The organism is Bacillus sp. SSR7 (genome assembly GCF_055902415.1).
In genome coordinates, this window is the sequence record NZ_JBVVXV010000004.1 from 1 (window position 1) to 55,887 (window position 55,887).

At 36.4% G+C, this 55,887-nt stretch carries 66 protein-coding genes and 1 pseudogene (1 of these 67 only partly in view); 32 read left to right on the forward strand and 35 right to left on the reverse strand.

Annotation, left to right across the window (positions count from 1 at the left end):
- Positions 1-378: 378 nt before the first annotated feature.
- Complete coding sequence (locus tag AC0NJG_RS09480) at positions 379-1,059, forward strand: MgtC/SapB family protein (protein ID WP_000386681.1); 681 nt, start codon at positions 379-381, stop codon at positions 1,057-1,059.
- Between the two features lie 94 nt (positions 1,060-1,153).
- On the forward strand, positions 1,154-2,149 hold the full coding sequence (locus AC0NJG_RS09485) for an ion channel (RefSeq protein ID WP_087954952.1): 996 nt from the start codon (positions 1,154-1,156) through the stop codon (positions 2,147-2,149).
- On the opposite strand, the gene AC0NJG_RS09490 is transcribed toward AC0NJG_RS09485, so the two are convergent.
- A complete protein-coding gene (locus tag AC0NJG_RS09490; RefSeq protein WP_474063006.1) occupies positions 2,136-2,549 on the reverse strand; it encodes a YugN-like family protein in 414 nt (137 codons plus the stop codon). The two genes, AC0NJG_RS09485 and AC0NJG_RS09490, sit on opposite strands and share 14 nt — an antisense overlap.
- A 107-nt stretch (positions 2,550-2,656) precedes the next feature.
- Complete coding sequence (locus AC0NJG_RS09495; protein WP_087954953.1) at positions 2,657-4,009, reverse strand: glucose-6-phosphate isomerase; 1,353 nt, start codon at positions 4,007-4,009, stop codon at positions 2,657-2,659.
- A 274-nt stretch (positions 4,010-4,283) separates the two neighbouring features.
- Here AC0NJG_RS09495 and AC0NJG_RS09500 point away from each other — a divergent pair, with 274 nt between their 5' ends.
- Positions 4,284-4,517, forward strand: a complete 234-nt coding sequence (locus AC0NJG_RS09500) for a DUF378 domain-containing protein (RefSeq protein ID WP_000105788.1) — start codon at positions 4,284-4,286, stop codon at positions 4,515-4,517.
- Positions 4,518-4,628: 111 nt separating this feature from the next.
- Here the strand turns inward: AC0NJG_RS09500 and yugI are convergent, their stop codons facing one another.
- The 3 genes from yugI to AC0NJG_RS09515 all read right to left on the reverse strand — a co-directional run bounded on the left by yugI (position 4,629) and on the right by AC0NJG_RS09515 (position 6,911).
- The gene (gene yugI / locus AC0NJG_RS09505; RefSeq protein WP_000003767.1) at positions 4,629-4,973 is read right to left on the reverse strand and encodes a S1 domain-containing post-transcriptional regulator GSP13; all 345 of its coding nucleotides are present in this window, start codon (positions 4,971-4,973) and stop codon (positions 4,629-4,631) included.
- Positions 4,974-5,226: 253 nt separating this feature from the next.
- On the reverse strand, positions 5,227-6,417 hold the full coding sequence (locus AC0NJG_RS09510; RefSeq protein ID WP_016718788.1) for an aminotransferase: 1,191 nt from the start codon (positions 6,415-6,417) through the stop codon (positions 5,227-5,229).
- Positions 6,414-6,911: an Lrp/AsnC family transcriptional regulator gene (locus tag AC0NJG_RS09515; RefSeq protein ID WP_000255706.1), complete on the reverse strand. Its 498-nt coding sequence runs from the start codon at positions 6,909-6,911 to the stop codon at positions 6,414-6,416. The genes AC0NJG_RS09510 and AC0NJG_RS09515 overlap by 4 nt, the downstream gene beginning before the upstream one ends.
- A 266-nt stretch (positions 6,912-7,177) precedes the next feature.
- On the opposite strand from AC0NJG_RS09515, the gene AC0NJG_RS09520 reads away from it, so the two are divergent.
- Together AC0NJG_RS09520 and AC0NJG_RS09525 are read left to right on the forward strand one after the other, a co-directional pair.
- Positions 7,178-8,170: a 2-hydroxyacid dehydrogenase gene (locus AC0NJG_RS09520; protein ID WP_087954955.1), complete on the forward strand. Its 993-nt coding sequence runs from the start codon at positions 7,178-7,180 to the stop codon at positions 8,168-8,170.
- 109 nt (positions 8,171-8,279) lie between these two features.
- On the forward strand, positions 8,280-9,119 hold the full coding sequence (locus AC0NJG_RS09525; protein ID WP_173601761.1) for an alpha/beta fold hydrolase: 840 nt from the start codon (positions 8,280-8,282) through the stop codon (positions 9,117-9,119).
- Positions 9,120-9,149: 30 nt separating this feature from the next.
- Here the strand turns inward: AC0NJG_RS09525 and AC0NJG_RS09530 are convergent, their stop codons facing one another.
- On the reverse strand, positions 9,150-9,401 hold the full coding sequence (locus AC0NJG_RS09530; protein WP_000537636.1) for a YugE family protein: 252 nt from the start codon (positions 9,399-9,401) through the stop codon (positions 9,150-9,152).
- 117 nt (positions 9,402-9,518) lie between these two features.
- On the opposite strand from AC0NJG_RS09530, the gene AC0NJG_RS09535 reads away from it, so the two are divergent.
- Positions 9,519-10,670, forward strand: coding sequence for a MalY/PatB family protein (locus tag AC0NJG_RS09535; protein WP_087954958.1), 1,152 nt, complete (start codon positions 9,519-9,521; stop codon positions 10,668-10,670).
- Positions 10,671-10,877: 207 nt separating this feature from the next.
- Here AC0NJG_RS09535 and sodC read toward each other — a convergent pair whose 3' ends face one another.
- Both sodC and AC0NJG_RS09545 read right to left on the reverse strand, forming a co-directional pair.
- Positions 10,878-11,417 carry a superoxide dismutase [Cu-Zn] gene (gene sodC, locus AC0NJG_RS09540; protein ID WP_087954959.1) on the reverse strand — a complete coding sequence of 180 codons (540 nt, stop codon included), beginning with the start codon at positions 11,415-11,417 and terminating at the stop codon, positions 10,878-10,880.
- 68 nt (positions 11,418-11,485) lie between these two features.
- Positions 11,486-11,662, reverse strand: coding sequence for a hypothetical protein (locus AC0NJG_RS09545; RefSeq protein ID WP_000982762.1), 177 nt, complete (start codon positions 11,660-11,662; stop codon positions 11,486-11,488).
- A 269-nt stretch (positions 11,663-11,931) separates the two neighbouring features.
- Here AC0NJG_RS09545 and kapB point away from each other — a divergent pair, with 269 nt between their 5' ends.
- Positions 11,932-12,315 carry a kinase-associated lipoprotein KapB gene (gene kapB, locus AC0NJG_RS09550; protein ID WP_098632261.1) on the forward strand — a complete coding sequence of 128 codons (384 nt, stop codon included), beginning with the start codon at positions 11,932-11,934 and terminating at the stop codon, positions 12,313-12,315.
- A 41-nt stretch (positions 12,316-12,356) separates the two neighbouring features.
- Here kapB and kapD read toward each other — a convergent pair whose 3' ends face one another.
- Complete coding sequence (gene kapD / locus AC0NJG_RS09555; RefSeq protein WP_474063007.1) at positions 12,357-12,980, reverse strand: 3'-5' exonuclease KapD; 624 nt, start codon at positions 12,978-12,980, stop codon at positions 12,357-12,359.
- A gap of 290 nt (positions 12,981-13,270) precedes the next feature.
- Here kapD and AC0NJG_RS09560 point away from each other — a divergent pair, with 290 nt between their 5' ends.
- Positions 13,271-14,596 carry an ArsB/NhaD family transporter gene (locus AC0NJG_RS09560; RefSeq protein WP_140168650.1) on the forward strand — a complete coding sequence of 442 codons (1,326 nt, stop codon included), beginning with the start codon at positions 13,271-13,273 and terminating at the stop codon, positions 14,594-14,596.
- Between the two features lie 54 nt (positions 14,597-14,650).
- Here the strand turns inward: AC0NJG_RS09560 and AC0NJG_RS09565 are convergent, their stop codons facing one another.
- Complete coding sequence (locus tag AC0NJG_RS09565) at positions 14,651-15,118, reverse strand: hypothetical protein (protein WP_474063008.1); 468 nt, start codon at positions 15,116-15,118, stop codon at positions 14,651-14,653.
- 118 nt (positions 15,119-15,236) lie between these two features.
- Here AC0NJG_RS09565 and AC0NJG_RS09570 point away from each other — a divergent pair, with 118 nt between their 5' ends.
- Positions 15,237-15,950 carry a DNA alkylation repair protein gene (locus AC0NJG_RS09570; RefSeq protein ID WP_087954961.1) on the forward strand — a complete coding sequence of 238 codons (714 nt, stop codon included), beginning with the start codon at positions 15,237-15,239 and terminating at the stop codon, positions 15,948-15,950.
- Between the two features lie 347 nt (positions 15,951-16,297).
- On the forward strand, positions 16,298-17,674 hold the full coding sequence (locus AC0NJG_RS09575) for a glycine--tRNA ligase (protein ID WP_000287154.1): 1,377 nt from the start codon (positions 16,298-16,300) through the stop codon (positions 17,672-17,674).
- Positions 17,675-17,714: 40 nt separating this feature from the next.
- Here AC0NJG_RS09575 and AC0NJG_RS09580 read toward each other — a convergent pair whose 3' ends face one another.
- Positions 17,715-18,098, reverse strand: a complete 384-nt coding sequence (locus AC0NJG_RS09580; RefSeq protein ID WP_001140611.1) for a hotdog fold thioesterase — start codon at positions 18,096-18,098, stop codon at positions 17,715-17,717.
- A gap of 95 nt (positions 18,099-18,193) precedes the next feature.
- On the opposite strand from AC0NJG_RS09580, the gene AC0NJG_RS09585 reads away from it, so the two are divergent.
- The 3 genes from AC0NJG_RS09585 (at position 18,194) to AC0NJG_RS09595 (ending at position 20,565) form a co-directional block, all read left to right on the forward strand.
- Positions 18,194-18,937: a DUF3298 and DUF4163 domain-containing protein gene (locus AC0NJG_RS09585; RefSeq protein ID WP_087954962.1), complete on the forward strand. Its 744-nt coding sequence runs from the start codon at positions 18,194-18,196 to the stop codon at positions 18,935-18,937.
- 50 nt (positions 18,938-18,987) lie between these two features.
- The gene (locus tag AC0NJG_RS09590) at positions 18,988-19,581 is read left to right on the forward strand and encodes a biotin transporter BioY (RefSeq protein WP_048553477.1); all 594 of its coding nucleotides are present in this window, start codon (positions 18,988-18,990) and stop codon (positions 19,579-19,581) included.
- 147 nt (positions 19,582-19,728) lie between these two features.
- Positions 19,729-20,565, forward strand: a complete 837-nt coding sequence (locus AC0NJG_RS09595) for a hypothetical protein (RefSeq protein ID WP_087954963.1) — start codon at positions 19,729-19,731, stop codon at positions 20,563-20,565.
- A gap of 104 nt (positions 20,566-20,669) precedes the next feature.
- Here AC0NJG_RS09595 and galU read toward each other — a convergent pair whose 3' ends face one another.
- Together galU and AC0NJG_RS09605 are read right to left on the reverse strand one after the other, a co-directional pair.
- Positions 20,670-21,557: a UTP--glucose-1-phosphate uridylyltransferase GalU gene (gene galU, locus AC0NJG_RS09600; RefSeq protein ID WP_087955269.1), complete on the reverse strand. Its 888-nt coding sequence runs from the start codon at positions 21,555-21,557 to the stop codon at positions 20,670-20,672.
- Between the two features lie 107 nt (positions 21,558-21,664).
- Entirely contained in the window at positions 21,665-23,389 is a 1,725-nt protein-coding gene (locus AC0NJG_RS09605) for a phospho-sugar mutase (protein WP_087954964.1), read from the reverse strand.
- Between the two features lie 143 nt (positions 23,390-23,532).
- Between AC0NJG_RS09605 and cdaS the strand changes: the two genes are divergently transcribed.
- Entirely contained in the window at positions 23,533-24,138 is a 606-nt protein-coding gene (gene cdaS, locus AC0NJG_RS09610) for a sporulation-specific diadenylate cyclase CdaS (RefSeq protein ID WP_087954965.1), read from the forward strand.
- Positions 24,139-24,222: 84 nt separating this feature from the next.
- Here the strand turns inward: cdaS and pepA are convergent, their stop codons facing one another.
- From pepA to AC0NJG_RS09635, 5 genes are all read right to left on the reverse strand, one after another.
- The gene (gene pepA, locus AC0NJG_RS09615) at positions 24,223-25,707 is read right to left on the reverse strand and encodes a cytosol aminopeptidase (RefSeq protein ID WP_263697948.1); all 1,485 of its coding nucleotides are present in this window, start codon (positions 25,705-25,707) and stop codon (positions 24,223-24,225) included.
- Between the two features lie 144 nt (positions 25,708-25,851).
- On the reverse strand, positions 25,852-26,478 hold the full coding sequence (locus AC0NJG_RS09620) for a 3D domain-containing protein (protein ID WP_063260536.1): 627 nt from the start codon (positions 26,476-26,478) through the stop codon (positions 25,852-25,854).
- An 86-nt stretch (positions 26,479-26,564) separates the two neighbouring features.
- Positions 26,565-26,882, reverse strand: a complete 318-nt coding sequence (locus AC0NJG_RS09625; protein WP_000027019.1) for a YuiB family protein — start codon at positions 26,880-26,882, stop codon at positions 26,565-26,567.
- On the reverse strand, positions 26,879-27,385 hold the full coding sequence (locus AC0NJG_RS09630; protein ID WP_103625952.1) for an NUDIX hydrolase: 507 nt from the start codon (positions 27,383-27,385) through the stop codon (positions 26,879-26,881). The genes AC0NJG_RS09625 and AC0NJG_RS09630 overlap by 4 nt, the downstream gene beginning before the upstream one ends.
- A gap of 123 nt (positions 27,386-27,508) precedes the next feature.
- Complete coding sequence (locus AC0NJG_RS09635; RefSeq protein ID WP_263697949.1) at positions 27,509-28,717, reverse strand: NAD(P)/FAD-dependent oxidoreductase; 1,209 nt, start codon at positions 28,715-28,717, stop codon at positions 27,509-27,511.
- A 462-nt stretch (positions 28,718-29,179) separates the two neighbouring features.
- Between AC0NJG_RS09635 and AC0NJG_RS09640 the strand changes: the two genes are divergently transcribed.
- The 3 genes from AC0NJG_RS09640 to AC0NJG_RS09650 all read left to right on the forward strand — a co-directional run bounded on the left by AC0NJG_RS09640 (position 29,180) and on the right by AC0NJG_RS09650 (position 32,194).
- On the forward strand, positions 29,180-30,169 hold the full coding sequence (locus AC0NJG_RS09640; protein WP_000829779.1) for an NAD(P)/FAD-dependent oxidoreductase: 990 nt from the start codon (positions 29,180-29,182) through the stop codon (positions 30,167-30,169).
- Positions 30,170-30,294: 125 nt separating this feature from the next.
- A complete protein-coding gene (locus AC0NJG_RS09645) occupies positions 30,295-30,771 on the forward strand; it encodes a GyrI-like domain-containing protein (protein WP_429681344.1) in 477 nt (158 codons plus the stop codon).
- 175 nt (positions 30,772-30,946) lie between these two features.
- Positions 30,947-32,194, forward strand: coding sequence for an MFS transporter (locus AC0NJG_RS09650; RefSeq protein WP_263697951.1), 1,248 nt, complete (start codon positions 30,947-30,949; stop codon positions 32,192-32,194).
- Between the two features lie 17 nt (positions 32,195-32,211).
- Here the strand turns inward: AC0NJG_RS09650 and AC0NJG_RS09655 are convergent, their stop codons facing one another.
- Positions 32,212-33,093, reverse strand: coding sequence for a helix-turn-helix domain-containing protein (locus AC0NJG_RS09655; RefSeq protein ID WP_429681345.1), 882 nt, complete (start codon positions 33,091-33,093; stop codon positions 32,212-32,214).
- Between the two features lie 79 nt (positions 33,094-33,172).
- Here AC0NJG_RS09655 and AC0NJG_RS09660 point away from each other — a divergent pair, with 79 nt between their 5' ends.
- Complete coding sequence (locus AC0NJG_RS09660; RefSeq protein ID WP_263697953.1) at positions 33,173-33,634, forward strand: 2-thiouracil desulfurase family protein; 462 nt, start codon at positions 33,173-33,175, stop codon at positions 33,632-33,634.
- Between the two features lie 28 nt (positions 33,635-33,662).
- Here the strand turns inward: AC0NJG_RS09660 and AC0NJG_RS09665 are convergent, their stop codons facing one another.
- Positions 33,663-34,016, reverse strand: coding sequence for a YxeA family protein (locus AC0NJG_RS09665; RefSeq protein ID WP_087954975.1), 354 nt, complete (start codon positions 34,014-34,016; stop codon positions 33,663-33,665).
- A gap of 105 nt (positions 34,017-34,121) precedes the next feature.
- On the reverse strand, positions 34,122-34,223 hold the full coding sequence (locus AC0NJG_RS09670; protein ID WP_223290772.1) for a methyltransferase: 102 nt from the start codon (positions 34,221-34,223) through the stop codon (positions 34,122-34,124).
- A gap of 281 nt (positions 34,224-34,504) precedes the next feature.
- Here AC0NJG_RS09670 and AC0NJG_RS09675 point away from each other — a divergent pair, with 281 nt between their 5' ends.
- Positions 34,505-35,068, forward strand: a complete 564-nt coding sequence (locus AC0NJG_RS09675; RefSeq protein ID WP_087954977.1) for a GNAT family N-acetyltransferase — start codon at positions 34,505-34,507, stop codon at positions 35,066-35,068.
- A gap of 109 nt (positions 35,069-35,177) precedes the next feature.
- On the opposite strand, the gene AC0NJG_RS09680 is transcribed toward AC0NJG_RS09675, so the two are convergent.
- The 3 genes from AC0NJG_RS09680 to AC0NJG_RS09690 form a co-directional block, all read right to left on the reverse strand.
- Positions 35,178-35,531, reverse strand: coding sequence for a HesB/IscA family protein (locus tag AC0NJG_RS09680; RefSeq protein WP_000573822.1), 354 nt, complete (start codon positions 35,529-35,531; stop codon positions 35,178-35,180).
- A 41-nt stretch (positions 35,532-35,572) separates the two neighbouring features.
- A complete protein-coding gene (gene dapF, locus AC0NJG_RS09685; protein ID WP_000077386.1) occupies positions 35,573-36,439 on the reverse strand; it encodes a diaminopimelate epimerase in 867 nt (288 codons plus the stop codon).
- 245 nt (positions 36,440-36,684) lie between these two features.
- Positions 36,685-36,924, reverse strand: coding sequence for a YuzB family protein (locus tag AC0NJG_RS09690; RefSeq protein WP_427251923.1), 240 nt, complete (start codon positions 36,922-36,924; stop codon positions 36,685-36,687).
- Positions 36,925-37,276: 352 nt separating this feature from the next.
- Here AC0NJG_RS09690 and AC0NJG_RS09695 point away from each other — a divergent pair, with 352 nt between their 5' ends.
- The 4 genes from AC0NJG_RS09695 to AC0NJG_RS09710 all read left to right on the forward strand — a co-directional run bounded on the left by AC0NJG_RS09695 (position 37,277) and on the right by AC0NJG_RS09710 (position 40,246).
- Positions 37,277-38,347 carry an NAD(P)/FAD-dependent oxidoreductase gene (locus AC0NJG_RS09695; RefSeq protein WP_000682074.1) on the forward strand — a complete coding sequence of 357 codons (1,071 nt, stop codon included), beginning with the start codon at positions 37,277-37,279 and terminating at the stop codon, positions 38,345-38,347.
- Between the two features lie 230 nt (positions 38,348-38,577).
- A complete protein-coding gene (locus tag AC0NJG_RS09700) occupies positions 38,578-38,751 on the forward strand; it encodes an aspartyl-phosphate phosphatase Spo0E family protein (protein WP_001103326.1) in 174 nt (57 codons plus the stop codon).
- A gap of 54 nt (positions 38,752-38,805) precedes the next feature.
- Positions 38,806-39,465, forward strand: a complete 660-nt coding sequence (locus AC0NJG_RS09705) for an ABC transporter ATP-binding protein (RefSeq protein ID WP_087954979.1) — start codon at positions 38,806-38,808, stop codon at positions 39,463-39,465.
- Positions 39,449-40,246, forward strand: a complete 798-nt coding sequence (locus AC0NJG_RS09710; RefSeq protein ID WP_087995169.1) for an ABC transporter permease — start codon at positions 39,449-39,451, stop codon at positions 40,244-40,246. Before AC0NJG_RS09705 ends, AC0NJG_RS09710 begins: the two co-directional genes overlap by 17 nt.
- Positions 40,247-40,504: 258 nt before the next feature.
- Here the strand turns inward: AC0NJG_RS09710 and phnA are convergent, their stop codons facing one another.
- The 5 genes and pseudogenes from phnA to AC0NJG_RS09735 form a co-directional block, all read right to left on the reverse strand.
- Positions 40,505-40,846 (reverse strand): alkylphosphonate utilization operon protein PhnA, encoded by a 342-nt coding sequence (gene phnA / locus AC0NJG_RS09715; RefSeq protein WP_000212737.1) that lies wholly within the window; start codon positions 40,844-40,846, stop codon positions 40,505-40,507.
- 235 nt (positions 40,847-41,081) lie between these two features.
- A pseudogene (locus tag AC0NJG_RS09720) lies at positions 41,082-41,198 on the reverse strand (DUF2628 domain-containing protein); the annotation flags it as partial.
- A 167-nt stretch (positions 41,199-41,365) separates the two neighbouring features.
- The gene (locus AC0NJG_RS09725; RefSeq protein WP_087954981.1) at positions 41,366-42,043 is read right to left on the reverse strand and encodes a CPBP family intramembrane glutamic endopeptidase; all 678 of its coding nucleotides are present in this window, start codon (positions 42,041-42,043) and stop codon (positions 41,366-41,368) included.
- 98 nt (positions 42,044-42,141) lie between these two features.
- A complete protein-coding gene (locus AC0NJG_RS09730) occupies positions 42,142-42,936 on the reverse strand; it encodes a nucleotidyltransferase domain-containing protein (protein WP_140168569.1) in 795 nt (264 codons plus the stop codon).
- A 52-nt stretch (positions 42,937-42,988) separates the two neighbouring features.
- Positions 42,989-43,297, reverse strand: a complete 309-nt coding sequence (locus tag AC0NJG_RS09735; RefSeq protein WP_000248590.1) for a YuzD family protein — start codon at positions 43,295-43,297, stop codon at positions 42,989-42,991.
- Positions 43,298-43,492: 195 nt separating this feature from the next.
- Between AC0NJG_RS09735 and AC0NJG_RS09740 the strand changes: the two genes are divergently transcribed.
- On the forward strand, positions 43,493-43,729 hold the full coding sequence (locus tag AC0NJG_RS09740) for a NifU family protein (RefSeq protein WP_000431159.1): 237 nt from the start codon (positions 43,493-43,495) through the stop codon (positions 43,727-43,729).
- Positions 43,730-44,047: 318 nt separating this feature from the next.
- The gene (locus tag AC0NJG_RS09745; protein ID WP_001125496.1) at positions 44,048-44,263 is read left to right on the forward strand and encodes a hypothetical protein; all 216 of its coding nucleotides are present in this window, start codon (positions 44,048-44,050) and stop codon (positions 44,261-44,263) included.
- Between the two features lie 61 nt (positions 44,264-44,324).
- On the opposite strand, the gene yutH is transcribed toward AC0NJG_RS09745, so the two are convergent.
- Positions 44,325-45,326 (reverse strand): spore coat putative kinase YutH, encoded by a 1,002-nt coding sequence (yutH, locus tag AC0NJG_RS09750; RefSeq protein ID WP_087954983.1) that lies wholly within the window; start codon positions 45,324-45,326, stop codon positions 44,325-44,327.
- Between the two features lie 120 nt (positions 45,327-45,446).
- Between yutH and AC0NJG_RS09755 the strand changes: the two genes are divergently transcribed.
- Entirely contained in the window at positions 45,447-45,938 is a 492-nt protein-coding gene (locus AC0NJG_RS09755; protein WP_000665103.1) for a phosphatidylglycerophosphatase A family protein, read from the forward strand.
- A gap of 130 nt (positions 45,939-46,068) precedes the next feature.
- Here the strand turns inward: AC0NJG_RS09755 and AC0NJG_RS09760 are convergent, their stop codons facing one another.
- Complete coding sequence (locus tag AC0NJG_RS09760) at positions 46,069-46,548, reverse strand: GNAT family N-acetyltransferase (RefSeq protein WP_088326872.1); 480 nt, start codon at positions 46,546-46,548, stop codon at positions 46,069-46,071.
- 162 nt (positions 46,549-46,710) lie between these two features.
- Here AC0NJG_RS09760 and AC0NJG_RS09765 point away from each other — a divergent pair, with 162 nt between their 5' ends.
- The 5 genes from AC0NJG_RS09765 to AC0NJG_RS09785 all read left to right on the forward strand — a co-directional run bounded on the left by AC0NJG_RS09765 (position 46,711) and on the right by AC0NJG_RS09785 (position 52,165).
- Positions 46,711-47,814 (forward strand): HpcH/HpaI aldolase/citrate lyase family protein, encoded by a 1,104-nt coding sequence (locus AC0NJG_RS09765; RefSeq protein ID WP_087954986.1) that lies wholly within the window; start codon positions 46,711-46,713, stop codon positions 47,812-47,814.
- Positions 47,759-49,105 (forward strand): phosphoribosyltransferase family protein, encoded by a 1,347-nt coding sequence (locus AC0NJG_RS09770; RefSeq protein WP_087995170.1) that lies wholly within the window; start codon positions 47,759-47,761, stop codon positions 49,103-49,105. The genes AC0NJG_RS09765 and AC0NJG_RS09770 overlap by 56 nt, the downstream gene beginning before the upstream one ends.
- Positions 49,106-49,110: 5 nt before the next feature.
- Positions 49,111-50,223 (forward strand): cysteine protease StiP family protein, encoded by a 1,113-nt coding sequence (locus tag AC0NJG_RS09775; RefSeq protein ID WP_087995171.1) that lies wholly within the window; start codon positions 49,111-49,113, stop codon positions 50,221-50,223.
- Positions 50,220-51,035, forward strand: coding sequence for an HAD family hydrolase (locus AC0NJG_RS09780; protein ID WP_474063009.1), 816 nt, complete (start codon positions 50,220-50,222; stop codon positions 51,033-51,035). Before AC0NJG_RS09775 ends, AC0NJG_RS09780 begins: the two co-directional genes overlap by 4 nt.
- A gap of 548 nt (positions 51,036-51,583) precedes the next feature.
- On the forward strand, positions 51,584-52,165 hold the full coding sequence (locus AC0NJG_RS09785; protein WP_087995173.1) for an NAD(P)H-dependent oxidoreductase: 582 nt from the start codon (positions 51,584-51,586) through the stop codon (positions 52,163-52,165).
- A 33-nt stretch (positions 52,166-52,198) separates the two neighbouring features.
- Here the strand turns inward: AC0NJG_RS09785 and AC0NJG_RS09790 are convergent, their stop codons facing one another.
- The 4 genes from AC0NJG_RS09790 to AC0NJG_RS09805 form a co-directional block, all read right to left on the reverse strand.
- Positions 52,199-52,729, reverse strand: coding sequence for an iron ABC transporter substrate-binding protein (locus tag AC0NJG_RS09790; protein WP_087954991.1), 531 nt, complete (start codon positions 52,727-52,729; stop codon positions 52,199-52,201).
- Positions 52,730-52,844: 115 nt separating this feature from the next.
- On the reverse strand, positions 52,845-53,609 hold the full coding sequence (locus tag AC0NJG_RS09795) for a TIGR01457 family HAD-type hydrolase (protein WP_000276470.1): 765 nt from the start codon (positions 53,607-53,609) through the stop codon (positions 52,845-52,847).
- A 109-nt stretch (positions 53,610-53,718) separates the two neighbouring features.
- Complete coding sequence (locus AC0NJG_RS09800) at positions 53,719-54,351, reverse strand: helix-turn-helix transcriptional regulator (RefSeq protein ID WP_000503352.1); 633 nt, start codon at positions 54,349-54,351, stop codon at positions 53,719-53,721.
- 71 nt (positions 54,352-54,422) lie between these two features.
- Positions 54,423-54,863 (reverse strand): DUF86 domain-containing protein, encoded by a 441-nt coding sequence (locus AC0NJG_RS09805; RefSeq protein ID WP_087954992.1) that lies wholly within the window; start codon positions 54,861-54,863, stop codon positions 54,423-54,425.
- A gap of 147 nt (positions 54,864-55,010) precedes the next feature.
- On the opposite strand from AC0NJG_RS09805, the gene glpX reads away from it, so the two are divergent.
- Positions 55,011-55,887, forward strand: partial view of a class II fructose-bisphosphatase gene (glpX, locus tag AC0NJG_RS09810; protein ID WP_000439091.1) — the 5' portion only. It continues 95 nt past the right edge of the window; only the first 877 of its 972 coding nucleotides appear in the window; the start codon lies at positions 55,011-55,013; the stop codon falls past the right edge of the window.

Below are 55,887 nucleotides of genomic sequence, written 5' to 3' on the forward strand. Positions count from 1 at the left end.
TAAAAATTGACGTTTCACGTTGTTTGTTTCGTTCAGTTTTCAAAGAACTACTTGGCCGCTCATTTGCGACTTCCTTATGTTAACATCTTCGTTTTTCGATGTCAACTAAGTTTTTCAATTTCTTTTTTGTCGTTTTCTGCGTTTCCGCATCAGCGACGGTTATTAATATATCATGGTAAAAAATGAAATGCAACACCTTTTATAAACTTTTTTAAATTAACTACATTTCTTTTTTAATATCATATACTTAAACGAAATATCTCTTTCATTTCTAAGAGATTCCTACATATATTCTATATAAAGTCACTCTATCCAAAAACGTTTCTTTCTATAATAAACGTTTTATTTATATACGATACCATACAAGGAGGAATATATATGGACTATACCGATTTATTAATCAAACTAGGTCTCTCGGCTATTTTAGGGTTCGCCATCGGTTTAGAGCGCGAATTAAAACGTAAACCACTTGGTTTAAAAACATGCTTAGTTATTTCTATCATTAGTTGCCTCCTGACGATTGTTTCTATTAAAGCAGCTTACAATTTACCACATACTGATCATATGAATATGGATCCACTTCGACTTGCCGCTCAAATTGTATCAGGGATTGGTTTTTTAGGTGCTGGTGTTATTTTAAGAAGAGGAAACGATAGTATTGCAGGATTAACGACTGCTGCTATGATCTGGGGCGCATCTGGTATTGGTATTGCTGTTGGAGCTGGATTTTATATCGAAGCGATTTTCGGAATGTGTTTCCTTATGATTAGCGTTGAACTTATACCATTAACAATGAAATTTGTAGGACCTAGATCCTTTCGTCAACGTGATATCGCAGTAAAACTTGTTGTGCGAAATATGGACAATATCCCGGTTGTAATTGAAGAAATAAAAGAAATGGATATAAAAGTGAAGAATATGAAGCTCAAAACATTGGAGAATGGCTCGCACTATTTACATCTTAAATTATGTATCGATCAAAAAAGACATACTGCTGATGTTTACTATGCTCTCCAGCATCTTGAAAGTGTTCAACAAACTGAAGTGGAAAGTATGTAACGTAAAACAAACTCTCTTTTAAATTAGAGAGTTTTTCTTTTTTCTATAATGGTAACAATGAATGTAGTCCTGCAAAGTAAGGAGGAATAAGAGTTTGAAATCCCGTCCAAATTTAGTAGATACATTTCGTGATTCCATTATTTTTCGTTTAATTTGCTTTATTAGTGTACTTACTGCTTTTTCTGGCTTTCTTATACATAGATTAGAACCATCGCACTTTACCACATGGTTTGATGGAATATGGTGGTCAATCGTTACCATTTTCACTGTTGGCTACGGTGACTTTGCCCCGCATACACTAATGGGCAAACTTATCGGTATAGGTATTATTTTATTAGGAACAGGATTTTGTTCTTATTATATGGTATTGTTCGCTACTGAAATGATTAGTAAACAATATATGAAGATTAAAGGAGAAGAAGCTGCAACTTCTAACGGTCATATGATTATCGTCGGCTGGAATGAACGAGCAAAACATGTTGTAAAACAAATGCACGTATTACAACCGAACCTTGATATCGTTTTAATTGATGAAACACTTTCTTTACTTCCAAAACCATTTCATCATTTAGAATTTATAAAGGGGTGCCCCCATCACGATCAAACGTTATTAAAAGCTAATATTACAACAGCTCACACTATATTAATAACAGCTGATAAAGAAAAAAATGAAAGCCTAGCAGATACACAATCCATTTTAAACATTTTAACTGCAAAAGGACTCAATCCAAACATTCACTGCATCGCCGAACTTCTTACTTCTGAACAAATACAAAATGCAACGAGAGCTGGCGTGTCAGAAATTATAGAAGGAAATAAATTAACGAGCTATGTATTTACCGCTTCTCTTTTATTCCCTTCCATTTCAGGTGTACTATTTTCACTTTACGACGAAATCTCTGATAATAAATTACAACTGATGGAGCTTCCCCCATCCTGCACCGGCCAAACTTTTGCAAATTGTAGCTATACTCTTTTAAAGCAAAACATTCTCTTACTAGGTATAAAGCGCGACGAACAATATATGATTAACCCAGTTCATTCTTTTGTTCTCATTGAAAGCGACATACTCATTGTTATTCATCATTAGTAAAATGACGCTCTAGTTCCTGCATGAGCACTTTCCCAATATTGATATATTTTCTTTTTACATCTCCATCTGGATCTTTCGGCTCAGCAAATTGATCCAATCCACTCGTGCCGGCTGTTAACGTATTTACATGATCATCTAGTTCGTCTTGATATACGTGCGAAAGAATATACGGCGTTTCAAAACGGACTATTACGCCTGGCACATCTAATTCACCATTCACCGCTGTAAATGGCACTCGTAGAAATTGATAGCCATCTTCTTCATCAATTTTATAATCAAAGCATCCTTTATCATAATCCCAATTGCCACCAATGCTATATCCGAGTGGCTTCATTATTTCTTCTAACTTATATAACGCATATGTACGTCCTTCTAAATTTGATTGAATCGGAATCAAGTCCATCCCTCCTAGACTTTTTTCCTTAGCATACCCACTCTAGTTGGAATATACTGATGGACTTTTCGATGAAATAATAAAAAGCGGCCGGATCCGGCCGCTTTTTATTATTTTAAACGCTCTTCTAATTCTGCTTTTAATTCTTCAAATCCTGGTTTACCAAGTAAAGCAAACATGTTTTTCTTATATGCTTCTACTCCTGGTTGGTCAAATGGATTTACGCCTAATAAGTAGCCGCTCATCGCACATGCTTTTTCGAAGAAGTATACAAGGTAACCGAATGTGTACTCATTTAATGCAGGAATATTTACGATTAAGTTTGGTACTCCGCCATCGCTATGTGCAAGTAATGTACCTTCGTATGCTTTCGTGTTTACGAAGTCTACAGTTTCACCAGCAAGGTAGTTTAATCCATCTAAATCGTTTTCTTCTGATTCGATTGTTAGTTCATGTGTAGGTTTACCTACTTTTAGAACTGTTTCAAATAAGTCACGACGACCTTCTTGAACGTATTGACCTAATGAGTGTAAGTCAGTTGAGAAGTTTGCTGAAGATGGGAAAATACCTTTTTGATCTTTTCCTTCACTTTCACCAAATAACTGTTTCCACCACTCAGCGAAGTATTGAAGTGCTGGCTCATAGTTAACAAGCATTTCAATTGTTTTTCCTTTATTGTATAAAGCGTTACGAACTACTGCATATTGGTAAGCTGGGTTTTCTTCTAGTTCTGATGTACCGAAGTCCTCACGACCAGCAGCTGCACCTTTCATCATCTCTTCAATATTTAAGCCACTCACTGCGATTGGTAATAAACCAACTGGCGTTAATACAGAGAAACGTCCTCCAACATCATCTGGAATAACAAATGTTTCGTAACCTTCATTATCAGCTAATGTTTTTAATGCACCACGCGCTTTATCTGTCGTTGCATAAATACGTTTGCGGGCTTCTTCTTTTCCATATTTTTCTTCTAATAACTTACGGAAAATACGGAATGCTAGTGCCGGCTCTGTTGTTGTACCTGATTTGGAAATAACGTTAATAGAGAAGTCTTTACCTTCTAATACATCCATTAAATCTTTCATGTAAGTGGAGCTAATGTTTTGTCCAACAAATAGCACTTGTGGAGTTTTACGTTGTTCTTTAGAAAGTGTGTTGTAGAAAGAATGGTTTAACATTTCAATTGCTGCACGTGCTCCTAGGTAAGAACCACCGATACCTACAACTAGTAAAATGTCAGAGTCATTTTTAATTTTTTCTGCGCATTTTTGAATGCGAGCAAATTCTTCTTTGTCATATTGAAGCGGAAGGTCTACCCACCCAAGGAAATCGTTCCCAGCTCCAGTTTTTTCGTGGATTGCGTGATGTGTTACTTTCACTGCATCACGTAAATAAGTGATTTCATGTTCACCGATGAAGGATAACGCTTTAGAATAGTCGAACGTTACATGTGTACTCATCTTTTTCCCTCCAATTATGGATATGTATTTCTGTATTCACTTTAGCGAAACTGAAGTTGTAAATCAAGCGATTAGCCAATTGTAAACGTAACCAATATATATTTTTTAGAAAAAGTTCATTTTTTGCATAAAAATTCGCATTTTTCGGTATAGATGTATATACATCCTATTTCAAACATTTTTTATGTATAAAAACAACATAACTACACCATTCTATAAAAGAGTTAATTAACTCATCGCTTGCTCATGCTTCACAATTAAGGGGGGCTTTTTCATGAGTACTTTACAACGTATCGCATTAGTCTTTACTGTAATTGGCGCTGTAAACTGGGGATTAATCGGTTTCTTCCAGTTTGACTTAGTGGCAGCCATTTTCGGTGGACAAAACTCCGCTCTTGCACGTATTATTTACGGCATCGTCGGTATTTCTGGGCTGATCAATCTTGGTTTACTCTTTAAACCATCAGAAAATCTTGGTACTCACCCAGAAACGAACGAAATTCGCTAGTCAGTATGTCCTTACTCACCTCCGACATACGAATATGATTGCCTGCAATCATATTTGCAAATATATATCATAAGAAAAAGTAAAAGAGGAACGCTCATATGCGCTCCTCTTTTACTTTGTTAACTCGGACTCTTCAATCCATTCTGTTAGCTTTTCTCGCAGCGTATTAAATCCGTCCTTAGATGGATTCGGTATAAGAATCCGTCCTTGTTTTCTTTTCGCCGCTTTTAACGATAAACTCATTTTTCTGTGTTCTTCATCAATTGAAAGTACTTTTACTTCTACTGTATCGCCGACTTTTAAAAAGTCATGAATATCCTTTACATATCCATTTGTAATTTCAGATATATGCACAAGTCCTTGTGTTTCTGCATCTAACGCTACAAATGCACCGTAATCTTGAATCCCAGTCACTTTCCCTGTTACAACCACTCCTGTTGTATATTGTTCTGACATATGAAACACTCCCATACGTTTACCATTTTCTCTACAATTGTAGATAGCAAAGCAGATGATTTATTGTTAAATATCCGATTAGTTCATACGTACCCTAAGTAAAGCAACTCAGGATACGCACACCTTATATTAGTAAATTATACCACTATGACAGAGCTCATTCAAAATTCATGAAAAAACTTCCTTAATTAAGTATAATTCTCCAATATTAGGATAGAATACTAACACATGGCTTTCTAGTATTCCCCCCCTTTTATGGACAAAACGTATTGTGTTTTGTCCTTTTTTTATTCTCTATAAACCGTTCCATTCTCTTCATTGCTTCCATAAGCTGTTCAAGCGATGTTGCATACGAACAACGAATAAACCCTTCGCCACTTTCGCCAAATACACTTCCAGGTACAACAGCCACTTTTTCTTCTAATAATAACTGTTCTGCAAATTCCGCTGAAGATAGTCCAGTTGAAGAGATTGAAGGAAAGACATAAAATGCTCCGCCCGGCACATGACACGTTAATCCCATGTCATTGAAAGATGTCGTCATAAAATTACGGCGTTTCTTATAACTATCTCTCATCCGAATTACTTCATCATTCCCCGCACGTAACGCTTCAAGTGCTGCGAACTGAGACATCGTCGGGGCACACATCATAGAATATTGGTGAATTTTGAGCATTAATTCTGAAAAATGAACAGGAGCTGCAATCATACCAAGACGCCATCCTGTCATCGCAAATCCTTTTGAAAATCCCGAAATTAAAATCGTATGCTCGCGCATATTTTTAATACTCGCGAAACTTGTATATGCTTCGTCGTATACAAGTTCTGCATAAATTTCATCAGATAATACGATTAAATTGTACTTCTCAACAATCACTGCTATTTCTTCAAGCTCGGACTTGTTTAACATTGCACCTGTTGGGTTATTTGGTGAACAAAGTAAAATTGCCTTTGTCTTCGCTGTAATAGCTGCCTCAATTTGTTCTGGTTGTACTTTAAATTCATTTTCTAAAGTAGTCGCCACAGGAACTGGAACGCCTCCAGCTAATGTCACAAGCGGGGCATAAGAAACGAAACTTGGCTCAATAATGAGTACTTCATCATCAGGATTTATAATGGCGCGCATCGCTACATCTAACGCCTGACTTGCTCCAACTGTAACAATGATTTCATCGTTTGGATCATAAGAAACTGCAAATTGTTTTTTTAGATACTTTGCTATTTCTTGACGGAGCTCCAATAATCCTGCATTTGCTGTATATGACGTATATCCTTGTTCTAAAGAACGGATACATGCTTGCCTCACATTCCAAGGTGTAACGAAATCAGGCTCTCCTACTCCAAGGGAAATAACACCTTTCATATTTGCTGCTAAATCGAAAAACTTTCGAATACCAGATGGTTGTAAAGATTCCGCTGCTCTAGATAGTTCAAATTGCTTCATGGTGTCACCACAATTCGCTTATCATCATCGTTTTTTTCATAAATAATTCCCTCATGTTTATACTTCTTCAAAATGAAATGCGTTGTCGTAGAAACGACAGATTCAATTGTTGCTAATTTCTCAGAAACAAACATCGCCACTTCTCCCATTGTCTTTCCTTCTAATGTAATAGAAAGGTCATATGTCCCTGACATTAAATACACAGATTTCACTTCTGAATAACGATAAATTTGTTCCGCAACCGCATCGAACCCAACGCCGTGCTTTGGCGTAACTTTCACATCGATCATTGCCGTTAAACCTGTATGTTCTTTCACCTTCGTCCAATCGATATGTGTGACATAATCCACAATAATCTTTTCCGCTTCTAATTTTTCAACCATTTTCTTTACTTCTTCTACTTCTATATTTAACAGCTTCGCTAATGTATCTACAGTTAATCGACTACTTTTTTCAAGACAAGCTAATAATTCTAATTCTTTTTCTGTCACCATATAAATCATCCTTCCTTTTCGTTTGTGTCTAAATTATACAAATACACTTTCCAGTTTGAAAAGAAGATTTTTTTAGTGAATTATGTCAAAATAAAGTGAAACTTTAATCAGCGGAATGCTTCACCCCGCTGATTATTAGCCCGCACCAATCGGGCTTTTACGAGCAGTTGATCTCCCACCTCACTTCTTTGTCTCAACCGTATTTTTAGGTGGGAGTCTTACTGCTCGTTAAAGCGGGGTAAAGTGAAACTTTAATCAGTGGAAAAATGCGTGATAAAGCGAAAGGGGATGGAACCGTGAAACCAAAAGTTTATATTGCTGAACCAGTTCCAACATTTGTAGAAAACTATTTATCAGAACACTGTGATTATGAAAAATGGGAGCAAAATGAGAAGGTACCTCGTGATGTTCTACTAGAGAAAATACAAGATAAAGATGGTTTATTAAATTTTGGATCTGCTATTAATGAAGAATTATTGGAAGCGGCTCCTAACTTAAAAGTAGTAAGCAACATTTCTGTCGGTTACGATAATTTTGATTTACAAGCGATGGAAAAACGCCATGTAATCGGAACAAATACACCTTACGTACTAGATGATACAGTAGCTGACCTCGTTTTCGCTCTTATGTTATCTGCTGGTCGTCGTGTTTGTGAACTCGACTCCTACGTAAAAAATGGTGAATGGAATGCAGAAATTGGAAAAGAGCACTTTGGGCTAGATGTACACCATAGTACAATCGGCATTATCGGTATGGGACGAATTGGAGAAGCCGTTGCAAAACGAGCGAAATTCGGATTTGATATGAATGTCCTTTATTATAACCGTCGCCGTAAAGAAGAAGCTGAACAAAAATTCGATGCTACATATTGTGATTTACAGACGCTACTCAAACAGTCTGACTTTATCGTTCTTCTTACTCCATTAACAGATGAAACGTATCATCTTATCGGAGAAAAGGAATTTTCATTCATGAAAGAAACAGCTATCTTCATTAATGCTTCTCGCGGGAAAACAGTAGATGAAGAAGCGTTAATCCATGCGTTAACTGAAAAGAAAATCTTTGCAGCAGGCATCGATACGTTTACACAAGAGCCAATTCAAAAAGATAATCCGCTCTTATCATTACAAAATGTTGTGACTTTACCACACATCGGATCTGCAACATTAAAAACTAGGCAGCAAATGGCTATGACCGCCGCTGAAAATTTAGTTGCAGGGTTACAAGGAAAAATACCGCCTAATATTGTTCGCGGATAATATCGAGTAAACGAAAGGCAAGATGACATCGTCATCTTGCCTTTTTTTGTTAACATATTTTTTTCTGCCTTGGAGATGATATGAACAAAAATCAATGGAGTGACAAAAAATGAATCACCAATATACTTGTCCTTATTTCACTTTTTCCACTCGCGGCACTACGATTCATTACGAATTGTATGAACATGATAATAAAACAAAACGTCCGACTTTCGTACTCGTTCACGGTTTTTTATCTTCCTCATTCAGTTATCGCCGTCTTATTCCTTTATTATCGAAAGAAGGAACAGTCATTGCTCTTGATTTACCACCGTTCGGAAAGAGTGATAAGTCTCATCTATTTAAGTACTCTTATCATAATTTAGCAACGATTATAATCGATTTAATTGAACACCTATCTCTCTCAAATATTGTGTTAGTTGGACATTCTATGGGTGGACAAATTTCTCTTTATGTAAACCGTATACGTCCTGAATTAATTTCAAAGACAATTTTACTATGTAGCTCGAGTTATTTAGCACGGGCAAACTTACCTTTAATGTATTCTTCTTATTTACCGTTCTTTCATTTATACGTAAAGAACTGGATTATAAGGCGCGGCATCGTTCATAACTTAATGAATGTCGTTCATGATCATTCATTAATTGACGATGAAATGAAGGAAGGTTACTCCGCTCCTTTTTATGACGACCGTATATTCCCCGCTTTAACTCGTATGATACGAGATCGTGAAGGTGACTTATCTTCAACTGAATTACAAAAAATCGAAACACCTACGCTACTCATTTGGGGTGAAAAAGATCGGGTCGTCCCTGTACATGTAGGTCATCGTCTGCACAAAGATTTACCGAATTCGAAATTTATTTCTTATGAAAATACAGGACATTTACTACCTGAAGAAAAACCGGAACATGTTTATGAAGAAATTATGGCGTTTTCTGCACAATAATATAAAAAGGCTGTCGGAAATTCCGACAGCCTACAATGAACAACTTCCGCCTTCTTTTATTACAAGTAATTCCACAGCTAACTTCTCACATTTTTCAAGCGCAGGTACTTCTTCAAAAGACATAAAGTATATATGTTGAATCTTCTTTGCGATGTATTTCGAATCATCAAACACACTTGCGACGTTCACAACATCGCTCGCTTCTGTTTCATAAAACTCCGGTCCCATTTGAAACGGATCCCAATTCTTCACAACCTCTATCATCTTTTCATATGTACCCATTCGCTTCCCGCCTTTTCACTTTTTAATACTTTTCTTTATCCTATCACATCAGCTATTCTATAAGAAGAGAGAGAACTTTCATAACTTAACGGTTTTACAGAAGAAGGGGGCAAACTTATGCAATTATTTCATAAAGCAGTCAATCGCCGTGGAACCCATAGTACAAAATGGGATACATATAAAAACGAAGAACTCATCCACGCTTGGATTGCTGATATGGATTTTGAAGTACCACAACCAATTCAAGTTGCTTTAAAGAAACGTATCGAGCATCCTATTTTCGGCTATACACTTCCTCCCGAAAATATTGGCGATATTATTTGTAACTGGACAAAAAAACAGTACAACTGGGATATTCAAAAAGAATGGATTGTCTTTAGCGCCGGAATCGTTCCAGCTCTTAGTACGAGCATACAGGCCTTCACAAAAGAAAACGAATCCGTTCTCGTACAACCACCTATTTATCCCCCATTTTTCGAAATGGTCACAACAAACAATAGACAATTATGCGTAAGTCCATTACAGAAACAAAATGATACATATGCGATAGACTTTGAGCATTTAGAAAAGCAATTTCAACAAGGAGTCAAACTTATGCTTCTTTGCAGTCCTCATAATCCAATCGGGCGTGTTTGGTCAAAAGAAGAACTCACACAGCTTGGCGCGTTATGTACAAAATATAATGTAATCGTTGTCGCAGATGAAATTCATTCCGATATTATTTACGCAGATCATACACATACACCGTTCGCTTCTTTATCTGAAGAACTAGCAGCGCGCACAATAACTTGTATGGCTCCAAGTAAAACATTTAATATCGCTGGATTACAAGCATCGATTATTATCATTCCAAATGAAAAACTCCGTCAAGCCTTTACATCTATCCAATATAGACAAGGCTTCCACGGATTAAATACTTTTGCCTATACAGCGATGCAAAGTGCTTATACAGAATGTAACGATTGGCTAAATGAAATTCGATTATATATAGAAGATAACGCTAAGTTCGCTTGTGAATATATGAAAAATCATATCCCTACTCTTTCCGTAACGAAGCCAGAAGGTAGCTTTTTATTATGGATTGATTGCTCTCGCCTACATCTTTCTCAAAGTGAGCGCACTAAATTACTTGAGGAAAAAGGAAAAATTATCGTTGAACCTGGTGAGAAATACGGACTAGGCGGCGAAGAACATATTCGAATTAACATCGGCTGTCCAAGATCTGTTTTAGAAGAAATTTTAAATAGACTGCGCCATACGTTTTCATAATAAGAAAGGAGGCTATTTTGAACAGCCTCCTTTGTCATATTTTATCGGTAAGTCAATATATTCTAAAAATCGCTGATATATTTCGAGTTACGGTCGATATATTCCAATAATCGCCGATATATTTCGAGTTACGGTCGATATATTCCAATAATCGCCGATATATTTTTAATTACGTTCCACAAAAAAAGCTACCGCGCACGGTAGCCTTTACTTTTTCTTCATATCCGACGCTTTCTTTACAATGACACCACAAGCAATTCGATCACCTGATTTACCTGTCGGTTGTGTCATGCCATCATCAGCGTTTTCTGTAATAATAATAGACGCTCCATCTTTTCTATGAATCGTCGTTTTCCCTTCTTCCAGCGTTATATGCGGCGCATCGATTTCTGCTTTAATTTTCCCAGAACCGTCTGCAATTACATTCGGTAAATCACCGTTTTCTGCACCCTTCGGATTAAGAAGTCCATGCTTTTTATTATCCGGATTAAAATGATTCCCAGATGATTCAAAACGCGGTGCTTTACACTCACCAATTTCGTGTACATGTATGCCGTGCGGGCCGGGTGCGAAACCTTCTCCTTTAATCGTAATTTTCACTCCGCTTGTTTGCTGCACTACTTTTGCAGTTGCCACTTCATCTCCTGAAGCATTATGTAATTTTACGTCAATTTCTTTCGGCTTTCCTTGGTCACAACCTGCCATCAGAAATAATAAACAACAACTGAAAAAAAGCCGTTTTTTCATTTTATTCCCTCCAAAATACATTCTGCCCTTAGATTGTCCGAGCATAGAGGGAAACATACAAAAATGAGTTACTGTTTCTTTTCAGCTAACAGCTTTTCTTCAACTTTCTGTAATCGATCTGCTTCTCGTTTTGATACACGAATGAACATACGCCACGTGGCAACCGCACCGATAATAAATAGAACACAAACAATCCCTGGAATAATATATTCTGTTTTATCTTCCGGAAAATATAATGGCATCATATAAATCACTCCTTCGTATAGGATTTATCCCGCATTAACGGGCAGTAAGACCCCCACCTCAAAATTCAGCGGAAGCAAAGAAGTTAGGTGGGGGATGAACAACCCCCCACTGATTAAAGTTTCACTTTATAAAACATCAGAATTTTCTGTTATATCATCTTAAATTATAGTGGAACCTATCCACATTCTCAAGGGGGCGCATTCCGAACGCGAATGATTTCTTTGACTCCTTCTCCTACTTTCCTTACTATAAACTTGAGGTGAAAAATATGAGAGAAACATTTGAAATTGGCGAAATCGTTACTGGTATTTATAAAACGGGAAAATACATTGGCGAAGTTACAAATAGCCGCCCTGGCAGTTACGTCGTAAAAGTATTAGCTGTTTTAAAACATCCGGTGCAAGGTGACTTACATAACGTAAAACAAGCTGACGTACCATTTTTCCACGAAAGACGTGCTTTAGCTTTTCGTGAACAGACGAACATCCCAGAGCAAATGGTGAAGAAATATGAAGGTGAAATTCCAGAGTATATAGAGTCACTCAAATTAGCATTAGAAACTCAAATGAATTCATTTTCTGAAGATGATTCACCTTTTGCGGTTCGTAGTCTAGAAACATTAGAGCAGTTAAAAAAAGACTACAAACTTTAAAAAAACAAAACGACCAAATTACATACTGTGCAATTTGGTCGTTACTGTGTACTCACTTTCTTTAACACTTTTGAAAAATCAACGAGCTCCCCTAATGTTGGAGGTGCTGGTTTCACTAAATACTCTTTATCTTTTTCTACTAATTTAAAAATATTATACGTCGTCATCGCATCGTCTAGCGCACAATGATGCTTACCCGTTCCTACTTTTCCATACGCCTCAATTGCTTTCCATAGCCCCGTTTGATTTCGTTCACCAAAAAACTTCTTATACTCAAGTGATAAGTCACGACACTGTCCTAAGAATGGGAAGTCTACTCCCGCCATTTCACAATTATGTTTCAACACTTTCATATCCATATTTCCCCACGTAACAATGGTTGGTTTACATCTCTTTTCATATTCTGCAAGTTTTTCAACGAGTTCTGGAAACGAAATTCCTTTATCTACAGCTTCTTGTTTAATTCCTAAAAATTTCTTACATCGCTCTGTTAAAGAAGGAAAAGTTTTCGGCCTAACATGAGCTGAATACGTGTCTTCTACCTTACAGCCAACAACCGAAACGAGTCCTACCTCAATAATCTCCGGGAAAAATCCTTTTGGTTTTTTTCTGTGCTGGGGCATCGTAAACTCAAAATCCAAAAATAAAAATCGTTGTTCATCCATACGATCCCTTCCTTATCATCTTTGTCATTCCTTTCTATTTGACACTCCTACACGAACAAGCTCGAATGCTAATTCCATTTTAAATATTCAGATTGGATGTATCTTATATATATGTCAAATGCCCGCAAATATTTTTAAAAATAAGAAAAAATGACCGATGCAGAAAATATGACAAAATAAACCCTTTCATTTACATCCTCCTTTTTTCTACTTTATAATGACGTTATGTGTGTTTCATCCAGTTAATTTTTTGACACACTAAGAAAAGTGAATGAAAGGAGATGAGAATTTTGCACGAAACAACGCAAGAGCTCGCAAACTGGCAGTATTATTTTGCTATCGCAGTCTTTTTAATTACATATGCCATTATTATTTCTGAAAAAATTAATCGCGCTGTCATCGCACTTCTTGGTGCAGCACTCATGGTAATTATGGGGGTTGTTGATTTACACAATGCCTTTACGAAACATATTGAATGGGGGACGATTACACTACTCATCGGTATGATGATTTTGGTGAACATTACGAGTAAATCGGGTGTCTTCCAATACGTTGCCATTAAAGCAGCAAAAGGAGCGCAAGGAAATCCAATTAAAATTTTAATTTCACTTTCCTTACTTACTGCACTTGGTTCCGCGTTTTTAGATAACGTTACAACTGTACTTCTTGTTGTTCCAGTTACTTTATCTATTACGCGCATACTGCAAGTAAATCCTGTCCCTTATTTACTTTCTGAAATTATTTTTTCAAACATTGGGGGAACAGCAACATTAATTGGTGATCCACCTAACATTATGATTGGTTCTGCCAATAAGCATTTAGATTTCAATGCTTTCTTGCTAAACTTAGCGCCAATCGTAATTATTATTATTGCTGTGACAGCGGCAATACTTTACTTCATGTACCGCAAACAATTAATCGCTGATCCTGTACAAGTTAAAAAATTAATGAGTTTAGATGAAAAACAATACATTAAAGATCCAGTATTAATGAAAAAGTCTTTAACAGTACTTGGACTTACAATTGTAGGTTTCATGACTCATTCCATTTTCCACGTTGATGCAGCTATCATCGCTTTAACTGGTGCTACTGTTCTTATGCTAATCGGTGTGAAAGAACATGAAATTGAAGAGGTATTCGCAAGTGTTGAGTGGGTAACAATCTTCTTCTTCGCAGGACTATTTGTACTCGTTGGAGGACTTATCGATATCGGCCTTATTAAAATGCTAGCTCAAAAAGTAATTGGCATAACGGGCGGAGATATTTCTTACGCATCTATCCTTATTTTATGGGTATCTGGTATCGCCTCTGCAACCATTGATAACATTCCATTCGTCGCAACAATGATCCCACTTATTAACGATATGGCAGTTGGGCTAGGATTATCACCTTCTGATGCACAAATCGACGTATTATGGTGGGCATTAGCATTAGGTGCTTGTCTAGGTGGAAACGGAACATTAATCGGGGCTTCTGCTAACGTAATTGTTGCAGGTATCGCAAGCCGAGAAGGACATAAATTTAGCTACATGGACTTCCTAAAAGTCGGTTTCCCAATTATGATCGTTTCATTAATCATTTCTCATATTTATATTTATGTACGCTACCTTATGTAGTACAAAAAGCGCCCTGCTTTCAGGGCGCTTTTTCTATCTCAAATATTATATATATTACTCATTATACCTCACCGGCTCATTTCGAATAATAAACAAGTGAATCGGCAAGAACACTGAAAATGTGATGACATGAATAATCGTAAATAATATAGAATTCGTTCCATATCTGTCTAAGATAGCGTAGATGAGATAAATGGACAACACAATCGATACAGCTGTTGCTATTAAATATAGAATTGGTACGAAATTAAAAATGAAACATGCGACATATATACCGAATACTTTCCATCCCGCTTCTTCTTTCAAAAAATCTGGTAATTTATCTTTCGCTAAATCTCCCCATATCTTACTATTTAAAAAAGGAATAAAAGCGAGAACACCATCCGTTGCACCATCATTTTTCACCATCGTATACAGTGCAAAAGCCGTTAACAAATACGCAATAATTGCCCAAATTATAATAACAAGAATAAACGCAAAACTAAGAGCAAAGAAACCTGCTAGTAACCCCTGATCTTCCATCTTATCCTCTCCTCTCTACTCTCAACATATTTCGTTACATTGCAAGTTATGTTTTAAAATTCACCCAAACTCTCTGTATAATAATAGGAGCAAGATAATAAGAGAGGAGAACGGACCTATGCACCCATTTGTACAAGCATTACAAGAGCATTTCACAGCTCATAACAATCCTGAAAAAGCAGAACCGATGGCACGTTACATGAAAAATCACTTCCCGTTTCTCGGTATTCAAACTCCCGAGAGAAGACAATTGTTGAAAGATGTCATTCAAATACATACTCTCCCAGATCCAAAAGACTTCCAGATTATCGTACGTGAGCTTTGGGATTTACCAGAACGAGAATTTCAGGCAGCCGCACTCGATATAATGCAAAAATATAAAAAGCATATAAACGAAACACAGATCCCCTTCTTAGAAGAACTGATTGTAACAAAATCTTGGTGGGACACTGTCGATAGCATCGTCCCTACATTTTTAGGTAATATCTTTTTACAACATCCAGAATTGATTTCTGCCTATATTCCAAAATGGATTGCATCAGATAACATATGGTTACAACGCGCCGCTATTTTATTCCAGCTAAAATATAAACAAAAGATGGATGAAGAACTTCTTTTTTGGGTTATTGGACAACTACATTCTTCAAAAGAATTTTTCATTCAAAAAGCGATCGGATGGGTGCTTCGCGAATATGCAAAAACAAAGCCCGATGTCGTTTGGGAATACGTGCAAAATAACGAGCTTGCCCCGCTTAGTAAGCGCGAAGCAATTAAGCATATTAAACAAAATTACGGAATAAATAACGAAAAAATAGGCGAGACTCTATCATAGATAGACGCGTTCCTCTATTGAGATTTAAAAAAGAACGTGTTAGAATATGTTCATTATTATTAATATAAGTAGCGATGACGGACTTATAAGTACTTGCACAAAAAGCGATTCAGGGATAGTGAAAGCCTGAAGCTGCAAGGAAACGGCAGTCTCGAGCAATACGTGATAAAGTGGATGCACCTTTTGTGTATCAACTAGGGTGGAACCGCGGGCAAACGCTCGTCCCTAGGCAATGAAGCCTTGGGATGAGCGTTTTTTTATGTTTTTCAAAGCATATACTGCTCGTTTCACAAGTCACCTGAGCACGTCATCGCCAATACGTTAACTTTCAAAAGGAGGATTTTCTTATGTATTCAATGGAACAAGTAGTAAACTTAGCGAAACATCGCGGTTTCGTTTTCCCTGGTTCTGAAATTTACGGTGGTCTTGCAAACACTTGGGATTACGGTCCACTTGGAATCGAATTAAAAAATAACGTTAAAAAAGCTTGGTGGAAAAAATTCATTCAAGAATCTCCATACAACGTTGGTTTAGACGCAGCTATTTTAATGAACCCAAAAACTTGGATCGCTTCTGGTCACGTTGGTAACTTCAACGATCCAATGATCGACTGTAAAAAATGTAAAGCGCGTCACCGTGCTGACAAATTAATTGAAGATGCATTAGATGCAAAAGGCATCGAAATGGTTGTTGACGGTCTTACTTTCGACCAAATGGCTGACTTAATGAAAGAACATGAAGTAAAATGTCCTGATTGCGGTAGTGAAGAATTCACTGAAATCCGTCAGTTCAACTTAATGTTCAAAACATTCCAAGGTGTTACAGAGTCTAGCACAAACGAAATCTTCCTTCGTCCTGAAACAGCACAAGGTATTTTCGTAAACTTCAAAAACGTACAACGCTCTATGCGTAAAAAACTTCCATTTGGTATTGGCCAAATCGGTAAGAGCTTCCGTAACGAAATCACGCCTGGTAACTTCACATTCCGTACACGTGAATTCGAACAAATGGAACTTGAATTCTTCTGTAAGCCTGGTGAAGATTTAGAGTGGTTCGCATTCTGGCGTGAAACTTGTAAGAACTGGTTACTTTCACTTGGTATGACTGAAGAAAGCATGCGTCTTCGTGACCACGGTGAAGAGGAGTTATCTCACTACAGTAACGCAACAACTGATATTGAATTTAAATTCCCATTCGGTTGGGGCGAACTATGGGGCGTTGCATCTCGTACAGACTTCGATTTAAAACGTCACATGGAACACTCTAACGAAGACTTTAACTATATCGATCCACAAACGAATGAGCGTTACGTACCGTATTGCATCGAGCCATCTTTAGGTGCTGACCGCGTAACATTAGCATTCTTATGTGATGCATATGAAGAAGAGCAATTAGAAAACGATTCTCGTACAGTTCTTCGTTTCCACCCTGCTTTAGCACCATACAAAGCAGCTATCTTACCATTATCTAAAAAGCTATCTGAAGGTGCTACTGAAGTATTCGCAGAACTAGCTAAAGACTTCATGGTAGACTTTGACGAAACTGGTTCTATCGGTAAACGTTACCGTCGTCAAGACGAAATCGGTACACCATTCTGTATTACTTACGACTTCGACTCAGTTGAAGACAAAGCTGTTACAGTACGTGACCGTGACACAATGGAACAAGTTCGTATGCCAATTAGCGAACTAAAAGGTTTCTTAGAGAAGAAAATCCAGTTCTAATTATAAGAAAAAGAGGCTGCTCTAATGAGCGCCTCTTTTTTTACTTTTCACGTTTTTCTTTAATTGCTACTGTACATCTTGAAATACATAATAAATCGTCATTCTCATCAATGATACGTACATCCCAAACCATCGTTGAGTTTCCTCTATGTATCGGTGTTCCGATCGCTGTTACAATTCCATCTTTCTTTGAGCGAATATGATTTGCATTAATCTCTAAACCGAAACAAATACATTTCTCTTGATCAATTAAATTGTATGAACCGACACTTGCTACTGTTTCCGCCAACGCAACAGAAGCACCACCATGTAAAAATCCAAATGGCTGATGCGTACGCTCATCTACGGGCATTGTAGCAACCACCTTATCTTCTGTCATCTCTAACAACTCAATTCCAAGTGAATCCATTAAAGTTTTTGCCATATCGTTTCCCCCTTCTCTTACTTTAATAAAATGTATAATTTTACCTATTTATTTTCAAACTACTTATAACACTTATATAAGGAGGTTTCACCTAAATGAAACAGAAATTTTGTATATTACTGCTTATGTGCTCCTTGCTGACTATTGTACCAAATTGTGCACTAGCAGCCAAAGCATCCAACCTGACAATCGATGTTCAGACTGTCACGCAAAAAGGTAAGAAACCTTATATAGAATATCAAATTAACAGACCTTCTTTTCATAACTTTTCCGATTCTAAATTTCAAAATAAGCTCAATTTCTATTACAAAAAATCTACTGACAAATTTAAAACCAAATTAGAAAAAGACGCAAAAAAATATTATAAAGAAACAGAAGGGTCAAGTACACCATTTCATCCGTACGTGGCGAATGTAGATTATAAAGTCTCTTTAAATAAACCACCTTTTCTTAGCCTATATTTGAATTACTATCAATATACAGGCGGAGCACATGGTCTGTATACGTGGAAGGCAAACACATTCGATTTAAACGAAAAAAAGTTACTACACTTAGACGATTTATTTCAACAAAAAGATGCATACAAAGAAGTAATTCGTGCTGAGATTGTAAGACAAATTAAACAAAATGAAAGTATTTATTTTCCTGATGCATCTGAAAAAGTCATGAGCACGAAAAAGTTCCACTTCTTTTTAGAACCGGACAATCTCGTCATTTATTTCCCTTTATATGAGATTGCCCCTTATTCAAGTGGAATTCCGCAATTTCGTATTCCGTATACGTTGTTAAGAGACTATTTGAAGCCGTCTTATCAAACTATTTTAATTGACAACAAGTAAATCTTTTCGCTACGATAATGTTAACCTAAAAACAACAGGAGGTTAACATTATGAGAAGATTTCATGTTTTAGATTTAGCATTAGCTGCCATGTTCGTTGCTCTTATGGCCATTGGTGCAAATATTGTATCTTGGGCACCATTCTTACAAATAGCGGGCGTCCCACTATCTATGCAACCATTTTTCGCAATTTTAGCAGGGCTTCTTCTTGGAAGTAGACTTGGCGCATTATCAATGACGGTTTATATGCTTGTTGGAGTAGCAGGTGCGCCAATCTTCGCTAACTTCAAAGCTGGATTTGGAGCACTTTTAGATCCTACTGGTGGTTTTATTATCGCATTTATTATCGTTGCTTACGTATCAGGAAAATTAGTAGAACAAAAGGAACGACCGACATTTCGTACATTTGCAATTGCCTCTTTCACAGGAATCATTTTAACGTATATTATCGGTACTACTTACATGTACGGGGCAGTCAATCTTTTCATGGGTGGTAATATGAGCTATAAAGCTGCTTGGATGATTATGATGTGGTTCGCAGTAAAAGATATTGCATTTACCATTATCGGTGCTATTATCGCACCTCGTATATACTATGCTGTACGTCGTTCCGCTTATCAGCATTCTCATTCGACGATTTCATAATAAAAAAGAGTTATCTTACTATGTTAAGATAACTCTTTTTTTATTTTCGACAATATACGACACATATTAGAAATGATTTTTGTTATGCTAATTCAGCAAATCTTATATTTACACATCTAATTAGAACAATGTTTTGGAGGAAAATCAGTGAATCTATCAAAAAATACACTTATTAAAATAAGTGTCGGAGTACTATCTTTATTTTTCATACTAAGTATGAGTATCGGTTACAAATTATACGGAAATAGTGAGTTGGGAATGTCGTATACCTTTGGAAACGGCCTAGCATTTTTCTTTTTAATTCTTACTATAGCTAGTTTATGCGCGACTTTAATCTTTATTGTTATTGGGGTAATTAAGAAAGTACGAAAATTGCCAGCAAAAAAATCTTTAGTAACATCTATAATATTATTTGTTACATCAATTATATCCATTATCGTTCTACTCTTTACGATAACAAAAGTAACAAATATAGAAGAGGAATACCAAGCTCTTCAAGCCCAAAAGAAAAAAGAAGCTAATTACTTAATTGCCGCAGCATCTTTTTATAATAATATAAACACCTTTAAATATGCAGCATCTTACGTATTATCCGAGTATTCAACTACATGGTCAAGTGCAATAGATAAAAGACAAGACTTCAATAATGCACTAAGTTCTAAGAGAACAGAAATTGACGGAATGATTACAACTGTTGATACGTTTTATAGCACAATGGGAAATGATTTAAAGTTAGTCTCTGAAGCCGCAAAAGAACAGCCTAATAAGTATAAAGAAACCTATGAAGAATATAAAAAAATATACGGGATTATTACAGCGCTTAACGAACAAGCCCAATCTCCAAGTGGCAGCTTAATTTCATTTAATCAAAATGTTAATGCATTGATTCAAGAATACAAAAAAGCAGCTGGAAATATTAATATCGCTATTACTGATGAAATTAAATCCAAAGCTAATGAGCTAAAGCCTACTGATAAAAATTAAAGACACTCTCTCCAGAGTGTCTTTTTTATCAAAAAATCCCCTTTTAGATTAAGCAGTAAATACGTTCTTTTACCGCCCATCCAACAGGGGATTATATCATTATATTAAGACTCTTGATTCGTTTGTTCTTCTAAAATTTTCTTCATCATCGTAACCATGTCATCACGTAATTCTGGGTGTTGCAGTGCCATTTCGATTGTTGTTTGAACAAATCCTAACTTTTCACCTACGTCGTAGCGCTTTCCTTCGAAGTCGTAAGCGAATACACGTTGAATTTCGTTTAAGCTTTGAATCGCATCTGTTAACTGAATTTCGCCACCAGCACCAACTTGTTGCTCTTCTAAGAACATGAAGATTTCAGGTGTTAAAACGTAACGTCCCATAATTGCTAAGTTTGAAGGTGCTGTACCTGCTGCTGGTTTCTCAACGAAATTACGAACTTGGTAACGACGTCCTTCCTGCTCTAACGGATCGATAATTCCGTAACGGTGTGTTTCATCTTCTGGAACCGTTTGTACACCAATAACAGAAGAAAGCGTTTTATCATATTCTTCAATTAATTGACGTAAACATGGTTTTTCAGCTTGAACGATATCATCACCTAATAAAACAGCGAATGGCTCATCACCAATGAATTTACGTGCACACCAAACAGCGTGACCTAATCCTTTTGGTTCTTTTTGACGAATATAGTGAATGTCTACCATTTTTGAAGAAGCCTGTACTTTTTCAAGTAATTCATACTTTTTCTTTTCTAATAAGTTTTGCTCTAACTCAAATGCATTATCAAAATGATCTTCAATAGAACGCTTCGTTTTACCAGTAACGATAATAATATCTTCGATTCCTGATTTTACTGCTTCTTCTACAATGTATTGGATAGTTGGTTTATCAACAATCGGTAACATTTCTTTCGGCATTGCTTTCGTTGCTGGTAAAAAACGTGTCCCTAATCCAGCTGCTGGGATTATCGCTTTTCTTACTTTTTTCATCACAAAATACCCTCTCTCCTGTCGGAATCAATAGCAATCATTTCCTACATAAAACAAAAGGGAGGTTTCGCTCCCTTTTGTTTCCTACTACTTAAAATTACTTTATATTATAAACGATTCATAATATCTTCTTTAATAGTAAGTAACTTTTGTTCACTATTTTGTAAAGAATTATCTTGAACACCGAAGTAGAACTTAATCTTCGGTTCAGTTCCAGATGGACGTAGGCAGAACCAAGAACCATCTTCTAATTGATATTTTAACACATTTGATTTCGGTAAGTGAATCTCTTCTTTATGTCCATCTTGTAAAGATGTAATAATGCTCGCTTTATAGTCTTCAACTGCTACAACTGTTAAGCCCGCTACTTCTTTCGGAGGATTTTCACGGAATGTTGCCATCATTTCTTGGATTTGTTCCGCTCCATCTTTTCCTTTTAGCGTTAACGATACAAGATCTTCACGGAAGAAACCGTACTTCTCAAACACTTCTAATAGACCATCGTATAACGTTTTACCTTGTGATTTGTAGTACGCAGCTACTTCACATGCAAATAGAACAGATTGTACTGCATCTTTATCACGGCAGAATGGACGGATTAAATAACCATAGCTTTCCTCATAACCGAATTGGAATTCGTATTGTCCGCTTTCTTCATACTGTTTAATTTTCTCACCGATAAATTTAAATCCAGTTAACGTATCAACTGTATCTAAACCGTATGCTTTCGCGATTGTACGACCAATTTCAGACGTTACGATTGTTTTTAATACAACACCGTTCTCTGGTAGCGTTCCGTTTTCTTTCTTTTGAGATAATAAGTAATCAAGCATTAATGCACCTGTTTGGTTACCAGTTAATACTTGGAACTCACCATCGTGATTACGAACTGCTACACCAAGGCGGTCTGCGTCAGGATCCGTTGCGATTAACACATCTGCGCCTACCTTCTCACCGTCACGAATTGCATATTCAAATGCTGCATGCTCTTCTGGGTTCGGTGATTTTACTGTAGAGAAGTTTGGATCTGGTAACTCTTGCTCTTTTACAACTGTTACATCTGTAAATCCAACTTCTTCTAAACCACGGCGTACAGAAATATTTGATGTTCCGTGTAGTGGTGTGAAGACGATTTTTAAGTCTTTCCCAACCTTTTGTACCATTTCTTTATTAATAATGACATTGTTCAATTCTGCAGCATATGCATCATCTACTTCTTGTCCAATAATATGTAATAAACCGTCAGCTTTTAATTGCTCCACATTAGCAACCTCAACTGTTAATTCATCCTCTACTGCGTTCACGTAGCTAATTAATTCATCAGCTTCTTTTGGAGGCAACTGCCCACCATCTTCACCGTATACTTTATAACCGTTATATTCAGGCGGATTATGGCTTGCCGTAAGAACGATTCCACTCACTGTATGTAAATGACGAACTGCGAAAGAAAGCACTGGCGTTGGACGTAAGCTTTCAAACACATATGTTGTAATGCCGTGTGCACCTAGTGTAGCAGCAACTTCCATTGCGAACTCAGGTGATTTATGACGAGAATCATACGCTACAACAACACCACGCTTCTTCGCTTCTTCACCTAACTTTTCAATAAACTTCGCTAATCCTTGTGTCGCTTTACGAACTGTATATACGTTCAGACGGTTCGTACCAGCACCAAGTTCACCACGCATACCACCTGTGCCGAATTCTAGATTTTTATAAAAGCTGTCCTCGATTTTTTTCTCATCTTGCTTCATATTTTCTAACTGTTCTTTTAGTTCTGCTTCTAACTCTGCATATGAAAGCCAGCGACTAAATTCCTGTTTCCAGTTCATACTTCTATCTCCTCTCGCTTGTCATACCTTTATTATATGAAAAAAACAACCTGTATCTCAATATTTTTTACAATCTAACAGGATTTTACTAGGAATATTTGTATACACTATGATTAAATACTCCACTAAAGGGAATGAGGATTATGCAAGAATGGGGATTGTCAGAAGAGCTCAAAATACAAACAAAGCAAATGATTGAAATTGCTGAAAAAGAATTATCAATTATGAGGCAAGCAATTGATAAAGAAGATGAATGTATTTTGTGCAAGATGGAAGATATTCATCATATGTTAGCAAATGTACAAACACTGGCAGCTACATACTATATTCAAGCGTATTTATCACCTTATACAGAAAGCTCACAGTTCATTACAACAGCTGTTCAACATTTAAGTGCCAGAAAACATGGTGCCCTTATTGTTGTGGAACGAAACGAGACACTTGAATCTTGTATTCAAACTGGAACAACGTTAAACGCTCATTTAACCGCACCACTGCTCGAATCGATTTTTTATCCAGGTAACCCTCTTCATGACGGAGCCGTTCTCGTTAAAAATAATCATATTGTTTCAGCTGCTAATATTCTTCCATTAACGAAAAGCACAGAAGTTGATCCTGAACTTGGAACACGTCACAGAGCTGCAATTGGCTTATCAGAAAATAGCGATGCACTTATTTTAGTTGTGTCTGAAGAAACGGGCCGCACTTCCTTTGCTTTAAACGGGACTTTATATACGATTTCTTTATAAGACAAATGAACATGTAGAATAAATCCATTTATACAAAAAGAAAAAGCTGTCTCAAACATTCGAGACAGCCTTTTCTTCAACAAATTATTCTTCTCCGAAACGTTCAACAAGTGTTGCAAGTGTACGTACCATTGCACCTGTCGCTCCAGCCGGTCCTAAATCATGCGCTCCTGATGATTCAGATGTTCCAGCGATGTCTAAGTGTACCCAAGGTGTATCTTCAGCAAATTCACCTAGGAATGTACCAGCCATAACCGCATGTCCTTCGCGTCCTGGTGAGTTATTTAAATCAGCAAACTTACTGTTTCTCACGCGCTCTTTATCACGATCAAAAATCGGTAATTGCCAAATTGATTCATCTGTTTCCATAGATGCTTCTAGCACTTGCTCAAACAACTCTTCATTGTTTGTCATTGCACCCGTCGTATGATTTCCAAGTGCAACAATTACACCACCTGTTAATGTCGCAACATCAATCAGATAGTTTGCACCTAATTTTTTCGCATACGTAATACCGTCAGCTAATGCTAAGCGACCTTCTGCATCTGTATTTAATACTTCAATTGTTTTTCCACTCATAGATGTGATTACATCGTCTGGCTTAAATGCTGTACCACTTACAACGTTATCTGTTGATGGAATAACAGCGATCACATTTTGCTCTGGGCGAAGCTCACCGATAATTTCCATCGCACCTAATACAGCAGCTGCACCGCCCATATCACCTTTCATACCGACCATGCCTTCACGTGGTTTTAAAGAATAACCGCCTGTATCGTATGTGATTCCTTTTCCAACGAATCCAATTACATCTGTCCACTCTTCTTTTCCTTTATAAATAAGAGCGATCATTTTTGGTGGCTCTACACTACCTTGGTTTACTGCAAGCAACGCACCCATACCAAGATCTTCCATCTCTTCTTTCTCAAGAACTTTATAATCCATATCATACTTCTCAGCTAACTCAACAGCATACTCAGCAAGCTTTGTCGCTGTTAATACGTTTGGGGGCATATTTACAAGTGTACGAGCTGAATTTGTTGCACGTCCATGTACGTAGCCAACTGTTAATGCGGCTTCAATTTCTTGTGTATCTTCCGCTGTAATAGCCGTGAACTTCTCTAACTCTACACGATCCTTTTTATCTGATTTATACGTTTGTAACTCATATGTACCAAGGCCTTGTACCTCTGCTGCAATATGAGCGACATCAATCGCGTCTAATTTCTCCGTTACGAAAGAATCAAGTAAGATTGCTGCATCTTGTACTTTTGCTACTTGCAGTGTTTTAAATGCCTTACCAAGAGCCGCACGTAATGTTTCTGTCGTATAAGATTCTTTCTTACCTAAACCAACAAAATAATAACGTTTTACATCTGTTTTTCCTAAACTATGTACTTTTGAAATAGCTTTCTTCTTCGTAGAAAGTTCTTTCTCTTCTAATAAAACTTGTAATTGTCCTTCAAACGCTTTGTCCAGCTCTTGTACAAAACTACTCGTTTTCTCTTCTTCAAATAAGGCAACAATCACCGCTTCATGGCTTGCTAATTCTTTTTGTACGTAAAACATGTTCAGACCCCCTAAATTTCTCTACTCTACCTTTATTATAACTTTATTTTCGATAAAATGCGACAATTCTAACTTCTGTTATTTTATACATAATCGCCTTCCTACTTTATAAAATAAAAAAAGTCTAGCGTAATTAACACTAGACTATCTTTGTTTTAAATATTGACCGCGAAACACTTGCATCGTTTCATCTTGATTTAACATCGTTAACTCTTCTTCTGAAAACTTACCATTTCCAACTTTCACTACATACACATTTACTTTTTTCTTACCCCATTGGCTATAAACATCTTTCACCGTATCATAATATAGATCCAGACGGTTTCCTTTTATTGCACCGCCCTTATCAGCTACTACCCCATACCCATAACCTGGTACGAATAAAATTGTTCCAATTGGGAATACGCGTAAGTCTGCTGCGATTGTGGAATATAAATCCCTTTTCGCCTTAACACCTGAATATGTAATACCATACTCCGGATGTCCCGGCCTCTTACCAGTTGACTCAATTCCCGACGTATAACCTGTTGCCGTCATTTCAATTGAACGATATTTAGACCAGTCGTTTGCCTGTTCTAAAGCATTTATCACTTCTTTACTCGGAGCAACATTTCTCTTAACTTCTGCTGCATGTACTTCTTTTGCACTCGTTCCCTCATATTTCTTTACAATCTCTAATAAAGAAACTCCTGTGAAAGCATTCCATGTTACGCATAATGCGGATACAAGTAAACAAGTCATCATAATGCGAATACAATATCGTTTTAACATTTTTATATTCCACACTCCTTCATCGTTAATCATTCCCTATACGATGAAGGAATATGCAAAAAAATAATCTCCAATTGCATTGGAGATTAAAACATTTGATATCCGCTTTTCCGAAGTTTCTTAATTACGATTCCTGCTAAAGCAGCACCAACCAATCCAGTAGATAAAATAAACACATCTGCTTGTCCTAAATGCGATACACTTGTCCCAAATGAAGAAAATGTTTCTTTTGGCTTTGAAAAATAATCCCACACACTTGCCTTATTAATAATAAGCATGCAAACAATCGGATACACAATAACCATTACCCATGTCGCTCGCAATATCATGTTGAGTAAAAATCCAATTCCAAAAAACAAAATAAAAAATAACATCATTGAAATAAGTAGTACCGGTATACTCACTCTTTCTCCCTCTCCTTCGTATGCGCCGTAAATACGTGATAGGCTGTATAACCAAACTGCTCTCCTGGATTTAATGTTTTGTCCATTTCAAGATATAATTCTGATTTTCTTTCTAACAAATATGTAATAAGCACAGACGTATTTGGATCGTCCGCAATCGTATCTGGATGTAGAAATGCTACTTCAGACAATTCCTTCTCCTGTACAATAATATTTTCCCCTTCAGGTTCCAAAAGGAAAATAATCATATTATCACTAATCTCATTGCGAATTACGCCCGATCGAACACCAATGATTCCCTTCACATGAGCGACAATACCTGTTTCTTCTAACACTTCGCGTTTCACAGCTTCATCAACGGTCTCACCTTCATTTACAAAACCAGCCGGTAAAGACCATTTCCCCTTTAATCCACTATATTTTTTCTTAACGAATAGCCACCTGCCATCTTTTGTAGCTACTAGGCCACTGACAGCTAACCATACTTTTCCTCTCTTCTCCATGATGTAATACCCTCCTCTATTAGAACGGACAGAATATTCTTTCTTTTTTATATATTATACTATATTTTTTAAATGAAAAAAGCAGAAACAGCTCTTAGCCGTTTCTGCTTTTTCTACTATATATTAAAAGAACTTTAATTTACCTTTTTTAAGAACTAATAAAGGTCCACCTAATAAAAATAGGTAACGGTTATCGATAACTTTCTTCATGAAAGAAGCTTTCCAACCTGTTAACTTTTTGCCCATAACAACGCCCATTGCATCGTCATGACCTAAAGAACATACAGATCCTTTATTATCGAATGCGAATTTCTTCATTTCGCCTTTACCACGAACTAGCACAGTTAAGTTGTGTGCAATGTTGTAACCTTGTTGAATTGCAATTTGTGCTGTTGGTGGGTATGGACGGTTAATTTCTTCATTAATGATTAACGCTGCGTCACCAACCATGAATACATCTTCGTATCCTGGAGCGTGCATGTACTCATCAACTTTTACACGTCCGCGCATTGCTTCAAAGCCAGACTCTTCCACAATACCGTTACCACGAACACCTGCAGCCCAAACTACTGTTTCAGACTTAATTAATTCAGTATCATCGCCATTCGCAACGATAATACCTTCTTCAGTTGCTTCTTTAATTGCTGTACCGATGCGGAATTCTACGCCTTTTTTCTCAAGTTGTTTCACAGCGTATTCTACTAATGCTGGATCGAAACCTGGAAGTGCTGTTGGAGCAGCTTCTACACAGATGATACGTGCTTTTTCACGTGGTACATTGTACTCTTTGCAAAGTTCAGGAACACGGTTTGCAAGCTCACCTACGTACTCGATACCAGTAAATCCAGCACCACCAACAACGATTGTTACTAACTCATCGCGCTTTTCATCTGCATATTTAGCGAAACTAGCTTCCATATGCTCACGAATTTCACGAGTTGCATTAATGTTAGCGATTGAGAATGCGTGCTCTTTTAATCCTGTAATTCCGAACGTTTCTGATTCGAAACCAAGACCGATTACTAAGTAATCATACTCTAACTCGCCATCTTTTAAGATGATGCGTTTTTCAGCAGCTTTAATTTCTACTACTGTATCTTGTACAAAGTTCACTTTATTTGTATCAATAACGTCTTGAATATCTAGACAGATTTTTTCATCTTGTAATGTACCAGCTGCGCTCTCGTGTAACCAAGTCGCTTGGTAGTGATAGCTGTTGTTGTTTACTAACGTAATTTCAGCTTCATTTACAGATAATGCTTTTTGCAGACGAACAGTCGTAATCATCCCGCCATAACCTGCACCTAAAACTACGATTTTTGGAGTCTTCACCAAATCACAACCCTTTTCTTTATATAATAGTAATGAAAAATAATACCAAGTACTAAAAACTCTATTTGTCAAGAATGTGGAATTTATCACATTCTATATCATAACAAAACGCAGTCAAAAAATCGTACGAATTTTGTCATAGAAATTTAACATAATACTTCCCTATATTAGTCGGTTTTATTCCAGAATTCAAGCGTCTGGAGAATTATCAATATTTTAAAATAACATAGCGTTTTCAAGGGTTTTTCAGCCTTTTTTTCATGTATTTTCCTTTCTGTATATTTTATACAATGTAAAAAGCATCTATGCGGAAACTTACACACAATTCAGTCGTTTTCAGAAGTATTATGAACTCAAATATGCTATCATTTATTTGAAAGTGTCATCATTTGCAGGATTTTCGTGTACATATGAACAATATATGAAATCAATATCAAAATTCCATCTATAGGGGGAATGAAAGTGGCAGAAAATCAAAAAGTTTACGACATAACAATTATTGGTGGTGGTCCAACAGGACTATTCACAGCATTTTATGGCGGTATGAGACAAGCAAGTGTAAAAATCATTGAAAGCTTACCTCAGCTTGGAGGACAATTATCCGCACTCTACCCTGAAAAATACATTTATGATGTAGCTGGATTCCCGAAAGTGCGTGCACAAGAATTAGTTGATAACTTAAAAGAGCAAATGAAGAAATTTGATCCAACCGTTTGTTTAGAAGAAGCTGTTGATACGCTTGAGAAACAAGCTGATGGTATATTTAAACTTGTTACGAATAAGCAAACTCACTATTCTAAATCAGTAATTATTACTGCTGGCAATGGAGCTTTCCAACCACGCCGCTTAGAATTAGAAGGGACAGCAAAGTACGAAAAGAAAAACTTACATTATTTCGTTGATGATATGAATAAATTTGCTGGTAAGCGCGTCGTAGTATTTGGCGGCGGCGATTCAGCTGTTGATTGGACAATGATGTTAGAGCCGATCGCTGACAAAGTTACAATCGTTCATCGCCGTGATAAATTCCGTGCACATGAACATAGCGTAGAAAGCTTAATGAACTCTCGTGCAGAAGTAAGCACACCGTACGTTCCAGTAGAACTCATTGGTGATGACAAAATTGAACAAGTCGTTCTTCAGCATGTAAAAACGGAAGAAAAAATTATCATCGATGTTGATGATGTAATCGTAAACTACGGCTTCGTTTCTTCCCTTGGCCCAATTAAAAACTGGGGCTTAGATATACAAAAAAACAGCATTCTCGTGAACTCAAAAATGGAAACAAATATTCCTGGCATTTACGCTGCTGGTGACATTTGTACATATGAAGGAAAAGTAAAACTCATTGCTTGCGGCTTCGGTGAAGCACCAACAGCGGTAAACAATGCGAAAGCTTACTTCGATCCAAACGCAAAACTTCAACCGATGCACAGCTCTAGTATGTTTTAATATAGAAATGAAAAGAACTCCTTTTATACGAAGGAGTTCTTTTTTTATTGTGCTACCGTTCACTTCCAAAATATGTTACAATAAACAAGAACAAACGTTCTATATAATAAGGGGGATATTTTAAAATGAAAGAACCTACTATCGTAAAAAAAGAAGCGTTCCAAGCAATCGGCGTTTCAATTAAGACGACAAATGAAATAGAGGCATCTACTGAAGGAAAAATTCCGGGGCTTTGGAACCGCTACTTCCAAGAACAAATGATGCATCACATCCCAAATCAACAAACGAAAGAAACATTCGCTTTCTACTCCAATTACGAATCAGACGAAACTGGTACATATCAATTTACAATCGGTATGCCCGTTTCTTCATTAGAAGACGTGCCTGAAAATATGACAACTTTAACAATACCTGCCGCTACGTATGCGGTATTTACAACGAGAAAAGGACCAGTTGCTGAAGTCATTTGCGAGGCTTGGGAATATATTTGGAAATGGTCAAAAGAAAACAAGCGTGCTTTTACAACAGACTTTGAGCTTTATGATGAAAGAGCGTTAGATCCAAACAACGTTCAATTGGATATTTATATTGCATTAGCCTGAACGACAAAAAAGAAGATACCATTTGGTATCTTCTTTTTTGTCGTTAAATAGCCACTGTGCAAATTCATTATTATTGTCTACAATGAGAAAGTGCAGTATAGAAATATTAGAAACTGTATAAAGTGATTGTTAACAAGTTTTTTAGTTTAAATTTGTCGCATAGAAAGGAAGCAATATGGAAGAACTACAACAAAATAAATCTGCTTTAGAGGGAAGCGGAAAACCGTTATTAAAAAATACGAATTTCCTTTTTCTTTGGGCAGCTACACTCTTTTCAAGTTTTGCTTTAGCCTTTTTTACTTTTTCACAAACGTGGTACATAGCAAAAACATTAAACCTTGAGGCTTCACTCGGTGTTGTTTTCGTGGCTCTTAGTGTTCCAAGGCTTATTTTTATGATTATCGGCGGCGCTGTAGCTGATAAATTCCCGAAAAAAAACATTATGTTTTATTCTAATATTATTCGTGCGATTCTCGTCGCGACTATTCTTACATGGTTCATCGTAGGCGATGTAACACTATATACATTTGCTTTATTCGCTTTATTCTTTGGACTTGCTGATGCTTTTTTCTGGTCAGCTGATGGATCTATCTTACCTGAACTTGTAGAAAAAAGCCGTTTAACACAAGCAAACTCACTTACACAAATGACGAACCAAGCATCGGTTATTTTAGGCCCTGTACTTGGCGGCATTCTTATCAAATTTACGAACTATGAAACGATCTTTTCGATTACGATTTTATTACTGATCGTCGCAGCCATACTCGTTCAAAAAATACAATTTACAATGCCAGAGCAGCAAAATACAGACAAAAGCATGTTCACTTCTATTAAAGAAGGAATCTTATATGTAAAGGAATCACCATTCCTTTCAACTTTCCTTATTTGTAGCGCCTTTCTAAACTTATTTTTAATCGGTCCGATGCAAGTCGGTTTCCCGCTTTTCGTAAAAAATGTTCTGCACGGTGACTCGCTTCAGTTTAGTTACTTAGAAGCATCTGTAGGAGGCGGAATGGCGATAGGCGCTGTCATTGTCGGTTTAAAAAATATTAATCGTAGACGCGGTCTATTTTGCATTATCATGATGCTACTGTCTGGTGTCTTCTTCTTATCCATCAACTTTAGCACTGTACTATGGCAAGCATTATTGGCTGGCATGTTTTATGGTATTACAATCGCAATGGCAATCGTTCCGCTTATGGCAATGATTCAATCGACAGTAAAGGAAGAAATGATGGGACGCGTAATGAGTTTACTTATGCTATCATCCATGGGCTTTATCCCGCTTTCTTATGCATTCACATCAATCGCGCTTGCAATAGGAATTCCAATCGTAACCGTTATGAAGAGCGGTGCAATCGCCGTTATCGTCTTCGTACTATTTGTAGCAATTCGTGTTCCAGTTGTAAGGAAGTTTGATTAACTACTTGGAGTCATGTGTTAGACGCATGACTCCTTTTTAAACGGATCAAATAACGGTATTCTCTTACTTCTTCTCAGTACTGCTCCCCATTCTAATCCAACCTCTAAAAATAAATCCCGCACTGTACTATATAAAAGTGCCTTCACATTTTTACGGATTTCTCCGTACTTATACGCTCTCACAACACTTTTCACGCGCCAAATGAAATTTCCATACACTTCTTCATCAGCTAATATTTGCTCCAGTAAAACACCTTGCTCTAGTAACCCACTCTTTTTATATGCAAGTTCCACCTTACTCCAAAATATATTTATCTTCTTCGGATTACTCGTCATCGGCAGAAGTGCATATATAAAAGGCTTCGGTATATCGTGACGGCAATACGTCTCATCAAGCTCGTACGTTCCTTTTCTATTCTCTTTTATTTGTGGAATGTTTTTAGAAAGAATTGTTTCCCCTGCGCTTTTTTGCTCATTTTTACTACAGCCAGCTGCATAATTCTCACTTTTACAAGCGGACATTTTCATACGGTCATCCATGCGGTCAATTGCAGATATAAGAAAAACATATAAGTTTGCACTATACCCGCCACGCTTATGTCTTTCTTTTGTTGTGACACGCTTTATAATTCCTAATTCCTCTAACTTTGCAATGGAACGGCGTACTGTACGAATACTTTTTTCAACATTTGTAGCAATCGTCTCCATTAATGGACAAGCAACCCCCACTGTTTTCTGTTTCTCATTCACCGCATACTTTCCTAAAAAATGAATAATGGTAGCATCCGTTTTATTTAATTGAAATCGATAATGTTTCAAAACTTGTTTTTGATATGTATTAAACTCTTCTTTACTTCGAAATTCACTATATGGTTTCATTAAGTTATATAAGCTTCCCATTTTTATCACCTCATTTATAAGTAAGAGGCAGGAAGAGAAATTGGCGTACTATTTAATATTTTTTATTGGAGATGAAAATATGATCGTAATTAGCGCTTGTTTAGGTGGTATCGCTTGTCGATATGATGGAAATGACAATCTCGTTTCAAAAATAGAGGAGCTACTGCAACAAGAAGATACAGTCCTCATTTGTCCTGAAGTATTAGGAGGATTACCAACGCCTCGTCCTTCGGCTGAGATTATCGGCGGGAATGGCGATGACGTTTTAGATGGAAAAGCAAAAGTGATGACAAAAGACGGTGAAGATGTCACGGAATCTTTCGTGAGTGGTGCTTATAAAGCGCTAGACCAAATTAAAAATTTACACCCAGAATATATTATTTTGAAAGAACGTAGTCCATCTTGTGGTAGTTCTACGATTTACACTGGAGAATTTAACGGGAATAAACAAATTGGTTACGGGGTAACAACTGCTTTATTCAAAAGACATGGATTTACAGTTATTTCAGAAGAAGATTTTGAGAATATAAAAAGGAATTGACCCTGTTCGTCAATTCCTTTTTTCTTTCTTATTTTGCACCTAATTTTTCTTTCACTTTCGCTGGAAGCTCGTCTTTTTTCACTTCTTCCCAAGCTGTTACACCTTTTTTATCTGAGTGGTATACGCGTAGGAATGCATCTTTACGAAGATTTTTTTGAGCTATGAATTCTAATTCTTTCTCTTTACCGTCTTTATCAAAGCCAGTCAGCTTATATTCATAATCTTTAAACTTCTGACCATTACTAGCTTTACTATCAAATTCTTTTCCATCTACTGTAATTTGAACGTAGTACTCATCTTTACCCATACGGTTTAAATCACAACCAACTAACAAACTTGCAAATACAACTAAAATACTAAATAGTGCAATGTATCTTTTCATTTCCTTCACCTCATGTGTTTTTCTTATATTGTTATCTTAAAGCCCAGAGCTTAAAGAAGAAATTCAAAAACATGACATGAACATTACACTTTTGTAAGATAATGATTATTTCTTCACTTTAGAATCCATACTTATTCCATCAACATTTGGAATAAGTATGGATTCTAAACTTGGATGAGTTGCTACCACTTCGTTAAACTTCTTCATGCACATAAACCAACCTCTAATTATGCAAAAGACAAAAATCATAAGAAAATAGATGAAAAATAATAATTCCTTATTCAACTAACTCATACATTAGTTGAATAACATAAAGCTACTTCAGCAGCCATTTTTTGTACCAACTAGCAGTTTCGTCTTCAATATATGAAAAGGGATTTCTAAATGATGAAGTGAATATGTATTTATTGTTTTCTAACTTTTGAGCGAAAGTTTTTTACATAAGTTTCATTCTGTCCTAATTTAAAGGTTTCGAGAGGAGAAATAATATGAATCCCATTTTGTTAGATGTTCCGTTACAAATAGAAACAGATAGACTCATCCTTCGGGCACCACTTCAAGCTGGTGAAGGGAATGTAGTACATGAAGCTATTAAAGATTCAATTCTTGAATTAAAGCCATGGTTGTCTTTATTCCAGTCAATTCCTACGGTTGAAGAAACGGAAATTCTCCTGAGAAATGCGCATTTAGATTTTTTGAAAAGAGAAAGCTTTCGCTATCTTATCTACCATAAGGAGACGAATGATTTTGTTGGAACGGCTAGCCTTCACCGAATTAATTGGAATGTTTCTAAATGTGAAATTGGGTACTGGGTTAACACGCAATTTAGTGGCAGTGGCTATATGACCGAAACAGTAAGTACGTTAATAAACCTTGGATTTCAGTTATTCAACTTTAGAAGGATCGAAATACGATGTGAATCTCATAACACGAAAAGTCGTGCGATTCCTGAAAAACTAGGCTTTGAGCTTGAAGGGATATTACGTAATGAAGATCTTTCAGCTGACGGCAAGCAACTAACTGATACTTGCATTTATGCAAAGATAAAGTAAAACTTTAATGAGCCATTACCAATTGGACTTTTACGCCAAAAGAAAAGACCTTTTTAACGATTATTTTATTCCATCGCTAAAAAGGTCTTTTTCTATTCCTGCTAAAAACTTAGCACTCTTCTGGCTTACCAGCATTCGTCGCTGTACGGAAAGATGATCCACATCCGCATGATGCGATTGCGTTTGGATTGTCAATTGTGAATCCGCCGCCAAGCATAGATTGTTTATAATCAATTTTTACTCCTTTAACAATTGGAGCACTCTCTTTATCGATAACAAATTCAACACCGAAAAACTCAAGAACTGTGTCGTCTTCTTTTGGTTCTACTTCAAATCCTAAGCCGTAAGAAAGACCACTACATCCGCCGCCGTGTACAGCAAGGCGCACGTACTTCTCTCCATCTTCAGCATCTTTTAACATATCTTTAATTTGAAAAGCTGCTTGTTCTGTAACTTCAATCATGAAATACACCATCCTTTCTGTTCTCATTCTATTATACATCTTTACGCTTCTATCTTGTACTCATACACTCCGCGGCAAATTACTTCCGCTGGTCCTTTCATTAACACGTTTCCTTCTTCTGTCCATGCAATCATTAAATCGCCGCCAGCTAAATGAACTGTAATTTCCTTACCACGTTCCATCTTTCCATTTAAAATAGAGGCTACAACTGCAGCACACGCCCCTGTTCCGCAAGCTTGTGTTACACCGGATCCACGTTCCCAAACGCGGAAATTCATCTCTTCCTCATTCAAAATCTCGATAAATTCAACATTTACTCGTTCCGGGAACATTTCATGTGTCTCAAGAACTGGTCCAAGTGTTGTAAGAGGTGCTTGTTCTACATCGTCAACAAAAATAACTGCATGCGGGTTCCCCATTGAAACAGCTGTAAATGCATAACGATGATTATTGTATAAGAAGTTTTCACGAATAAATGGTGTTTCCCCTTCACCAAGCATCGGTATTTCTGCACGTGTTAAACGAGGTGCTCCCATATCGATTTTCGCTAATGTAACTTTCCCTTCTTCTACCGTTACTTCCGCTGTTACGATGCCAGCTAACGTTTCAATTGTGAAAACTGTATCTTCTACTAGTTTATGCTCATACGCATATTTCGCTACGCAGCGTAAACCGTTACCACAGCTCTTTCCTTCTGATCCATCATTATTAAACATGCGCATTTTCACCGGCGCTACGTCAGATGGACAAATTAAAATCATTCCATCTGCTCCAATACCAGTATTAATATTTGAAACCTTTTCCGCCACAAGAGCTAAATCTTCTTCAGGAATTTGTTCTTCAAACATATTTACATATATATAACTGTTGCCAAGACCATGCATTTTTGTAAAAGAAAATTGGCTCATTTGTATTCACTCCAAAAATAATTTGTTATGTTAAGTATAAAATGCACGCTTTTAGAACACAATATGAATGTCCCCCGTTTCTCATATTTGACAACATTTGGCGATGAGCCATTCTTGCACAAATGGTGTAAGAAAAAAAGCCCTTCTAAAAGGGCCTTTTTTTATTTACATACAATATTATCCCCCCATGCGAAAGAAGATTTTATCTAATAGAAAAAGAAAAAGGTGCTCCCGATTGCAACACCTTAAAACATTGGATTTCCATCCAAATACTCATATACATTATTAACAAGCTCTTCTACTGTAGCACCTTGTACAACTTCACCATTTACAAGTGCAAACGGTCCTTCAAAACAAATGCCACAATATCCTAAACAACCATACTCCATTACATCTAAATTCGGATCTTTTTCTAATTTCTCTAAAGCTGCTTGTGAGCCACTCGCAAGGTTACCTACACAAAATTCAATTAATGGTTTAATCAAAATTCTCCCCCCTGTACTACAAAACAAATTACCTTCTGACTTTATCTATAAGAAGAAAACTAAGCTGTCTCTTGTTGTTTTCGTTATACATCCTAAACTATTTAGTTACTTCACTATTTCACTTCAAAGTAGATGGTTTTATTTTATATAACATGCTACTTGCGATGAAATGGTAACTAAATAAGAAAAACAGTTTACTCTACTTTTCTTCTTATTGTACAACAGAGTATTCATTCATGCATTGTTATTTGTTCACAAATTCGATATAATTTGATTGAGTAAAGTCAAAATATTTTATTAATATAAAATTTTATGATTAGGGGATATTTCAACAGAAAAGGGGTAATCCATCATGAAACACCTCGTAATATTAGGTGGCGGCTACGGTGGAATGAGAATTCTGCAGCGGCTACTTCCAAGCAACCAACTTCCAGATGATGTACAAGTGACATTAATCGACAAAGTACCATATCATTGCTTCAAAACTGAATATTATGCATTAGTTGCGGGTACTATTTCAGAAACGCATATTCGTATACCGTTTCCTGAACACCCACGCCTCAATATTCAATACGGCACAGTAACAAATATTGATCTCGAAGAAAAAGCTGTTCATCTCGATGGCGGCGAAGCGATCCAATATGATGATTTAATTATTGGACTTGGCTGTGAGGATAAATACCATAACGTTCCTGGGGCGAAGGAATATACACATAGCCTACAATCGATTGAACAAACACGTAAGACATATGAACAATTAAATAGTCTAGAACCAAATGCAACGGTAGCTGTCGTTGGTGCTGGATTAAGTGGCGTTGAAGTTGCAAGTGAACTTCGCGAAAGCCGTTCTGATTTAAAAATTTACTTATTTGACCGAAAAGATAGAATTCTATTCCCATATCCAGAGAAATTAAGTAGATATGTAGAAGAATGGTTCGTAAAACATAAAGTTACTATCATACGAAACTCTAACATTACAAAAGTAGAGCCAAATATTGTGTACAACCACGATGAACCACTTGAATGTGATGCAATTGTCTGGACAGCTGGTATTCAAGCAAATGAAGTTGTTCGAAACCTTCCAGTTGAACAAGATGGTAGCGGACGGGTTGTTTTAACAAAATATCACAATATTCCAAATAACGAGCACGTATATGTTGTAGGAGATTGTGCAGCACTTCCACACGCACCATCTGCACAACTTGCTGAAGGGCAAGGAGAACAAATTGTCCAAATATTATTGAAACGTTGGAATAATGAACCTCTTCCTGACGAACTACCTGTCATTAAATTAAAAGGTGTTCTCGGCTCTCTTGGTAAGAAGCATGGCTTTGGTTTACTAGCAAACCAGCCATTAATGGGACGTGTACCGAGGTTATTAAAATCCGGTATCCTCTGGATGTACAAATATCATAACGGTTAATACTTTACAGGCTGTCTACTAAGTAGGCAGCCTCTCTTATTCGTTAAAATATAATTATCAGACACATCTTTCTCAATATGAATCATGATTTATTTTTCATTTTCATATTAAAAACTACCAATAAACAGTGTATGCTATTGATAAGTTGTTTTATTTCCTTTAAGGCCGAATTCATTCGGTCTTATTTTTTGTGTTGTAAATACTTTTACAGGAGGCATTCCATTTCACTTATGAACGTAACGAAACTAAACGATCGAATAGAAGCGAAGAAGAAAGAGTTGATTCATCTCGTTGAACAATATGGATTCACTCATCATAAAGTAATTTCTTTCAGCCAAGAATTAGATCGTTTACTTAACTTATTAATAGAAATCAAGACGAAGAAAAAACGTTGCTCTTTATAACCGTTACCTTCTCTTTTTTGATACGATAGAACTAGAATCAGAAAGGAGCCATCTATGTTTATATTAAAAGACGTTACATATAAAGATATACTGCACATTCCTTATTTACAGATTCAAAAAGAAAAAATCACATGTATAATCGGTGAGAGTGGGAGCGGAAAAAGCACACTGCTCCGTATGTTAAATGACTTACAATCTCCAACATCTGGAACAATTGAATATAACGGAAAATTAATTTCTGACTATCCCCCTATTCAATTACGACGTGACGTAGTCATGCTTGGGCAAACGCCACCTATTTTCGATGGAACCATTAAAGACAATCTATTAATGGGACTTCGTCTTTCTGAAAAAAACTTTCCAAATGATGATATTTTGCAAAGCGTATTAAAGATTGTTAGCTTAGAAAAAAATTTAGAAGACAACGCTAATTCATTATCAGGCGGGGAAAAACAACGACTTGCTTTTGCACGTATCGTACTTATGGATCCACCTGTTTATTTATTAGATGAACCAACTTCAGCACTAGATAGCGATACAGAACGACGCGTTATGAAACAATTTACTACGCTAGCAAGAGAAAAGAAAAAAACCGTTATCTTCATCACACACTCGCAACAACTTCCAGAAGAAATTGCAGACGATATTATTGAGATTAGTAAAGCAAACGGTGCAACTAGAAAGGACGTGCTCTCAGTTGAAGGGCGTGATTGAACTCCAAATTTGGCAACTTGCCGCTGCATATATTTTCATTCTTATTTTAATCGGGCTCGTGAAATTAAAAGGGATACCTCGCGAAAAACAAATCGCGCTCGCAACGTTCCGTATGACGATTCAGCTCGTACTTGTTGCCTATGTCCTTACATACGTATTTGAAAATAGTAATCCATTTTATACAATTGCTCTCATTACTTCTATTACTACCTTTGCAATTTTTAATATTTATAAACGAGTCAACATCCCAATGTCAAAAGACTTAAAACGAGTAGCCGCTCTTTCCATGGTCGCCGGATCAATTGGGCCACTTCTACTATTTATCTTTGTTATTATCGGACACGATCCATGGTATGCCCCGCAATATATCGTTCCGATTACCGGAATGTTAGTTGGGAATGCGATGACAGGTGTTTCTCTCGGTGCAAATACATTCTTAAACAATATGAAATCGCAAAGAGGTCAAATCGAGGGGGCACTTATGCTCGGTGCCACACCGAAAGAAGCCGCTGCTCCGCTCATACGCGACGCTTTTGACTCCGCTATTTTACCAACAATCAATTCGATGGTCGGAATGGGAATTATAAGCTTACCGGGCATGATGACTGGTCAAATCTTATCTGGTGTATCACCATTTACAGCCATTCAATATCAAATCGCAATTATACTTGGTATTTCAGGAAGTACCGCTTTTGCTGTCATTATCTTTTTACAGCTTGGCTATAAAACTTTCTTTAATAAGCGGTGTCAGTTGAAGGAGATTGACTATGGCGGACGGTAAATCTTGCTTTTTGCTCGGTAAATGATGCACCTTTCTCGGTGAGTAAAATTATATCGACGATTTTTTGAATATATCGACTGTAACTCAAATTATATCGGCGATTTTTGAAATATATCGATCGTAACTCAAATTATATCGGCGATTTTTGAAATATATCGATCGTAACTTTAATTATATCGGCGATTCGACAAGGAATATCGACTTACCGACAAAAAATGACATAATAAAAAGAGGAGGCTAGTCGCCTCCTCTTTTTACTTACGCCTTCTTAACAAATTGTGATTTTAACTTCATAGCTCCGAAACCGTCGATTTTGCAATCAATATCGTGATCGCCATCAACTAGACGGATGCTCTTTACTTTCGTACCGATCTTCACAACTGAAGAAGTTCCTTTTACTTTTAAATCTTTAATGACAGTAACAGCATCGCCGTCTTGAAGAACGTTTCCGTTCGCATCTTTTACAACTTTTGCACCATCATTATTTTCAGCTTCTGCTTCTTGGCCCCACTCATGAGCACATTCTGGACATACGAAAAGAACGCCATCCTCATACGTATATTCTGAATTACATTTTGGACAATTTGGTAAAGTAGCCATAAATTCATTTCCTCCGTTCATTATTTATACGTAAAAATCAAATTTGATGTTTACATCTCGATAAATAAAATTTGTATAGCATTTCTATATAGTGCCATAGTCTCACGTTATTGACAAGCCTACCTCAAATTCTCATTTTTTATTGTATTTTACAAAATTTCAATCCGTATGGTGTTTCCAAGTAAAAAAGAAGAACCTTCACAAGATTCTCCTTTTCAAAATGAACGAGTTCTCACTAGAGCCCCCAACCATTTTCCTCAATGTAAAATCGATACTCTTCTAACTCATCTTCACTTAACTTCTTATTATTCTCATATACTTCTTGCCATTCAAAATAGCCTTCACTTAAATATATTAGAATACTTATGAATGATACGTTCAATACACTAAGTTAAGCATTTTACATATTTGATAATAAAAATGTTTCACATGAAACTATCTATATTTTGTATTACCTTGTCCCTACACAATGTGTGTAAAGACACTACAAAAAGACGCCCTTTTCAAAGAGGCTTCTTTTTATAGTTGAAAATTTACTAATAAATAAAATGAATTGTTTAATACATGAATTCCAATTGGAACGAGTAAATTGTTTGTTTTCTTATAGGTGTAGGCTAAACATATCCCTATACCAAAAATATATAAAATACTCCCTACTGTAAGGGGATGCCCTAAAGTAAATATGAAAGCACTTATAACGGCACTACTAAGTGTAGAGAAGCGCTGAGATAATTTCATAAAAAACATACCTCGAAATACAATTTCCTCCCAAATAGGCACAAAAATTGTGAGCACAACTACGTATAGAATGATTTCACTTGAAGTAGGCTCTATCACTATATTAGATTCACCCACACGAAGCCCATTTGATAAAACTAAATTTAACACCGCAAGATATATAAGCAGTACGATTATCGTCATTACTATTGTTACATAATGTTTAAAATGATTGAACTGTATTGATTTTAATAGCTCCAAACAGTAATTTCTTGCTGGTGAATATATTAAAATAATAGTGAGAAATGTTAAAGGCGGAATAAGATGATTTACATACCACGGATATAATGAGAAGTCATATAAAAAGTTCAAATAACCAATTCCATACATTACCCCAAAAATAATTATTATCATACTGATTACTTCTAGCATACTCATTTGTACATTCTTTTCTTTATATGTAACTAATTCCGTGTCCATCATATCCCCTCCAGTATAATTAAACCTTTTTAACCATTATATACCAAATTCGATGTAAAAAAAGACAATACACCACAATGTATTGCCCATTTTCTTCCCTACCATTTCTCTCTACATGTTTTAATTAAATGCAGTAAGTACTTCTTTGTCATATCTGCCCTTCTCCACCTTGAGAGCATTCGCTTTTCTTTTGGATTCTGCCGTATTCTTGCTACTTCTTTTAATAAAAGCTCCCATTCTTCCGCTGGATGTTCTAATAAGTATTGTAGTCCTCTATCTTTTGAAACGATTGTTTTATGATCTAGTGTATATAAAATACGCCCCATCGTAACGACCGCTGATTCTACCCATTCTTCTATAAAGAATAAATATGGCTGCTTCGCCTTTCCACTCCAGTACTGTTCTACGTTGTATTTCATCGTATTTACTACATCATCCCACCTTATTTGAAACGGGAGATCCTCTGCTTCTTTCCCGATAACTGTAATACCTTGATTTTTCAATGTCCACCATGTGACTGCATTAATGTCCCAATGACCTATATTCGCCTTACCATCTGCACAATACACGTACTCATTCATTTCATCATTGTATTTTCCTAAATCAGCTAGTGGAATATACATACCATCCATTCTTTTACCTAACGTACTACCGCCAAGTTTCTTATGAAGTTCTACCAGTTTCTGTTTTTCAGCTTCATTCACAGAATCACTTATTACCGTAACAAAATCAACATCACTCGTTTCTGTATGAAATGCACCGAGTGCGATGGATCCGTAAATATACACCCCGACTATTTTTTCATCTAAAAAAATTTCTTTCAGTCCTCCTATGTACTGCTCCATCAACTGCTCTACTTCTTTTGGTAACGCATGCTTTACTACATTCTCCACATCTATCCCTCCAATAAAAAAAGCCTTTGCAAATTCGCAAAGACTTCCTGCTTTATAAATACTTCTCGATTTCTTCGTAAACATCCTTCAAACGAGGATTTCCTTCTCCAACAATTTCTCCATTTACAAGAACGACCGGATAAAATAAATCTTCCTCCACTACACGCTCTGCGAATGCTTTTTTGTCTTCATCTTCTTGTTCTTCTTGAAAATCAATATACTCGAAATTAAATTTATTTTCTTGTCCTTCATATTTACGACCAATTGCTGCTTGTAACCACTCAAACGTTTCTGTTGAAGATGGCATTCCAACGCAGCTTGCACAAATTACTTTCGTCCCATACACTTGCACATTAACCATTTCTTCTCCCCCACTTCTTGTTCTAACAGTATATTCAGATGTCTTAGTACATAAGCACATCATTTTACAAACTTATTCCATACCCCTATACTGAAAAAACACGATACAATATTTCGACAATAAAACAAGAAGAGAAAAAATAGATTTTCCCCTCTATCTTGATTATAATAAAACTGATGAAAGGAGTCGATAAAAATGGAAAACCCACATATGCAAGAACAAGTACTAGAAGTATTAGATAAATTACGTCCATTCTTACTTCGCGATGGCGGAGACGTTGAATTAGTAGACATTGAAGAAGGTATCGTAAAATTACGCCTTATGGGTGCATGCGGAAGCTGCCCAAGTTCTACAATCACACTAAAAGCTGGTATCGAACGCGCATTACTTGAAGAAGTACCAGGCGTTATCGAAGTAGAACAAGTATTTTAATTAAAAGCGGAAGCGGCTCGTTCAGAACAGGAGGTCATTGGAGCTCCTGACGAAGAGGCGCTTTTTGCCTCACAGGAAGGCGCGAAATGGCCGACTGTTCTAGCCGCTGGAGCTGGATATTAATCTAAAAGCGGAAGCGGCTCGTTCAAAGTCACTTTCTAAAAGGAGACCAAATTTGGTCTCCTTTTTTTATTCAAATAACACTTATCCGTTAACATCATAAAACAAAATTGGAAATCCTTCTCAAAAAATGCGATAATTGATACTATATAGTGAATCGTTCACACATATAAAGTAAAAAACATAGGGGGACGACACATGCCAAAAATGGGGAACACTTTTTTAACAATTCAAGAACTAGAAAAGAAAAAAGAGTATTTATTAGGCCTTTCATCCGTTATACCAACATGGAATGCGAGCTATCAATTTTTATTTAAAGAAATCCAGCAAGAATTATTGGGTAAAGTAAATGAAAAACTCGAAAAACATCAATTCGTTTTAAATATATGTGCAGAGCAACAAGTAGGGGCATAATGTATTACATACAATTGTGGTATATAAAAAAGAGACCTCACTCGGTCTCTTTTTTATATTTTTAAGACAGCCAATCTAATTTTCTAATCCCGAGCTTATCAACTGGTAAACGAAGTGAGCCATAAAAGTGCTTCATAAATTGCTCAGAGCGGTTCACATCGTGTAAAATGGCTTCTAAGCGATCTCTATATATGCTTTTTTGTTCTTCATTTCCAGTTTGGTAATATCGTTCGACTGTTTCAAAATAGTGAAGCGGGAACAAGAGCCTTGCAAATAATAGGCGCCAACCAAATGAGGATAGCGAATAATTCCGTTCATAATCTGTAACAAATTGAACAATTGTTTGCTCCCAGTCTTTCTTTTTTTCTATCATCATATAGCGAATCCATTCTGCTATATCTCGAGTTGGGTGATCATACACCCAGTCAAAAGGAAGTTTGAGACGCTTCGTTTGATGCCATAATAAAGGTGTGAATCGTTCTTGGCAAATTGTTGCGGCATCAGTTAGTTGTGGCGTATCATCCATCTCTGTATCAACAACATATTGAATGGCATTTTCTGCAACTCCTAAGTAATACGGGAAGGATTCGATAAACAATTGATCGAATACGTCTGTAGGGTGATTCATCACTTGTGATTGCCAAAACTTTTCTAACTGATCGAGCCTTTTTTCCCATAACGCTTTCCATTCACCAATGCGGCTTAATTGCTCAATTTCTTCTGGAAAGAATGCACCTCGTTTATGGAATATAGAAAGCTCACTTCCTAATGACGTAGCATGTCGTTCTAACGCGCGCATACCTTTTAATAAGCAGTAATTTTGTTCTTCTATCTCACTTACATAGTACCCGTGTATAGTCGGAACGAAAGTCGCTACAGTTATATCCCCTTGCTGGTTCATATAGTCACTGAGCTTTTTCATCTCTACAAGTACTTCTTCCTCCATTTCTCCAATTGGAACAAGTACATAAATTTTGTTGCGAATCCAAAAGCTTTTATAGGGGCCAAGGGGGATTAATTCTTTAACATGCATGTGATAATGCTCATAAATATGATGAATCATCGCAGTCGCCACCTATGGTTTTTCTTTATATATATGAGCTTGTGCTCGCCTTTCATTCCTATGCACATGATAAAGCAACGAAACGTATACAAATACTAAAAAGAAAAAAAGGTGATAAACATGAAAGAATCAAATCAACTACAAGAAAGAGCATTACAACTATTACAAGAACGTGGTGTAACAATTGACGATATTGCTGAACTTGTTCATTTTCTTCAAAAAAAATATCATCCAAATTTAGAGATGTCAGAATGCCGTTATAACGTTGAGCGTGTATTATCAAAACGTGAAGTACAGAATGCACTAATTACTGGTATCGAACTCGATGTTCTTGCTGAAAAAGGAATGTTAAGTGAGCCGTTACAAGATATCGTAAAACGTGATGAAGGCTTATACGGAATTGATGAAGTTATCGCACTTTCTATCGTTAACGTGTACGGCTCTATCGGTTTCACGAACTTTGGATATATCGATAAATTAAAACCTGGTATTTTAGAATACTTAAATGATAAATCAACTGGAAAGGTGCACACATTTCTTGATGATATCGTTGGCGGAATTGCTGCCGCTGCTTCAAGCCGCTTAGCGCACAGAGCTGAGCATTCGGAATAAAGTAAGACTTTAATCAGTGGGGGTTTTATGGGCAGTTGATCCCCCACCTAAATTCTTTGCTTTCGCTGAATTTTGAGGTGGCGGTCTTACTGCCCATTAAAGCGGGATAAAATATGAAAGACCGTCAGTTTCATACTGACGGTCTTTCGTATTCCATGAGCATAAATTCCCTTCCGCGGCTCAAAAAAATAGGACCTTGCTGAAAACCTATTTTTTTATATAGCTTAGTCGCTCTTGTATTAAATGTCGCAACACTAAGTCGCAACGTTTTCGGCTTATATTCTTTCACAACAAACGCTATCCCAGCTTGCAAAAACATTTCGCCCATCCCCTTCCCTGTTAACGCTGGCTTCATGCCAAGTCCGATATCCATTACATCTTCTCCGCCATATAAATGAGCATCTCTTCCACCTGGAACTTGTGCATTTTTTCCAAAACAAAAATAGCCGATGAACTCTCCTTTATCGTCAAAACAACCATAATACGTCCCATCTAATAGCTCTTCTATTACTTCAGCCTCTCCTGAAAAACTATATAGATTATATGGCTCCTCGTACGTCCACGTATTTATCTCATTTGCTTCTTCTACTGTTAACTTATGTATATCCACCTTTCTCTTCCCCCTATTATATTTCTACTAACAATATTCGATACTCATCTTATAATTCATCTTTCTCAATATGTTTCTTTAATTTCTCGCTTTATTTTTATGGAAGATTTTTCTTATTATGTTACGATTAAACAGAATCATTTGAAATAAGGTGGTGACAATTTGAATTATTTTTCTTATCTCTCCTTAGAAGAACGTCAAAATTTTTTCTATAAAGAACCTCTTAGTTTTTCAAAAAATATAGAGAAAGAGCAATTAGCGTACGCATTAGGTGCTACACTATATACTCCTGGCACGAAAGAAACGATCGCGGAAGATATAATTAGAAAAAAACATGTGGAAGCTACCTCGATTATTTTTTGTCTAGAAGACTCTATCAGCGATAAGGAAGTAAAGTTTGCAGAGCAAAATATCGTCTTTCAAATACAGCAAATCGCCAACTTGGTCAGTGCTAACATACTAAATCAAGCAGACATCCCCCTTCTTTTTATTAGAGTTCGACAGCCAAGTCAAATGAGGACAATTGTTACTGAATTAGGTAGTGCGGTTCATTGCTTATGTGGTTTTGTCTTTCCAAAATTCACACCCGTTAATGGAAAGTCTTATATCGATCAGCTTGCCTATATAAACAAGCTATATTCATTATCCCTTTATGGAATGCCGATTTTAGAATCACCAGAAATTATGTATAGAGAAACACGTGTAGAATCATTGTTACAAATAAAAGATCTACTAGATTCCTATCGTGATTACATCTTAAATGTACGCATTGGTGCTACTGATTTTTCAAGCATATTTGGTATTCGGCGTAATAAATACACCCCTATCTATCATATTACTGTTGTTCGTGATTGTATTTCCGACATTATTAATATTTTCTCCAGAGCAACAAATGGATATGTTATTTCAGGATGTGTATGGGAATATTTTTCTAATGATTACAAAGAAGGGCTCATTCAAGAGGTATCGCTTGACCATGCAAATGGATTAATCGGAAAGACAGTCATTCACCCATCTCATATTAAAGTTGTACAAGCAATGCACATTGTTACAATGGAAGATTATTTAGACGCAAGGTCAATTTTACAACATGCAAATACGTATAACGGAGTGCTAAAAAGCAGTTTTGCTAACAAAATGAATGAAGTAAAGCCCCATTATAACTGGGCTCGCAAAACCATTTTAAAATCTAATATTTACGGGGTGCTACATGAAAACAAACAATTCACCGATCTCCTTATTACAAACGCAAAACAACACGTATAACGTTTTGAATAATATAAAGGTTCATGTAGAAGTACGTGATAATCCATATAACTTAGAGTTAGACAATCTTTTTCAAATGGCTGCGAGGATCAATAAAAAGCGGAGTTTTTTATTTGTAAGTACAATTCTTGGAAAGCATCTTCCTATTAAACCTGCAGTCTCTCTAGCAAGTGGATTTGCTCTCGCTGCAAGATATATGGAAATACTACATAATACTTTTCATCCATTTCAAAAAGAAATTTTAAATCTTATTTCATTAGAAATTGATAAAATTCCAGAGGAAGTATTTCGTTATCAATATCCCTTACAAGAAGAAGTGTTATTTATCGGATTCGCTGAAACAGCAACAGCACTTGGCCATTCTATGTTTCAATGCTTTCAAAATGCAAAGTATGTACATACAACTAGGGAATCGATACCCAATCTCGAATCTGTCATTACATTTGAGGAAGAACATTCCCATGCAACCTCACACCGTTGTTATGTAGATAAAAGCTTTTTTCAAAACAACAATCCAATTGTTCTCGTAGATGATGAGATGACAACTGGGAAAACCGCACTAAATATTATCAGGTCTATTCAACAGCAATTTCCACGAGAAGAGTATACCATCGCTTCGTTATTAGACTGGCGTTCTAATACTAATAGAAGACAATTTAAACAACTAGAAGAAGAACTTCAAATAAAAATTCATGTTATTTCTTTATTAGAAGGCCGCATTCACCCAACTGGCCAGCCATTGAATATTACAAAAACAGATACTCATATTGAAAAAACAAAACCTTATTTCAAAAAACATACGATTATTTGTCCGGTATTATCCTATACATCAAATTATATAAAATATACTGGACGCTTTGGCATTTCATCCTATGAACAAAAGCACATTCATTCTTTTGCTCAAGAAGCAGGAAAAATGTTACAAAGAAAAAGAATTGGAAAACGAACACTCTGCCTCGGAACGGGTGAGTTTATGTATATTCCAATGAAAATTGCTGCTGAAATGGGTGAAAATATTTTATATCAATCTACAACACGAAGCCCTATCCACCCTGTTTCAAATGATGTGAACTACGCCATTCATAATCATTTCTCGTATCCAAATCCCGAAGATTCTACTATTACAAATTACTTTTATAATATTTCACCCCATGAATACGATGAAGTATTTGTGTTTATGGAACGTGATGTAGGAGAAGAAGCCTTATCGCCTCTTCTACAGCAGTTACAAACAGTTATTCCTTGTATTCATATCGTCTCATTTTCAAATAGCATAGAAAAGGAAGGTTGATAATTATGGTAAAGGTAAATTCCCATATTAGTAGTTACGATCCAAATGATGCTATTTTTCTATTAAAAGATATTAGCGATTTAATGAAAGAAAGTTCCACAGAAACGAGAGAACAAGCCATTCAAGCTGGCATACATTATTCTGAAATGTTACCAACGGAATATAAACCATCTAAAGCATATATGGATTTATTCTTTTCTTCCCTGCAACATTACAAACACAAACTAGCCATCGCTGTCGGAGTTGTCGCTGAACAAATTATACAGACTAAAGGAACGAATCTCGTCCTCGTCTCATTAGCGCGTGCTGGTACACCTATTGGTATTCTTATAAAACGCTACATACGCTATCAATATAACCTTGATGTACCTCACTATTGTATTTCTATTGTTCGTGGACGCGGCATCGATGAAAATGCACTTCACTATATTTTAGAACATCATCCTAAAGAAACAATTCAATTCATTGATGGCTGGACTGGAAAGGGTGCAATAAAAAAGGAATTGGAACAGGCAGTACATACATTTAACGAGAGAAATAATACACACCTTTCTCATTGTATGGCTGTACTTGCTGATCCCGGTTACTGTACTTCAATTTACGGTACACGCGAAGATTTTCTTATCCCTAGTGCTTGCTTAAATGCGACCGTCTCTGGACTAATTAGCCGCACTGTACTAAATGACACCTATATTGGCCCAAATGATTTTCATGGTGTTAAATATTATAAAGAGCTAGAACAAGAAGATTTATCAAATTTCTTTATCGATGAGATAACAGATTTATTCCCTTCTGTTCATTCTCATATAGATAATCAATTACATTATATTGCTTCAACATACACCGATCCATCTTGGCAAGGATTAAAAGATATACAATCTATCCAAACTCACTTTGAAATTGATGATATTAATCTAATTAAACCAGGAGTCGGTGAAACAACTCGCGTATTACTCCGGAGAATACCGTGGAAAATTTTAATACGAAAGCAAGACACTCCTGATTTAAGGCATATTTTACTTCTCGCTAAAGAAAAGAATGTCCCTGTTGAAATATATGAGAATATGACTTATTCATGTTGCGGACTCATTAAGCCTCTTAGGGGGAATACGATATGATTTTCGCCAGTGATCTTGATCAGACACTTATTTATTCCCGTAAATCATTTCGTGCTCATATAGAAGATAATTCAATTCAGCCCATTGAAACTTTAGATGGAAAAGAAATTTCTTTCATAACACATAAAACCATTTCACTACTAATAAAATTGCAACTGCATTCATATTTTATCCCAGTTACAACAAGAACGATTGAACAATTTCAACGTATTACTTTATTCCAAAATGAAATCATTCCTAAATATGCCATTACAAGTAACGGCGGTAATATCCTTCATAACGGTAAGCAAGATGTTACTTGGAACAAAGAAATAAAAAAAAGAATTTCAGTAGAATGTATAGAGAGGAACGATATACTAAAGGAATTTGAACAAATCGCTCATAAAGATTGGGTTATATCACAAAAAACGGCTGATGATTTATTCCACTATTGCATCATTAAACGAGAGAACATTCCTTATGATGAATTATCATCCTTCACTTCCTGGTTAGACAAACAGGGCTGGAATCATTCACTTCAAGGTAGGAAACTATACTTTGTACCAAAACCAATTAACAAATGGGACGCCGTGCAATATATACAAGAAATACTACAAATGGATACTATTATTACAGCTGGGGATTCTTTACTTGATTTATGCATGCTTGAAAAGGCGAACTATGCCTTCGCGCCACTTCATGGTGAATTAGGGGCAACATATAATCATTTACAACCCCATATTGTAAAAACAGATGCAATCGGCATATATGCCGCAGAAGAAATCGTAAGTAAATCACTTCAAATCATTCATAGTTCATTACCTACCTCATAATTAAAATATGCACAATTGCATACGCGCACCTATGAAACAAATGGTACAATGTATTCGAATCGCTGTTGCTACACTTCTTGATCAAAGAAAAGGCGTTAAAACGGATATTAGCGCCTTATCAAACTCAAGCAATTGGCACATTTTGTCATCTTGAAAGACACTCGAAAGAGTGTCTTTTTTTCTATACCTTACAAGGACTTACTCATTTCAAAGCATAAACACATAAAATAATGTAACTCTTTACACACATGAATCCCTTTCTAAAAGTTGCGAAGTAGACTCAAAATAAAAAAGCACTCTTGGCTAGAGTGCTTTTTACTTTCAAACAAGGAGGTTACATAATATGGATAGTACTCTCGTATTTAACTTTGGCATTGGTATTGTCATCATTTTATTTGTTTTCTTTGTTCTTTGTATGAGCGGAGTATAGAAAGGCGATTTTTGGCGTCTTTTTATACATATGTATTATTTGACTTTCACAAAAGAAGTAACCATAATAGTTACATGATTAAAAACTACTCATATATCCACAAATAGGAGGAAGAACAATGAAACATGTAATCGTTTATGCACACCCAAATACAGAAAGCTTCAACCATGCGATTTTAGAAACGGTAAAAAGTGAATTAGAAGAAAAAGATCATGAAGTACGCGTTCGCGATCTATACGAGTTAAACTTTAATCCAGTATTAGGCGCTTCCGATTTCATCTCATTTTCTCAAGGCAACATACCAGACGATATTAAAGAAGAGCAAGAGCATATCTCTTGGGCTGATAGCATTACATTCATTTATCCAGTTTGGTGGGCGGGACTTCCTGCTATTTTAAAAGGATACGTTGACCGTGTGTTTAGCCACGGATTTGCTTATGCTTACGGTGAAAACGGCATTGAAAAATTATTAAGCGGTAAAAAAGGATTATTACTATCTACAATGGGCAATACGAAAGAAGCATACACAGCAGGCGGTATGTTTGACGCAATGAAGAAAACAGCGGATGTTGGTATTTTTGAATTTACAGGCATTGAAACAATTGAGCACACATTCTATACAAGTGTTCCTTCTGTGGATGATAATGTGCGTAAACAATACCTTGAAGAAGTTAAAGATGTTGTGAATCGTGCATTTTAATAAAAAAACTCCGGCTTTAACAACCGGAGTTTTTCATTTCATCATTAATTTCGGAATATACCTTTGAAGAATGCTTTCTAATTCATTCATATCTTCCTGTCTAATAAGTAAATTCACATTATCATTCATTTTTTCTCGCCCACGATATAAAAATATATTTTCTTTTGGATTTTCCCATGTTGATGTTTTATAGCCTTTCAATTCTTCGTATGAATAAAAGTTTAATCCGTCTACTACACCTTTTTCATATATTTGTACACTTTTAATAAGATGGATGGCTATTAAAGTCATAAAACAACTTGCTACAGCATGAATACCTAGCTGAATGAAAAACTGTTCAACTGTATCAATATCGCCACTTACATACCGAGCATATATATACATACATTGTCCAATGAAATACGCTGGTCCAAGTAACGCAATCCAACGTCTTTTCACCCGAGGATACATTGAAATCAGTTTTCCTGCGCTTTTTTTCATTTCATTTATTTTATATATTTTCCATAGAACAAAAAACAAAACACATAATGTAAAAACAAACATAATACATGACATCCAGTACATTCTTATTCTCTCCCCCTTACATCATTACATTTAAATTTTACATTTTATATACTTATAGTACATATGCAATTATGCATAAAAAAACAGGTAACCTCTTCCGGTTACCTGCATTTCATTACATCTTCTCAATCCACTCCGTCAAGTTATGCACAACTTGCGTTGGTTGTACTTCATATTCTGTTAACTTCTCCACAGTTGTGACTCCAGTGTGGACAAGAAGCGTATGCATGCCAGCATTTACTCCCGCTAAAATGTCTGTATCGTAGTTATCCCCAACCATTAATGCTTCATCTTTTCCTATACCAAGCACTTTTAGCGCTTGTTCCATAATGATTGATTCTGGTTTTCCGATAAAGATTGGATCCACACCTGTTGATACTGCTACAACTGATGTTAATGAACCGTTTCCTGGTAATAATCCGCGCTCAGTCGGAATGGCAATGTCTCCATTTGTGGAAATAAACGTTGCGCCGTTACGCACAGCAAGACACGCCTTTGCTAATTTTTCATATGTGATGTCACGATCTAAACCGACAACAACGAAATCAGGATTTTCATCCACAAGTTCAAATCCTTTTTCCACAAGTGCATCATGTAAACCTTCTTCACCAATCATATATACAGTTGCATCTTGTTTACGTTCATAAATGAAGTTCGCTGTCGCCATACTCGTTGTGAATACTTGCTCTGCTTTCGCTGGAATATCAAAACGAACAAGTTTTTCTGCCACTTGTTCTGGTTTACGAGTTGAGTTATTTGTAACGAATAAATACGGAATACCGCGCTCTCCTAATGCTTTTACGAAGTCGCTCGCTTCTTCAATTTGTTCTTCTCCCCGATACATTGTACCGTCTAAGTCAATTAAGTAACCTTTATACATCGATTATGTCTCTCCTTCTATGCTAACGTTCTCACCTTATCATACCACTCTTATATTACCCGCTTTTTACAAAGAAAAAAACGCTTTACCTTAAAGCGCCCCATAACGTTCATTTTTTCTCTTTTATTTGGTAAGAACAACTACAATCGCCCTCGCACATGTTTGCTAGCGTTTTCACATCTGCGTTCGCAAATAAACGATTATACATCTCTTTTTCATCTTCACACACTTGCGGGAATCTCTCTGCAATTTCCTTTAACGGACAGTTTTGTTTTTCAATTACGAAAGAGTTCTCTCCGTCTCTCTTAATTTGAACCATATAACCATTTTTCTCTTGCATAGCTGCTATCTCTTGCACTTTATATGCTAAATTCTTTTGATTACTCACTCGCTTTTGCAATTGTTCTTCCATTCGCTTTGTTCTCTCTTTTAAAACGTAACGAAGTATTTTTTCATCGCCCATTCGCGCTAAATCTTCTAGCATATCAATTGCAAATTGTTTATACTCTTTCGGGAATGTATCTTCTCCCTTTTCGCTTAATCCATACAAATAAGTTGGTCTTCCGACATGTTGCCTTACCATCTTGGAATAGATGAAACCATCTTTCTCAAGATTACTTAAATGTCTTCGAATTGCCATTTCTGTAATCTCTAAAATTTCAGCTAGTTCCGCTACCGTGTGCTCTCCTTTTACTTTCAACAACTGTACAATTTCATCTTTCGTCGTACGTGCTTCCCCCATGCTTCACCCTTCTCCCTCACATACAATATAAGACCCCCAAAAGGCATTCTCTGGGGATCTTATAAGCATAATTATTCTGGTACAAATGCAGATACAGGTCCTAATTCCTTCTCTAAATAACTACGAATATTTGCTGGGTATTTCTCTACCACTGCAATGTGTTTTTGAATCGTCTTATATAATTCATCATGATTCATTTGAATATAATCTTGCGTAAGCATTTTTCGAAGAAGGATAATTTCTTTCATCCCTTGTCCATCTTTTGCACTTATCACTCGCTCGTCCATTAAAATATCGATAATATCTTCATAACTTCCTGGGTCGCGCATAATAAATCCATCAATCATCGCATTCCCTACATCTAATACAGAATCAATAATAAGATGGGCTATGCGTTCTAATGCGTAAAATTCAAACTCGGTTTCATATATCTTTTTCTCTTGAAATGTACTTGTTGCTCGTTCTAAACATACTAGCATTTGTTCTATTTTCTTTCTGTCTACAAAATACATGAATGTCACCTACCTGGAAATTAAAGCATTTACATTTTAATTGTAACGCTTTCTTCTGAAAAAATCGACAATTTTTCGAATTCACCTTTTCTCCGTTATTTGTTATAGTTATATTTGTATGATTTTTGAAATTGGAGGAATGGAATCTTGGAACGTGAACTCGCACTAGAAATTGTCCGTGTAACAGAAGCAGCAGCATTAGCATCCGCACAGTGGATGGGCCGCGGAAAGAAAAACGAAGCAGATGATGCAGCAACTACAGCAATGCGTGATATGTTCGATTCAGTAAACATGGCAGGTACAGTTGTAATTGGTGAAGGAGAACTTGATGAAGCACCGATGTTATATATTGGTGAAGAACTAGGAACAGGTAACGGTCCAGAAGTAGATATCGCCGTTGACCCATTAGAAGGTACAAACATCGTTGCAAAAGGTCTTGCAAATGCAATGGCAGTTATCGCAATCGCAGATAAAGGAAACCTTCTTCATGCTCCTGATATGTACATGGAAAAAATCGCGGTTGGTCCAAAAGCAGCTGGTAAAATTAGCTTAGATGATCCAATTGAAAAAACAATTGAAATTGTAGCAGAAGCTAACAATAAAAAGATTCGCGATCTAACAGTTATCGTTCAAGAACGTGAACGTCATCAAGATATTATCGATCGTGTTCGTGCAAAAGGTGCACGTGTAAAATTATTTGGTGACGGTGATGTTGGTGCGTCAATCGCAACAGCACTACCTGGAACAGGTATCGACTTATTCGTAGGTATCGGCGGAGCTCCAGAAGGTGTTATTTCTGCAGCAGCATTAAAATGTCTTGAAGGTGAAATGCAAGCTCGCTTAGTTCCAATGAACGAAGAAGAAGAAGCTCGTTGTCGTGAAATGGGATTAGAAGATCCTCGTCAACTTCTAATGCTAGAAGACTTAGTATCTGGTGATGATGCAATCTTCTCAGCAACTGGTGTATCTGCTGGTGAGTTATTAGACGGCGTGAAATTCCTAGGCGGAGATTTAGCTGAAACAT

What these genes read in the sequence shown, in the direction of transcription:
- AC0NJG_RS09480 (WP_000386681.1), top strand. Translation starts at nt 379, where the DNA reads ATGGACTATACCGATTTATTAATCAAACTAGGTCTCTCGGCTATTTTA.
- AC0NJG_RS09495 (WP_087954953.1), bottom strand. Translation starts at nt 4,009, where the DNA reads ATGAGTACACATGTAACGTTCGACTATTCTAAAGCGTTATCCTTCATC.
- AC0NJG_RS09500 (WP_000105788.1), top strand. Translation starts at nt 4,284, where the DNA reads ATGAGTACTTTACAACGTATCGCATTAGTCTTTACTGTAATTGGCGCT.
- yugI (WP_000003767.1), bottom strand. Translation starts at nt 4,973, where the DNA reads ATGTCAGAACAATATACAACAGGAGTGGTTGTAACAGGGAAAGTGACT.
- AC0NJG_RS09510 (WP_016718788.1), bottom strand. Translation starts at nt 6,417, where the DNA reads ATGAAGCAATTTGAACTATCTAGAGCAGCGGAATCTTTACAACCATCT.
- AC0NJG_RS09515 (WP_000255706.1), bottom strand. Translation starts at nt 6,911, where the DNA reads ATGGTGACAGAAAAAGAATTAGAATTATTAGCTTGTCTTGAAAAAAGT.
- AC0NJG_RS09520 (WP_087954955.1), top strand. Translation starts at nt 7,178, where the DNA reads ATGCGTGATAAAGCGAAAGGGGATGGAACCGTGAAACCAAAAGTTTAT.
- AC0NJG_RS09525 (WP_173601761.1), top strand. Translation starts at nt 8,280, where the DNA reads ATGAATCACCAATATACTTGTCCTTATTTCACTTTTTCCACTCGCGGC.
- AC0NJG_RS09530 (WP_000537636.1), bottom strand. Translation starts at nt 9,401, where the DNA reads ATGGGTACATATGAAAAGATGATAGAGGTTGTGAAGAATTGGGATCCG.
- AC0NJG_RS09535 (WP_087954958.1), top strand. Translation starts at nt 9,519, where the DNA reads ATGCAATTATTTCATAAAGCAGTCAATCGCCGTGGAACCCATAGTACA.
- sodC (WP_087954959.1), bottom strand. Translation starts at nt 11,417, where the DNA reads ATGAAAAAACGGCTTTTTTTCAGTTGTTGTTTATTATTTCTGATGGCA.
- AC0NJG_RS09545 (WP_000982762.1), bottom strand. Translation starts at nt 11,662, where the DNA reads ATGATGCCATTATATTTTCCGGAAGATAAAACAGAATATATTATTCCA.
- kapB (WP_098632261.1), top strand. Translation starts at nt 11,932, where the DNA reads ATGAGAGAAACATTTGAAATTGGCGAAATCGTTACTGGTATTTATAAA.
- kapD (WP_474063007.1), bottom strand. Translation starts at nt 12,980, where the DNA reads ATGGATGAACAACGATTTTTATTTTTGGATTTTGAGTTTACGATGCCC.
- AC0NJG_RS09565 (WP_474063008.1), bottom strand. Translation starts at nt 15,118, where the DNA reads ATGGAAGATCAGGGGTTACTAGCAGGTTTCTTTGCTCTTAGTTTTGCG.
- AC0NJG_RS09570 (WP_087954961.1), top strand. Translation starts at nt 15,237, where the DNA reads ATGCACCCATTTGTACAAGCATTACAAGAGCATTTCACAGCTCATAAC.
- AC0NJG_RS09575 (WP_000287154.1), top strand. Translation starts at nt 16,298, where the DNA reads ATGTATTCAATGGAACAAGTAGTAAACTTAGCGAAACATCGCGGTTTC.
- AC0NJG_RS09580 (WP_001140611.1), bottom strand. Translation starts at nt 18,098, where the DNA reads ATGGCAAAAACTTTAATGGATTCACTTGGAATTGAGTTGTTAGAGATG.
- AC0NJG_RS09585 (WP_087954962.1), top strand. Translation starts at nt 18,194, where the DNA reads ATGAAACAGAAATTTTGTATATTACTGCTTATGTGCTCCTTGCTGACT.
- AC0NJG_RS09590 (WP_048553477.1), top strand. Translation starts at nt 18,988, where the DNA reads ATGAGAAGATTTCATGTTTTAGATTTAGCATTAGCTGCCATGTTCGTT.
- galU (WP_087955269.1), bottom strand. Translation starts at nt 21,557, where the DNA reads ATGAAAAAAGTAAGAAAAGCGATAATCCCAGCAGCTGGATTAGGGACA.
- AC0NJG_RS09605 (WP_087954964.1), bottom strand. Translation starts at nt 23,389, where the DNA reads ATGAACTGGAAACAGGAATTTAGTCGCTGGCTTTCATATGCAGAGTTA.
- cdaS (WP_087954965.1), top strand. Translation starts at nt 23,533, where the DNA reads ATGCAAGAATGGGGATTGTCAGAAGAGCTCAAAATACAAACAAAGCAA.
- pepA (WP_263697948.1), bottom strand. Translation starts at nt 25,707, where the DNA reads ATGTTTTACGTACAAAAAGAATTAGCAAGCCATGAAGCGGTGATTGTT.
- AC0NJG_RS09620 (WP_063260536.1), bottom strand. Translation starts at nt 26,478, where the DNA reads ATGTTAAAACGATATTGTATTCGCATTATGATGACTTGTTTACTTGTA.
- AC0NJG_RS09630 (WP_103625952.1), bottom strand. Translation starts at nt 27,385, where the DNA reads ATGGAGAAGAGAGGAAAAGTATGGTTAGCTGTCAGTGGCCTAGTAGCT.
- AC0NJG_RS09645 (WP_429681344.1), top strand. Translation starts at nt 30,295, where the DNA reads ATGAAAGAACCTACTATCGTAAAAAAAGAAGCGTTCCAAGCAATCGGC.
- AC0NJG_RS09650 (WP_263697951.1), top strand. Translation starts at nt 30,947, where the DNA reads ATGGAAGAACTACAACAAAATAAATCTGCTTTAGAGGGAAGCGGAAAA.
- AC0NJG_RS09655 (WP_429681345.1), bottom strand. Translation starts at nt 33,093, where the DNA reads ATGGGAAGCTTATATAACTTAATGAAACCATATAGTGAATTTCGAAGT.
- AC0NJG_RS09660 (WP_263697953.1), top strand. Translation starts at nt 33,173, where the DNA reads ATGATCGTAATTAGCGCTTGTTTAGGTGGTATCGCTTGTCGATATGAT.
- AC0NJG_RS09665 (WP_087954975.1), bottom strand. Translation starts at nt 34,016, where the DNA reads ATGAAAAGATACATTGCACTATTTAGTATTTTAGTTGTATTTGCAAGT.
- AC0NJG_RS09670 (WP_223290772.1), bottom strand. Translation starts at nt 34,223, where the DNA reads ATGAAGAAGTTTAACGAAGTGGTAGCAACTCATCCAAGTTTAGAATCC.
- AC0NJG_RS09675 (WP_087954977.1), top strand. Translation starts at nt 34,505, where the DNA reads ATGAATCCCATTTTGTTAGATGTTCCGTTACAAATAGAAACAGATAGA.
- AC0NJG_RS09680 (WP_000573822.1), bottom strand. Translation starts at nt 35,531, where the DNA reads ATGATTGAAGTTACAGAACAAGCAGCTTTTCAAATTAAAGATATGTTA.
- dapF (WP_000077386.1), bottom strand. Translation starts at nt 36,439, where the DNA reads ATGAGCCAATTTTCTTTTACAAAAATGCATGGTCTTGGCAACAGTTAT.
- AC0NJG_RS09695 (WP_000682074.1), top strand. Translation starts at nt 37,277, where the DNA reads ATGAAACACCTCGTAATATTAGGTGGCGGCTACGGTGGAATGAGAATT.
- AC0NJG_RS09700 (WP_001103326.1), top strand. Translation starts at nt 38,578, where the DNA reads ATGAACGTAACGAAACTAAACGATCGAATAGAAGCGAAGAAGAAAGAG.
- AC0NJG_RS09705 (WP_087954979.1), top strand. Translation starts at nt 38,806, where the DNA reads ATGTTTATATTAAAAGACGTTACATATAAAGATATACTGCACATTCCT.
- phnA (WP_000212737.1), bottom strand. Translation starts at nt 40,846, where the DNA reads ATGGCTACTTTACCAAATTGTCCAAAATGTAATTCAGAATATACGTAT.
- AC0NJG_RS09725 (WP_087954981.1), bottom strand. Translation starts at nt 42,043, where the DNA reads ATGGACACGGAATTAGTTACATATAAAGAAAAGAATGTACAAATGAGT.
- AC0NJG_RS09735 (WP_000248590.1), bottom strand. Translation starts at nt 43,297, where the DNA reads ATGGTTAATGTGCAAGTGTATGGGACGAAAGTAATTTGTGCAAGCTGC.
- AC0NJG_RS09740 (WP_000431159.1), top strand. Translation starts at nt 43,493, where the DNA reads ATGGAAAACCCACATATGCAAGAACAAGTACTAGAAGTATTAGATAAA.
- AC0NJG_RS09745 (WP_001125496.1), top strand. Translation starts at nt 44,048, where the DNA reads ATGCCAAAAATGGGGAACACTTTTTTAACAATTCAAGAACTAGAAAAG.
- yutH (WP_087954983.1), bottom strand. Translation starts at nt 45,326, where the DNA reads ATGATTCATCATATTTATGAGCATTATCACATGCATGTTAAAGAATTA.
- AC0NJG_RS09755 (WP_000665103.1), top strand. Translation starts at nt 45,447, where the DNA reads ATGAAAGAATCAAATCAACTACAAGAAAGAGCATTACAACTATTACAA.
- AC0NJG_RS09770 (WP_087995170.1), top strand. Translation starts at nt 47,759, where the DNA reads ATGAAAACAAACAATTCACCGATCTCCTTATTACAAACGCAAAACAAC.
- AC0NJG_RS09775 (WP_087995171.1), top strand. Translation starts at nt 49,111, where the DNA reads ATGGTAAAGGTAAATTCCCATATTAGTAGTTACGATCCAAATGATGCT.
- AC0NJG_RS09780 (WP_474063009.1), top strand. Translation starts at nt 50,220, where the DNA reads ATGATTTTCGCCAGTGATCTTGATCAGACACTTATTTATTCCCGTAAA.
- AC0NJG_RS09785 (WP_087995173.1), top strand. Translation starts at nt 51,584, where the DNA reads ATGAAACATGTAATCGTTTATGCACACCCAAATACAGAAAGCTTCAAC.
- AC0NJG_RS09790 (WP_087954991.1), bottom strand. Translation starts at nt 52,729, where the DNA reads ATGTACTGGATGTCATGTATTATGTTTGTTTTTACATTATGTGTTTTG.
- AC0NJG_RS09795 (WP_000276470.1), bottom strand. Translation starts at nt 53,609, where the DNA reads ATGTATAAAGGTTACTTAATTGACTTAGACGGTACAATGTATCGGGGA.
- AC0NJG_RS09800 (WP_000503352.1), bottom strand. Translation starts at nt 54,351, where the DNA reads ATGGGGGAAGCACGTACGACGAAAGATGAAATTGTACAGTTGTTGAAA.
- AC0NJG_RS09805 (WP_087954992.1), bottom strand. Translation starts at nt 54,863, where the DNA reads ATGTATTTTGTAGACAGAAAGAAAATAGAACAAATGCTAGTATGTTTA.